At 72.3% G+C, this 42,410-nt stretch carries 25 protein-coding genes and 1 pseudogene; 14 read left to right on the forward strand and 12 right to left on the reverse strand.

The genetic code is table 11. The features are described 5' to 3' along the window. Positions 1-6: 6 nt before the first annotated feature. The gene (locus ABZ807_RS27905) at positions 7-111 is read left to right on the forward strand and encodes an SAM-dependent methyltransferase (RefSeq protein WP_357163944.1); all 105 of its coding nucleotides are present in this window, start codon (positions 7-9) and stop codon (positions 109-111) included. Positions 112-665: 554 nt separating this feature from the next. On the opposite strand, the gene ABZ807_RS27910 is transcribed toward ABZ807_RS27905, so the two are convergent. Then, positions 666-1,244, reverse strand: coding sequence for a thiamine pyrophosphate-dependent enzyme (locus ABZ807_RS27910; protein ID WP_357164170.1), 579 nt, complete (start codon positions 1,242-1,244; stop codon positions 666-668). Then, positions 1,241-1,768 carry a hypothetical protein gene (locus ABZ807_RS27915; RefSeq protein ID WP_357164173.1) on the reverse strand — a complete coding sequence of 176 codons (528 nt, stop codon included), beginning with the start codon at positions 1,766-1,768 and terminating at the stop codon, positions 1,241-1,243. Before ABZ807_RS27915 ends, ABZ807_RS27910 begins: the two co-directional genes overlap by 4 nt. A 508-nt stretch (positions 1,769-2,276) precedes the next feature. Here ABZ807_RS27915 and ABZ807_RS27920 point away from each other — a divergent pair. Genes ABZ807_RS27920 through ABZ807_RS27965 form a run of 10 tightly spaced genes read left to right on the forward strand, consistent with a single transcriptional unit; the run spans position 2,277 to position 28,269 of the window. Next, entirely contained in the window at positions 2,277-3,572 is a 1,296-nt protein-coding gene (locus tag ABZ807_RS27920; RefSeq protein WP_357164176.1) for a potassium transporter TrkA, read from the forward strand. Positions 3,573-3,587: 15 nt separating this feature from the next. After that, on the forward strand, positions 3,588-4,958 hold the full coding sequence (locus ABZ807_RS27925; RefSeq protein ID WP_357164179.1) for a DUF6002 family protein: 1,371 nt from the start codon (positions 3,588-3,590) through the stop codon (positions 4,956-4,958). Further along, on the forward strand, positions 4,955-6,886 hold the full coding sequence (locus ABZ807_RS27930; protein ID WP_357164182.1) for a non-ribosomal peptide synthetase: 1,932 nt from the start codon (positions 4,955-4,957) through the stop codon (positions 6,884-6,886). Before ABZ807_RS27925 ends, ABZ807_RS27930 begins: the two co-directional genes overlap by 4 nt. Next, positions 6,883-8,637, forward strand: a complete 1,755-nt coding sequence (locus ABZ807_RS27935; protein WP_357164185.1) for a beta-ketoacyl synthase N-terminal-like domain-containing protein — start codon at positions 6,883-6,885, stop codon at positions 8,635-8,637. The genes ABZ807_RS27930 and ABZ807_RS27935 overlap by 4 nt, the downstream gene beginning before the upstream one ends. A gap of 47 nt (positions 8,638-8,684) precedes the next feature. Beyond that, positions 8,685-11,798, forward strand: coding sequence for a thioesterase domain-containing protein (locus ABZ807_RS27940; protein ID WP_357164188.1), 3,114 nt, complete (start codon positions 8,685-8,687; stop codon positions 11,796-11,798). After that, positions 11,795-15,496, forward strand: coding sequence for an amino acid adenylation domain-containing protein (locus tag ABZ807_RS27945; protein WP_357164191.1), 3,702 nt, complete (start codon positions 11,795-11,797; stop codon positions 15,494-15,496). Before ABZ807_RS27940 ends, ABZ807_RS27945 begins: the two co-directional genes overlap by 4 nt. Continuing rightward, positions 15,486-20,966, forward strand: coding sequence for an SDR family NAD(P)-dependent oxidoreductase (locus ABZ807_RS27950; protein WP_357164194.1), 5,481 nt, complete (start codon positions 15,486-15,488; stop codon positions 20,964-20,966). The genes ABZ807_RS27945 and ABZ807_RS27950 overlap by 11 nt, the downstream gene beginning before the upstream one ends. Continuing rightward, positions 20,963-26,848, forward strand: a complete 5,886-nt coding sequence (locus ABZ807_RS27955; RefSeq protein WP_357164197.1) for an amino acid adenylation domain-containing protein — start codon at positions 20,963-20,965, stop codon at positions 26,846-26,848. Before ABZ807_RS27950 ends, ABZ807_RS27955 begins: the two co-directional genes overlap by 4 nt. Further along, positions 26,845-27,972 carry a pyridoxal-phosphate dependent enzyme gene (locus ABZ807_RS27960; protein ID WP_357164200.1) on the forward strand — a complete coding sequence of 376 codons (1,128 nt, stop codon included), beginning with the start codon at positions 26,845-26,847 and terminating at the stop codon, positions 27,970-27,972. Before ABZ807_RS27955 ends, ABZ807_RS27960 begins: the two co-directional genes overlap by 4 nt. A 54-nt stretch (positions 27,973-28,026) precedes the next feature. After that, a complete protein-coding gene (locus ABZ807_RS27965) occupies positions 28,027-28,269 on the forward strand; it encodes an MbtH family protein (protein WP_357164236.1) in 243 nt (80 codons plus the stop codon). On the opposite strand, the gene ABZ807_RS27970 is transcribed toward ABZ807_RS27965, so the two are convergent. Beyond that, positions 28,239-29,414, reverse strand: a complete 1,176-nt coding sequence (locus ABZ807_RS27970; protein WP_357164203.1) for an alpha/beta hydrolase — start codon at positions 29,412-29,414, stop codon at positions 28,239-28,241. The genes ABZ807_RS27965 and ABZ807_RS27970 overlap by 31 nt on opposite strands. Before the next feature lie 671 nt (positions 29,415-30,085). Between ABZ807_RS27970 and ABZ807_RS27975 the strand changes: the two genes are divergently transcribed. After that, positions 30,086-33,379 (forward strand): DEAD/DEAH box helicase, encoded by a 3,294-nt coding sequence (locus ABZ807_RS27975; protein WP_357164206.1) that lies wholly within the window; start codon positions 30,086-30,088, stop codon positions 33,377-33,379. Between the two features lie 189 nt (positions 33,380-33,568). On the opposite strand, the gene ABZ807_RS27980 is transcribed toward ABZ807_RS27975, so the two are convergent. Then, a complete protein-coding gene (locus tag ABZ807_RS27980) occupies positions 33,569-34,111 on the reverse strand; it encodes a hypothetical protein (protein ID WP_357164209.1) in 543 nt (180 codons plus the stop codon). 112 nt (positions 34,112-34,223) lie between these two features. Here ABZ807_RS27980 and ABZ807_RS27985 point away from each other — a divergent pair, with 112 nt between their 5' ends. Then, the gene (locus ABZ807_RS27985) at positions 34,224-34,397 is read left to right on the forward strand and encodes a hypothetical protein (RefSeq protein WP_357164212.1); all 174 of its coding nucleotides are present in this window, start codon (positions 34,224-34,226) and stop codon (positions 34,395-34,397) included. A 73-nt stretch (positions 34,398-34,470) separates the two neighbouring features. Here ABZ807_RS27985 and ABZ807_RS27990 read toward each other — a convergent pair whose 3' ends face one another. The 8 genes and pseudogenes from ABZ807_RS27990 to ABZ807_RS28025 form a co-directional block, all read right to left on the reverse strand. Next, positions 34,471-35,724, reverse strand: coding sequence for a DUF6880 family protein (locus ABZ807_RS27990; RefSeq protein WP_357164215.1), 1,254 nt, complete (start codon positions 35,722-35,724; stop codon positions 34,471-34,473). 110 nt (positions 35,725-35,834) lie between these two features. Further along, entirely contained in the window at positions 35,835-35,999 is a 165-nt protein-coding gene (locus ABZ807_RS27995) for a hypothetical protein (RefSeq protein ID WP_357164218.1), read from the reverse strand. Between the two features lie 249 nt (positions 36,000-36,248). Then, entirely contained in the window at positions 36,249-38,216 is a 1,968-nt protein-coding gene (locus ABZ807_RS28000; protein ID WP_357164221.1) for a bifunctional copper resistance protein CopD/cytochrome c oxidase assembly protein, read from the reverse strand. Positions 38,217-38,433: 217 nt separating this feature from the next. Then, a complete protein-coding gene (locus ABZ807_RS28005) occupies positions 38,434-39,042 on the reverse strand; it encodes a copper resistance CopC family protein (protein ID WP_357164224.1) in 609 nt (202 codons plus the stop codon). Positions 39,043-39,069: 27 nt separating this feature from the next. Beyond that, on the reverse strand, positions 39,070-40,299 hold the full coding sequence (locus ABZ807_RS28010; RefSeq protein ID WP_357164227.1) for a Dyp-type peroxidase: 1,230 nt from the start codon (positions 40,297-40,299) through the stop codon (positions 39,070-39,072). Next, entirely contained in the window at positions 40,296-40,859 is a 564-nt protein-coding gene (locus ABZ807_RS28015; protein WP_357164230.1) for a copper chaperone PCu(A)C, read from the reverse strand. Before ABZ807_RS28015 ends, ABZ807_RS28010 begins: the two co-directional genes overlap by 4 nt. A gap of 109 nt (positions 40,860-40,968) precedes the next feature. After that, the gene (locus tag ABZ807_RS28020; protein WP_357164233.1) at positions 40,969-41,727 is read right to left on the reverse strand and encodes a zf-HC2 domain-containing protein; all 759 of its coding nucleotides are present in this window, start codon (positions 41,725-41,727) and stop codon (positions 40,969-40,971) included. A 173-nt stretch (positions 41,728-41,900) separates the two neighbouring features. Next, positions 41,901-42,080 (reverse strand): annotated as a pseudogene (locus tag ABZ807_RS28025) (sigma factor); the annotation flags it as partial. A 200-nt stretch (positions 42,081-42,280) separates the two neighbouring features. Between ABZ807_RS28025 and ABZ807_RS28030 the strand changes: the two are divergent. Continuing rightward, positions 42,281-42,410, forward strand: a 130-nt coding sequence (locus ABZ807_RS28030; protein WP_357164239.1) for a helix-turn-helix domain-containing protein, incomplete at its 3' end; no start/stop codon positions are given.

Genomic DNA, 42,410 nt, shown 5'->3' on the forward strand with positions numbered 1-42,410 from the left:
CTGGACCTGGTCGAACCGGGGGTCGTGCCGATCAGCGAGTGGCGCCCGGACCGCGACCAGCATCCCGTGCCAGCCGAGGTGTCCATGTACGGCGCAGTCGCCCGGGTGTAGCCGTCCTCGCCCAGCGACCCGGCGGCCAGTCCGGGGTGACAGTCGGTGACCCGTCCCTCGAGTTCAGTCCGTCGATCTACCACATGCTCGAGGCACACGCCCTGATGGACGAGCTGGCCGACTGGAAACTGCTCCTTGGCAACGCCGAGAAACGTGGGTGGCCGGCTGCCTTGACGAGCTGCGCGCCGACGACGACCCCTGCCGTTCCAACCTGAAGCTTCCTGGCCGTGCGACCGCTGGCTGCGCTTGGACATCATCACCATCCGTCTGTTCGACCGTTGGACCGGCGAGCAACCCCGCCGGACCGGGGTCATGGCATAGACCCGCAACCCGTCAGGCTGAAATCGGCGGTACACGCCGATCCGCTGCCGAGCATCTGGTGGCCGCCCTTCGCTGCCTGCATCGGTGAGCAGTGGCGGACGGATACCTGGATGCGGCCGACAACCCGGCGATGAAAGTGGACAAGCCGTGCCGGCTGCCCAGCAGCCGGCGGGTAGTCGGAGACACGCGGTTGGCGCAGATCAACGAGGTGGCGGCCGGCACCGGCGATGACCTTATCCCGCAGCGGCCTGGCCGAGCACCGCCCGCTGGAACCCCGCCGCATGCTCGTGCAGCGCCTCCGCGATCCGAGGTCCCGGGTCCTCGACCGATGGCGACACCCGGCAATGCAGGAACAGCGGGCCCGCCTGCCCCGCTGTTCGTCGCGCGACCGTCGCCGTGAGCTCGGCCGGCTCAGTGGTCGACATGACGTACGGATAGCCCGCCGCTGACGCGATGCCCGCGAGGTCGTGGCGCTCGGAGTAGGTGGGTTGTCCGCCCGTTGAGGCGTACTGGCCATCGTCCAAGACGATGTGCGTGAGGGGCAGCTCCGGCATGGAGCCGATGGTGCACAGCACCGAGGTGTTCATGAGAACACTTCCATCCCCATCGATGACGATGACCGGGCGTTCGGTGGCCGACGCGATTCCGGCGCCGATCGCTGCCGCCAGCCCCATTGATCCGGTCATGTAGAGGTGGTGGGGACGATGGCCCAGACTCTGCGCGATGCGGGAGGTGTATCCGGTTGTGCAGATCACCGGGGTGGACCTGGCGGCATCGAGGATCGCCGCGATCGCTTGCCTCTTGGATGTCACCTGGAGGCACCCCAGCCGAACAGGCCCGGCTTGATCAACAGCGCGGCGGTCCGTCCCGCGTTCACGTCAGCAAGTGCGGCGGCCACATCGCCTTCCGGATCCGACTCACCACATCGGTGTGCCGGAATCCCCAGGGCTGTCAGCAGTCCCTCGGTAATGGCCCCCATAACCAGATTCTCCTCGGTGGTATCGAGATCCGTCCCCCGCATCCCGACCACGAGCAACATTGCGAGCCGGTACGGGAGCACCAGAGAGGCGAGGGCGTTGACGCTCTGCCCGAGGCCGGAGTTCTGCATCAGCACCACCGGCGTACGCCCGGCAAGGCGCGCTCCCGCCGCCATCGCCACCGCGGTGTCCTCGCGAACGACATTCTGTGTGGGGACGAGCGCGGCGAGCCGTTCGAGCAGTGGCGCCTGCAGGCCGTCCGGTGTGAAGTAGAAGGGCCCCGAAACGCGCCGCGCCAGGCTCGTCGCCACCGCATCTGCCACCTGGAGACCGCTGCGGGCTGTCACTTCCAAGGTCATCTAGCGATCCAATCCAGGCCCGGCTCGTGGCCTATAGCTGGTTATGGGACCGGCGGAGTCTTCATTCGGCACGATGATCGGACGAGTTGCGCCGGCCGTGGCCGTCTCGGCACCTTACCCCCGATCTTTACCCTGGGGCGGCCAGGGGGCGACGTCGATGTGATGCCGGATGAGCTTGGCGCGGTCCAAGCCTGGGCGTGACGAGGTGACGGGGTCTGACGTGCCCGCTGGCAGGCAGTATTGGCGGTCCCCTCGGCGGCTCGGTCGGCACCGCCGGCCCGACCGGGCCGCGGGGCGAGGTTCCCGGAGCGGGTACGCCGGTTTCGGCGTCGGACGACGCCCGATCGATGCTCGAACGAGCAACTATCGCATTCATCCACCTCTCGTCCGTCTCGTCAGACAATCCATGGTTATTAGCCATCTAGATGTAGCGATATGTCCGTAAAGCTGGCGCCTGGGCGTGCTTTGGCCATCCTCTCCGTGCGATATGAACAGTGGCCTACCAGGCGTGGGAATTTCATGGCATCATCACCATCCGGCGACCTCCACTGGGGACGATGCCCCTCTGCGTGGCCGTCCTGGCGGCCTGTGCCTGGCAGGTGCGCCGGTTGGGCTAGGGGGAGGCCGCATTCGCTATGCCATTCTTTCGCGCGTTATTCATCAGCGACCGATCGCACGCAGCCGCCTCACCGCCATCGCCTCGATGATCGATCCGCACATCGCGGTCGTCGGCAGTGGTTCACTGGCACGCTCCGTGTGCTACTCGCTGGCGGCACTCTCTTCACCGGCACCGGCAACACCAATCCAGGTCACCGTGCTCGCGCGGGGTAGCGCCGCGAGCGACATCACGCGCATATGCCAGATCCGGGCCGCAGTGACCGGTGGTGGCGGCGTCACCTTCGCGGCCGAGTCACTGCACGACGAGGTCGACGCGTTGGCGCGGCTTCAACCCGGCGTGCTGGTCTGCTGCGCGTCGGCTCAATCCCCGTACGAGAAGACCACCGCGCCGTCGGCGTGGACCAGCCTGATCGCGCGTGCGGGCTTCGGAGTCACCTTGCCCCTGCAAGCCGCCCTGATCGTTCGGCTCGCTCGTGCGGTCGCACAGGCCAGCCCGCGGACGCTCGTCGTCAACGGCTGCTTTCCCGATGCGGTAAACCCGCTCCTGGCCGCCCTCAAGGCCCCGGTCACGTGCGGCATCGGCAACGTGTCGACCCTCGCCGCCTGCCTACAGGCCGCCATCGGCCTGCCAGACCAGGATGACCTGGCCCTGCTCGGCCACCACGTCCACCTGTCCCAGCCCGGGCGCCCAGAAGACGAGGTGCTGGCCTGGTACGAGGGGCACCCACTGCCCGACGTGACCGGCCTCCTGAGCCCCGCGCGCGCCACGGACCGGCGCGAGCTCAACGCCATCGCCGGACACGCCGCCGCCCGACTGCTGCTCGCCCTCGTCACCGGTACCGAGGTCCACACCAGTCTCCCCGGACCGCTCGGGCTCCCCGGCGGATACCCGGTCACCGTGACCGATGGATCCGTCGCGTTGCGTCTCCCGCCGGGCGTCACCCGCGCCGAGGCGGTCGCGTGGAACCTGCGGGTCGGCCGCGACGACGGTGTCGAGGTGGCCGACGGACGGGTCGACTATTCCCCGCGCGCGATCGACGCGCTCGCGCCGTACCTGCCTGAACTGGCGGCGGGATGGCCGGTCGCCGCCCTCGACGAGGTGATCGAGCGGCTGACCGAGCTACGACGACGGCTGCGACTCGCACCTCCGGCCCCGGTCGTGGCCGCCGGGACAGGCACAATCTAAGGAGCATGAGCGTAGATGGACTCGACAGCGTCAATGACGACCCGTCGTAACCTCATCGTCGACTACTACGACCTGATCCCCGCCGCCGTCGCCCGGTGCGCGCCGCCACCCGCGGGCGCGTCCGGGACGCCGACCTTCGCGCCAGCGTTCGACCTGCCGGCGCTGACCGACAACGTCCGGGACTTCTTCGCGCCGGCGACCGTTGGCTGGCGCCGGCTCGGCGAGTACGGCGGCCACCCGATCCAGTTCCTCGACCTCACCGGCAACCCGGGCACCCGGACAACGAAGACGTTTGCCTCCCTGGTGATGGTGGCGCGAGCGGTCGAGCACATCCGGCGTACCGGTGAGGCGATCCGGATCTTCACCCCCACGTCGGCAAACAAGGGCATCGCGCTGCGCGACGCGGTCGGCCGGGCCATCGAGGTCGGGCTGGTCAAGCCCGATCAGCTCTCCGTCGTCGTGCTGGCCCCGGCCGCCACGCGCCACAAGTTCCGCCACGACCGGCTTGCCGGCGACCCGGCGTTGCGGGCGGCGAATCCGTTGCTGCGCTACGTCGGCGGCGCCCCGGAAGACGTCAAGGCACTCGGGCGTGCCTTCGTCGAAAAGTACGCCGCGGAGGCGTACGACCGGCACGGGGTGAATCTCTGGTACTCGCTGGACCTGCGCAACTACCTCGTCGCCGACGCTGCCCGTGCCGCCTTCGAAGCGGACGTCTCGCCCGCGTCGGCGGCGCGACCGCGGTGGCATGCCCACTCGGTGTCCAGCGCGTACGGCCTGCTCGGCTACAACCTGGGGCGGGACGTACTCGAGGCGGCCGGCCAGGCGCGGCCCACCGATCGTCCGGGCTTCCTGCTCGTACAGCACCTGGGCACGGCCGACATGGTGCTCAACTTGCGGTACGGCAGTTTCTCGCGGGCGAAGATGCCGGCGTACCGGCCCGATCCGGCGAGCGGTGTGTCGGTGCAGGACGCCGACCCCCGGTTCCCGGCCGTGACCGACGACCCGGCCGAGGTGCTCGACCCGACCTTCTACACTCACGAGCCGGCCACCTCACCGACGATGAACGAGCTCATCCGGCGGTTCGGCGGCGACGGGATCGTCGTGTCGCGGCGCGAGTGCCTGGAGCGCTACCCGATGCTGCGGGAATGGTTCGACGGCGACAGCCCGAGGCTCCCGGCGGATCCGGACGAGCTGCGGGAATGGTCCATCGTCATGGGACTGACCGGCGTGCTCAACGCCATCGACCGCGGGTTGGTCCCCGAAGGGCACGAGATCGTCCTGCACGGCAGCGGCTGCTACGGCGGGAGCGACTTCGTCCCGGCCGAGGTGGACGTCGAGGTGTCCACGGTCGACGACGTCGCCGCGGCGGTGTGGGCCGGACGATGACGGGCGACACGATTCCGGCGGCCTTCGCCGCGCAGGTACGCCAGCATCCGGACCGTCCTGCGGTGCTGGCCGAGGACGCCGCGGTGACGTACCGCCAGCTTGCCGCAGCCGTCGCGGCGACCGCGGCCACCATCGGGCCCGCCCGCGGGGGGCAGGTCGCGTTGCTGTGCCGGCACGGTGTCGCCACCGTCACCGCACTGCTGGCGGCGCTGGTGGCCGGCCGGGCGTACGTGCCGATCGAGCCGAGCTTCCCAGCCCGCCGGCTGGCGCACATCCTTGCCGACAGCGCCGCCGACGTGCTGCTCGTCGACGCCGCCCACGCCGAGCGGGCCGAGCAGTTGGTGAGGCTGGTGGACCGGCCCGGGCTGCGGGTGGTCGAGATCGCCGGCCTCGGCGACGCCCCGGATCTCGACGCGGTGCTCGCCGCGCTCGCCAGCCCCGCCGCACCGGACGATCCGGCCTACGTGCTGTACACCTCGGGCTCGACCGGCGCACCGAAGGGCGTCGTGCAGAGTCACCGTAACGTGCTCTTCGGAATCGCCAACCAGGTGCGCAACTTCGCGATCACACCGGGCGACCGGACCAGCGTGCTGACGTCGTTCGGCTACGACATGGCGGTCACCGACACGTTCGGCGCCATCCTGTCGGGCGCCGCCGCGGTCCCGGTCGACATCCGTACGCACGGGCTCGGCCACCTGGCGCGTGCCCTGGCCCGGCACCGGGTCACCATCTACCACTCCACTCCGACCGTCTACCGCTACCTGTGCGCCAGCCTCGGTCCGACCGGCGCGCTGCCCGACATCCGTGCAGTGCTCCTCGGCGGCGAGGAGGTCACTCGCCGCGACGTGGAACTGGCACGGCGTCACTTCACGCCGGACACCGTGTTCGTCAACGGCTACGGCACCACCGAGATCAGCTTTGCGGCGCAGTACCACCTGCCCGCCGACGCCGCACTCGACCGTACGGTCGTGCCGATCGGCTACCAGTTGGACGGCATCGAGGTGCTGTTGATCGACGAGGCCGGCGTGGCTGGCGACACCGGCGAGGTGGTGGTGCGCTGCCCGCACGTGGCGCTCGGCTACTGGCGGCTGCCCGAGCTGACCGCGCAGCGTTTCGGTGAGCGCGACGGCGTCCGCACGTACCGGACCGGCGACATCGTCCGGCGGCTGCCGGACGGTCGCCTGGAGTTCCTGGGCCGTGCCGACCGCCTGGTGAAGATCCGCGGCTACCGCGTCGAGCTGGGCGAGATCGAGGTGCAGCTCGCGGCGCTGCCCGGGGTCGGCCAAGCCGCCGTCGTGGCCCGGCCCCGCACCGAGGGCGCCGACAGTACGGAGAAGGAGATCATCGGGTACGTCGTACCCACGCGTACCGAGCCGCCCGCCGACCGGGACGCTGCTACCCAGCGCCGCCTCGACCCCGCTGTCCTCCGGACGGCACTGGCCGCGAGCCTGCCGGACTTCATGGTGCCCCGCGCCGTGGTGGTGGTCGACGCGCTTCCGATGGGGACGACCGGCAAGCTCGACGTCGCCGCGTTGCCCGCACCCCCGGTGTCCCGGGCGGAGGGGGTGGCTGCCGACCCGGTCGAGCGCGCGGTCGCCGCGATCTGGGCCGATGTGCTGGGCCTGGCCCACGTCGACCGCGACGCCAGCTTCACCGAGCTGGGCGGGCATTCCCTGCTGTTGGCGCTCGTCCAGGAGCGGCTCGAAACGGGCCTCGGCCACCGGGTGCCGCTCGCGCGGCTGTTCGAGTTCTCGACGGTGGCCGCCCTCGCCGCGTACCTGCGGACGGTCGGCACGCCGGCCAACGCTGCCCACGACGTCGGAGCGGTCGACGCGCCCGCCGCCGCGCTCGGCGGTGACGCGGGTCTGGACCGGGTCGCCGGCCGGATGCGCCGCCGCCGCGAGGCTCGAACGGGGGAGAGGCGATGATCAGCGCCGACGACGAAAGTATCGCGGTGATCGGCCTGGCCTGCCGGGTTCCGGGCGCCGCCGACGCCACCGCCCTGTGGCGCACCGTCCGCACCGGTGCCGACTCGGTGCGCCGGTTCTCCCGGGCCGAGGCGCTCGCCGCCGGCGTGCCGGCCGAGGTCGTCGACGACGCGAGCTTCGTGCCGGCGTTCGGCCACCTCGACGGGCTCACCGATTTCGACGCCGCGCTGTTCGGCTACCGCGACGACGAGGCGGCGCTGCTCGATCCACAGCATCGGCTCTTCCTCGAGGTCGCCTGGTGGGCCGTGGAAGACGCCGGCTACGGTCGGCTCGATGCGACCACCCAGGTTGGTGTGTTCGGCGGCTGCGGCGTCAACCGGTACCTTCGCCACCACCTGCTCGGCAACCCCACCGTAGGACCGGCGGGTGGGTTCTGCGACGACTGGGACGACATTCTGGCCGGTGCTTCCAGCGACTACCTGCCGACTCGTGCGGCGTACGCGCTCGGGTTGAACGGGCCGGCGGTTGCCATCCAGACCGCCTGTTCGTCCTCACTGGTCGCGGTCTGCCAGGCGGCGCAGAGCCTGCTCGATTTTCGGTGCGATGTGGCGGTGGCGGGCGGCGCTTCGGTGGTCTCCACGCACCAGGCCGGCTACCGGTACCGCCCCGGTGGGACGCTCGCGGCCGACGGCGTGTGCCGGCCGTACGACGCGGACGCCACCGGGCAGGTTTTCGGCAACGGGGCGGGGGCGGTCGTCCTCAAGCGGCTCGGTGACGCCGTGGACGACGGCGACCACATCTACGCCGTACTCGCCGGCTGGGCGGTCAACAACGACGGTGCCGATCGCGCCGGCTTCACCGTACCCGGGGTCGTCGGCCAGAGCGCGGTGGTCGCCGAGGCGCTCGCCGCAGCCGACTGGCACCCGGACGATCTCGGCTACATCGAGGGTCACGGCAGCGGCACCGCGGTCGGTGACGCGATCGAGATCGATGCGCTGACCCGGGCGTTCCGGACCGGTACGGCCCGACGCGGCTCCTGCGTGCTCGGGTCACTGAAGTCGAACGTGGGCAACCTCGACGCGGCTGCCGGCGTAGCGGGCTTGATCAAGACCGTTCTCGCGGTGCACCACGGCATGATCCCGGGAACCCTGCACTTCACCCGGACCCATCGCGACGTCGACTTCGCGGGCGGCCCGTTCGTGGTCACCACCGACACGCGGCCATGGATGGGCACCCGCCGCGCCGGAGTCAGCTCGTTCGGGCTCGGCGGCACCAACGCGCACGTCCTCGTCGAGCAGGCCCCGACACCGCTCGCGTCCGGCGACAACGTCGACTGGGCACTGCTACCGCTCAGCGCCGCCACCGATGAGGCGCTGGGGGTTCTCGCCGCCCGGCTGGCGGACCACCTCGCCGGCGAACCGGGCGGTGCACCCGCCGGCGTGGCACATTCCCTCGCCGACGTGGCGTACACGCTCGCCGCTGGCCGGCGGCGGCTGGCTCACCGCGAGGCGGTCGTCGCCCGGGACATCATGCAGGCGGCGGGGGAGCTGCGTGCCGTCGCCGACGGACGGGCCCCGTCCCTGCCGGCCGAGGTGCCGGGGGAGCTCCGTGACCAGGCCGCCAGGTGGCGTGCCGAGGGCGACCTCCCCGTGGGAGCCGGCCGGCGGGTGCCGCTGCCGGGCTACCCGTTCCAGCGCCGGCGGCACTGGATCGACCGGGTGGGCACTCCGCAGCTCGCCGGGGGGCGGTGATGAGGGCCGCGACGTCGCCGGCCGGGACCGTACGGTGGTTCGCCGGGGTGGGGGGCCGCACGGGCGGCGCCGAACTGCTGCTCTGCCTGCCACCTGCCGGTGCCGGCCCGAGCAGCTTCCGCGACTGGCCGGCGTACCTGCCCGCCGCGCTCGAGATGCAGGTGTTGGCCCTTCCCGGCCGCGAGGCGCGGATCGGCGAGCCGCCGGAGTTCACCCTCGACCAGGTGGTCGACGCGGTGTGGCAGCGCGCGGGCCGGCCGTTCGCGATGTACGGGCACAGCCTCGGCGGCCTACTCGCCTTCGAGGTGGTTCGCGAGTTGCGTCGGCGTGGGGGTCCGATGCCTCGCCGGCTCTATCTCGGGGCGACCCGGCCACCGCACCTGCCCAAGACCATGGCCGAGCTGGCCGACGCGCCGGAGCAGGAACTGCTGGCCCGCGTCGCCACCATGGGTGGACTGCCCGACGTCGTACGAATGAACCAGGAGTTGCTCGAGATCTTCATACCCGCGCTCCGGGCCGACCTGCGGTGGTTGAGCCGGTACGCGTACCGCGACGAGGAGCCGCTGCGGGTGCCGCTGGTGTGCCTAGCCGGGCGCGGCGACGTCGACGCGGGGCCGAGTCAGATGCGGGAATGGGCGCGGCACACCACGGAGGAGTTCGCCCTGCAATCCGTCGACAGTGGACATATGTTCCTTCAGGACCGGGCACCCGAGGTCGCCGCGCTCGTCGCCGCCGACCTGCTGAGGGACGCCGGTGCCGGTCCCGTGGACGAGACCGGTCGCCCCGTCCCGCCGAGGGTGTCGGCCCGTCATCCCGTGCCGGCGGACCATCGCGTGCCGCTCGGCAGTGGAGGATGGGCGGTGTGGCGCGAAGCGGTCCTGCGCGCCGCAGGGTTCCCCGCCGAGGACGTGCTGCGCCTGTCCGCACCAGAACTGGCTGCCGTCGCCGACGCCCATCTCGACGGCGCGGCGAGCGAGGAGCAGCTACTCGCTGTCCTCTCGACCACGGTCGGCGCCACCAGCGAGGTGATCTACGACCTGGCCGGTGATCCACGCTTTCGCGAGGCGGTGACGTGGCAGAACCTCAACGCCCTGGTCGCGCTCGACGCCGTGCGCCGGGGTGGGCCGGACGAACGCAGCCACGTCAAGCGCCGCGCCCGCGAGCAGGTCATCGGGCGCTACTGGCAGCGGTACGCCGCGAAGAACGACACCATCGGGTTCTTCGGGCCGATCTGCTGGACAGGCATCTCCGCCACGGACGCCACCACGGTCACCCCGGGCCCGGCACTGACCCGCAAGCGGATGGTGACCTTCGAGTGGCGGGCGCTGTCCGCCTTCGGCGACCGGCTCGCCGCCGATCCGGCGGTACGGCGCTGGCTGCCCGCGGGTCTGCACGTGCACCTATGGCGTGACGGCGGCCGGCGGGTCCTGCGGCCGGCGGCACCGCCGGTGGAGCTCTCCCCGGCCGAAGCCGCCGTCGTCGACCTGCTCGACGGGGTGCGTCCCGTCAACGAGGTGGCGGCGGAGCTCGTGGCGCAGGAGCCGGAGCGCGGGTCGGGGCTGCGCAAGGTGGACGACGTCCACCTGGTGCTCGACCAACTCGTCGAGCGGGGGCTGGTGTGGTGGGGTTGCGACCTGCCGATGGACGCGGGTGCGGAAGCGCGGCTGGCGGAGCTGATCGAGGGCATCGGCGACCAGAACGTCCGGACGGTGGTCACGGCCGACTTCGCCCGACTACGCGCCGCTCGGGATGCGGTCGCGGACGCCGCGGGCGATCCCGACCGGTTGCGTGCCGCACTGGACTTGTTGCACGCCGAGTTCGTCGCGGTGACCGGCGCGCCGGCTCTGCACCGTGAGGGCGAGACGTACGCGGGCCGGGCGGTCTGTTACGAGGACACCGTCCGTGACCTCGACGTCGAACTGGGCGCGTCGGTGCTCAGTGGCTTCGCCGCTCCGCTCGGCGCGCTTCTCCAGGTGGCGCGCTGGCTGACCGTCGAACTGGCCGACGCCTACGGTGCCGCCTTCCGGGGCCTTCACGAGGAGCTCGCGGCAGAGCTCGGTACGGCCGAGGTGCCCTTCGCCGAGCTGTGGTATCTGGCCCAGGGCCTGCTGTTCGGTGAGGGTGACCGGCCGGTTGACGAGGTGTCGGCCGAGCTGGCCGCGCGCTTCGCCGCCCTCGCCGGCCTCGACGACGTTCCGGCGGGCACCAGCGTGGTGCGGCTGCGCGCGGTGGACTTGGCCGAGCGGATCGCCGAGGTGTTCCCGGCGAGCCGTCCGGGCTGGTCGGGGGGGCGGATCCACAGCCCCGACCTGCAGTTCTGCGCGGACAGCGTGGCGGCGCTGACCCGGGGCGACTGCCTTGCCGTCCTCGGCGAACTGCATGCGGCCTGGTCCACTTTGGATAGCGGGGTGTTCGTCTCCGGCCACGAGGTGCCCGACCGGCTGCGCGAATGGCTCGCCACCGATCTCGGCACCGGCCGGGTGCGGCTGCTGTACCCCTCGTCGTCGCCGAGGCTCACTGCCCGGGTCGGGTTCAGGCTGCACCACCACACCGACACCCGGCTCGGGTTCCTTCCCGCGCCGGGGGCCGACGCCCGGCTCGTGCCGATCACCGCCTTGCGGGTCCGCGACGTGGCTGGCGAGCTGGTCGTGTACGGCGCCGGCCGAACCCCGATACCGCTGGTGGAGATGTTCAGCGAGCTGTTGTCGATGCACGCGTCGGAGGCGTTCAAGCTGGTCAGCACCGCAGCGCACACACCCCGAATCATGATCGATCGGCTGGTGGTGGTCCGGGAGACCTGGCGGACGACGGTCGATGAGTGCGGGCTGGCCGATGCCACCGGCAGCCTCGGGCGCTATCTCGCGGTCCGGCGTTGGCGGCGGACGCTCGGGCTGCCCGAGCAGGTCTACGTGAAACTTGCGACCGAGATCAAGCCCTGTTACGTGGACCTGTCCAGCCCGCTGTTCGCCTCGTCGCTGTGTGCGATGGTGCGTGCCGCGCGGCAGCGCGCCGGTGGCGGGATCGCGCTCGGCGTGAGCGAGGCGCTGCCCGGGCCGCATCAGGCCTGGGTTCCCGACGCCCAGGGTCGCCGATACCAGTCCGAGCTGCGGTTGCAGGTGGTCGACCCGGCGCGGCCCCGCACCTGGGGAGAAAACCAGTGACGAACAGCGACATCGCCGGCGAGCGGCTCCCGTATCCGGAGCGGACACTGGCGGAGCTGGTCCTGTCGACCGCTGCCCGGCGCGGTGACGCGGTCGCCGTGCGGCAGTGGGACGAGGTGCTCAGCTACGCCGAGCTCGCCGAACGGGCGGCGGTACTCGCCGGGAAGCTGCGTCGGCTCGGCGTCAGCCCGGAGACGCCGGTGGGCATCTGCGCGGAGCGTCGGCCGTACCTGCTGGTCGCGGTGCTCGGTGTGCTCCTCGCCGGCGGCTGCTACGTACCGTTGGATCGCGGGCATCCGTGGCGGCGGCGTGCCGAGATCGTGGCCGACGCGGGCATCACGGTCGCGGTGGTGGACCAGGCCGGCCGGGACGCACTGTCCGACCTGGAGATCACGCTGGTCGACCTCCCGGTAGCAGCTGCGGACCGCGCCGGGGCGGCCACTGCGACCGCCTCGGCGCCGGTGGACACGGCGCCCTGCCCGGCACTGCCGGACAACGCCGCGTACGTGCTCTACACGTCCGGCTCCACCGGCCGGCCCAAAGGCGTCGTGGTCAGCCACCGCAGCGTGGTCGCCCATGTCACCGCGTTCGGCGCCCACACGGGGGCCGACGAACGGACCCGTGCCTTCGGCTTCGCCTCGCTGGGCTTCGACGCGTCCGTTCAGGACCTGTTCATTCCGTTGATGGCGGGCGGCGAGATCGCGCTGGTTCCCGACGCCGACCGGGTGGACCCAGCGCGGCTGCAACGCTTCGCCGAGGCGCACGAGGTCACCTGGGGATGCGTGCCGGCGGCGCTGCTGCCGCTGCTGGAACCGGCGGAGCTACCGCACTGGCGTACCGTCTTCACGGGCGTGGAGGCGCCCGATCCGGCACAGGTGGAGCGGTGGGGTGGACCGGCCGACCGCCCGGTACGCCGGTTCTCCAACGGTTACGGCCCGACCGAGGCCACCGTCTGCGTCACCAGCTTCACCGCGACCGGCCGCTGGGACCGGCCGTTGCCGATGGGCCGCCCGCTGCCCAACCACCGGATCTACCTGGTCGACCAGCACGGTACGCAGGTGCCCCCCGGCACGCCGGGGGAGGTACTGATCGGCGGCGTCGGGGTGGCCCGCGGCTACCTCGGCCGTCCGGGCCTGACCGCGGAACGGTTCGTGCCCGACCCGTACTCCGCTGAGCCCGGGGCGCGGCTGTACCGAACCGGCGACCGCGCCATCCAGCTGCCCGACGGCGAGTTGCTGTTCCTCGGTCGGACCGACCGGCAGGTCAAGATCCGAGGCCAGCGGGTGGAGCTCGACGAGATCGAGCACGCCCTGCGCGGACATCCGGAGGTACGGGAGGCGGCGGTCGTCGCGGTGGGGCTGGACACCCGCCCGGAACTTGTCGCGGTGCTCGCGCCGGCCGGCGAACCATCCGACGACGACATCATGGCGTACCTGCGACGGCGCCTTCCCGATGTGATGGTGCCGCGCCGCATCGTCCGGGTACCCGCACTGCCACTGAACACCGCCGGCAAGCGTGACGCGGCCCGGCTGCGCGAGGTCGCGACTGCCCGTGCGGGGGACCGGTCGGCGACAGCGGGCGACGCCGGAGCGGCCGGCGACCTCGAAGCCGTCGTCGCCGACGCGTGGCGACGCATACTCGGTGCCCCCGCCGGCCCGGACGACGACTTCTTCGCGGCTGGCGGCGACTCGCTGACCGCGATGCGCCTGGTCGCCACGCTCCGCGCCGAACTGGGCCGGGAAGTCGCGGTGGAGGACGTGTTCGACGCCCGTACGCTGGGCGTTCTCGCCGCCCGGGTGGCCGCCACGACGCCGCTCACCGAGCCCGAGCTGACGGTGGGCCATCCGCCGACGCTCTCGCCGGCGCAACGCCGGCTGTGGTTCCTCGACCAGCTCGCGCCAGACTCCGCCGCGTACAACACCGCGATGGCGGAGCGGTTGCGCGGTCCGCTCGACGTGGATGCGCTCCGCGCCGCGTTGACCGCGGTCGTCCGCCGGCACGACGTGCTGCGCTGGCGCATCACCCGGGTGGCCGGCGCCCCGCACGTGACCTGCGACCCGCCGGGCGACGCCCCGCTGCCGGTCGTCGATCTGTCCACCGTGGACGCGGACCGGCGCGAGGCCGAACTGCGCGGGGGACTTCAGGCGTGTGCGGCGATCCGGTTCGACCTGGCGACCGGTCCAGTGTGGCGGGCGCAGCTGTACCGGCTCGCCGACGACGAGCACGTCCTCGCGATGGCGTTCCACCACGCGGTCTTCGACGGCTGGTCGCAGGCGGTGTTCTACGACCAGCTCGGCGCCGCCTACGCGGCGGCCCGGGCAAGCGACCCGGCGGGCGACTCCGCGGCCGCCGCGGCCGGCCTCGGGCCGCTGCCGGCCGCCTATGCCGACTACGCGGTGTGGCGTACCGCCCGCGATCGCGCCCGCGGCGAGCAGGATCTCGCCTGGTGGAAGGAGCACCTGGTGGGCGCCCCGACCGTGCTGGAGCTGCCCGCGGACCGGATCCGCCCAGCCACCCAGACGTATCGCGGTGCGTTCACCACCACCTCGTTCCCGCCCGAGGTCGACAGCCGGGTACGCGGGCTCGCCGCGTCGCTCGGCACGACGCCGGCCACGGTGCTGCTCGCCGCGTTCGGAGAGGTGCTGCGGCGCCTGACCGGTGGGGCTGACCACGTCGTCGGCGCGGTCGTCGCCGACCGTCGGCTGGCGGCCGTCGCCAACCTCGTCGGCTTCTTCGTCGACATCGTCCCGGTACGCCTGCGGACGGACTCCGCGGCCACCTTCGCCGATCACGTGCGCGCGTGCCGGCAGGAGCTGCTCGACGTGCTGGCCCACCCCAACGCGCCGCTGGAGCGGATCGTCCAGGCGCTGGCGGTTCCGCGCGACACGACCCGCTCGCCCCTGGTGCAGGTGCTGTTCAACGTGTTCAACTTCGCCGAGCCGGCGCTCGACCTGCCGGGGATCACGACGGAGCGGGTGCCCGCCGGCCTGCCGGGATCCCCCTTCGATCTCACCGTCTATCTGGTCGAGCGGGGCGGCGTACTGGCGCTCGACGCCGTCTACAACCCGGATCTGTTCGCGGCGGAGCGGATCGCCGCGCTCCTCGACGGCTACCGGGAACTACTCGATCAGCTCACCGCCGTGCCGGAGTCGCCGATCGGCATGATCGGCCACCAGGGGTCGGACGACGAAACCACCGCGGCTTCCGCAGCGGGCCGCGGCAATGTCGGTGGCCCCCTGTGGCGGGCGGCGCAGCATGCGGTCCCGGCGACGGCTGCGGCGCCGCAGCCGCCGCCGGGACCCGACTCCGCCGCCGTGCCCGCCGGCCCGCCGCCGTCCGGCGCGGCTCCGGCCGCGCCGACGGGGGTCACCGAGGAGCTGGTCGCCCGGGTATGGCGGGAAGTCTTGGACGTGCCGCGGGTCCAGGCCACCGACAACTTCTTCGACATCGGCGGGCACAGCCTCGCGATGGCCGTGGTCCAGCACCGGCTGGCCGAGGCGCTCGGTCGGGAGATCCCGCTGGTGGACCTGTTCCACTACCCCAACGTGCGGGCCCTCGCCGCATACCTGGACGGTGTGGCCGGCGTGGACGGGATCGACCTGGCCGTACAGCGGGCGACCACCCGCCGGGAAATGATCCGTGGCCGGCGCGAGGCCAGGGCGGCGAGTCGAGTGAGGGAGACAACGAATGCCGATTGAGGAGCCGCAGTCCTACGGCGTCGAGCCGATCGCCGTGGTGGGCATGGCATGCCGGGTACCCGGGGCGAAGGACGTCAACGAGTTCTGGCACAACCTGGTGGCCGGGGTCGAGTCGGTCACGTGGTTCGACCGCGCGCACCAGCTCGCCCTTGGCGTGCCGGAGGACGAGGTCGACGATCCCCACTTCGTGCCCGCCGCACCGGTTCTCGACGAATACGACGCGTTCGACGCGTCGCTGTTCGGTCTCAGCGCCCGCGACGCCCAGGTGGCCGACCCGCAGCATCGGCTTTTCCTGGAGCTGGCACACAGCGCGCTCGAGCACGCGGGCTACGACCCGTTCGCCGGTGGCCGGTCCGTCGGTGTCTACGCGGGCACCGGCGGCGAGACGTACGCCTACGAACACCTCCGCCCGAGCGGAGCCGGCGAGTTCCACATGGACCTGTCGATGTGGAACTTCCCCGACTACGTGGCGACGCTGACCTCGTACAAGTTGAACCTGCACGGGCCGAGCCTGACCGTGCACACCGCGTGTTCGACGTCGCTGGTCGCCACCCATCTGGCCTGTGAGGCGCTGCGCGGCGGTGAGTGCGACACGGCCCTCGCCGGAGGCGTGTGCGTGGAGCTGCCGCACGGGCGTGGACACCTGGTCCTCGACGGCGGGGTGATCTCCCGGGATGGGCACTGCCGGCCGTTCGACGCTGCGGCGTCAGGCACCATGTGGGGCTCGGGCGGGGGGATCGTGGTCCTCAAGCGGCTGACCGACGCGCTCGCCGACGGCGACCACGTCTACGGCCTGATCCGCGGCAACGCCATCAACAACGACGGCTCCGCCAAGGTGAGTTTCAGCGCGCCGAGCATCGACGGGCAGGCGGAGGTCGTCGCGCAGGCCATCGAGCTGGCCGACATCGATCCCCGCACGATCACCTATGTGGAGGCGCACGGCACCGGCACCGAGGTCGGCGACCCGATCGAGCTGGCGGCGCTGCGCGAGGTGTACGCGCGGGCCAGCGGCGACCGTCAATGGTGTGGCGTCGGCTCGGTCAAGTCGAACATCGGCCATCTCAGTCAGGGCGCTGGTGTCGTCGGGTTGATCAAGACACTGCTCGCGCTGGAACACGGGGTGATCCCGCCAACGATCAACGTACAGGCCCCGAACCCGGCGCTGGACCTGCCCCACAGCCCGTTCTACCTGACCACCGCGCTGACCAAGTGGGCGTCCGATGTCGGGCCACGCCGGGCCGGGGTGAGCTCGTTCGGGTTCGGCGGTACCAACGCCCACCTCGTGGTCGAGGAGGCACCGGCGGTCGTCCGCGCCTCAGGTCCAGAGCCGACCCGTCCGGCGCAGGTGCTGACCGTCTCGGCGAAGACGGAGACCGGACTGGCCACCGCGGTCGCACGGCTCGCCGACGACCTGCGTACGCGTCCCGATCTCGACCTCGCCGACGTGGCGTACACGTTGTGGGTCGGCCGCACCGAACACCCGCACCGCGCCGCGGTGGTGGCGACCGATCTGGCCGACGCCGCCGCCGCGCTCACCGACCCGAAGCGGCGCCACACCGGCCGGGCCGCTGACGGGCAGCGGTTGGTGTTCCTCTTCTCCGGTCAGGGCGCGCAATATCCCGGCATGGGCGCGGAGCTCTACGCCGTCGAGCCGGTCTTCCGGGCCGCCGTGGACGAGTGCGTACGGGTGCTGCGGGGCCACCTCGACCGCGACCTGCTCGACGTGATCCTCGGCCGGGCGCCGGACGCCGCCGAGCTGCTCGGCCGGACCGAATACACCCAACCCGCCCTGTTCACCGTGGAGTACGCGCTGGCCGCGCTCTGGGCGTCCTGGGGCGTACGTCCCGCAGCGATGCTGGGCCACTCCATCGGCGAGTACGTGGCCGCGACCCTCGCCGGGGTGTTCACGCTGCCGGACGCGCTGAGTCTGGTGGCCGCCAGGGGCCGGCTGATGGCGTCGATGCCGGAGGGCGCGATGCTCGCCGTGTCGCGCGGCGCGGAGGAGATCGCCGCGATGCTGCCGGCCGGGCTCGACATCGCCACGGTCAACGGCCCGGGGATCTGCGTGGTGGCGGGCCCGTCCGCGCTCGTCGAGGAGTTCGGCGCGCGGCTGCGCTCCGACGGCGTGAACGCCAAGGCGCTGCGCACCTCGCACGCGTTCCACTCGGCGATGATGGAACCGATCCTCGACGCGTTCCGCGAGCGGGTCGCCGCCACCCCGCGCCAGGCCCCGACGGTGCCGTTCCTGTCCAACCGTAGCGGCGACTGGATCACGGCGGAGCAGGCGACCGATCCGGACTACTGGGTGCGCCACCTGCGTGAGCCGGTGCGGTTCGGTGACGCGGTGGCGCGCCTGGCCGCCGAGAGCGGATGGACGTTCGTCGAGTGCGGGCCGGGTCGCCAGCTCGCGTCGCTGGTCCGGATGCAGCTGCCGCGCACCACCACCACCCCACCGCCGCTGACGGGCCTCCCCGCGCCGGGTGAGCGGCTGGGCGACTGCGCGACCCTGTACACGGCCGCCGCACGACTGTGGACGCAGGGAGTCCCGCTCGACCGGAGGCGGTTCGCCGCGGCGGAGCGCACCACTGGTACCCAGGAGCAGACCGCACCAGCGCGCCGGCGGCTGGCGCTGCCCGGCTACCCGTACGAGCGGCGCCGCCACTGGGTCGAACGAGGTACGCCGGCCACGGTCCAACCCCGTCCGCGCCGCGCCGTGGTGCCGGTCGACGATTGGTTCACCGTGCCGGCCTGGCGGGTCCGCCCGCTCGACGCCGTACCGGCCGCCGGACCCGCCACTGGTCCGTGGCTCGTGTTCACCGACGGCGAGGGCGTCGCCGACACGTTGCGCGAGCGCGGCGCCGCGGTGGTGGAGGTACGGCCCGGCGCCGATTACGCCCGTGACGGTTCCGGTTTCCGGGTCCGGCCCGGACACCCGGCCGACTACGGTCGACTGTTCGGTGAGCTGGCAGCCGACGGCGGGACGCCCGAGCGGGTCGTGCATGCCTGGACCGCCGGCGCCGTCCCGGCCGGGCGTGACCCGGAAGCCGCCTGGCAGGCCCAGGATCTCGGGTTCTTCAGCCTGCTGCACCTGGTCCAGGCGCTCGCCGCTACGGCGGGACCGACCCGGCTCGACATCGTGACCTCGGGTGCGGTCGACGTGACCGGCGCCGGCCTCAGCCGTCCCGAACACGCCACGGTCTCCGGCATCGCCAAGGTCGTCCCCCAGGAACTGCCCACCCTCACGGTGCGGCACATCGACGCGGACCGGCCCGCGGCGGCGGTCACGGAGCTGCTGCACGGCGCGGACGAGGAGTTGGTGGCGCTGCGCGGACGGCGTCGCTGGGTACCCGACCACCAGCAGGTGAAGGTGCCGGCCGGCCCTTCACCGGCCCTCGTAGAGCAGGGCGTCTACCTCATCACCGGCGGGCTGGGCGGAATCGGCATCACGGTCGCCGAAGACTTCGCCCGGCGGACCAGGGCCCGTCTGGTGCTGATGTCCCGTAGCGGGCTGCCGTCCCGGGACGAGTGGGCCGCGCACGACGGCGTGCCCGGCCGGGTGGGTCGTGCCGTCGCGGCTATCCGACGTATGGAGGAGGCCGGCGCCGAGGTTCTTGTCTGCGCTGCGGACGTGGCGAGCGTCGATGACCTGCGGCGGGTCCGCGCCGAGGCGCTGAGCCGGTTCGGCCGTATCGACGGCCTCATCCATGCGGCGGGACTGCCCGGCGGCGGGATGGCCGAGGTGAAGGAGCGCGCGATGGCGGAGGAGGTGCTGGCCCCGAAGCTGCGTGGCACGCTCGCGCTCCAGCGGGTCTTCGGCGACCTCGACCTCGACTTCGTCGTGCTGTGCTCCTCGGTCACCGCGCTGACCGGGGGCTTCGGGCAGGCGGACTACTGCGCCGCCAACGGCTTCCTCGACGCGTACGCGCAGAGCGACCACGGCTGGCGAGGTCGGGTGGTCGCGGTCAACTGGGGTGCCTGGCGCGAGGTCGGCATGGCGGCGGAGACCGCCGTGCCGGCCGCGTTCGCGCGGGTGCTCGGCGCCGGCGCCGCCGTCGTGGACCACCCCGTCCTGGTCCGGCGGCAGGTCGGCGAGCATGGCGACGTGATCCTGTCCGGTCCGGTCTCGCCACGCACCCACTGGCTGCTGGACGAACACCGGCTCGGCGGCGTACCGATGGTGCCCGGCACCGGTTACCTGGAACTGGTCCGGGCGGCGTTCGCGACCACGGTTTCCGCGCCCGGGCCGGGAAACGCCGTCGAGCTGCGCGATGTCACCCTGCTGCAGCCGCTGTCGGTGGCCGACGGGGATCAGGTCGCGGTGCGGGTCATCGTCTCCGGTGGGCGCGCCGGGCCCGAGGTCGAGGTGGCGAGCGAGGGCGCGGCCGGGACGCTGATCCATGCCCGCGGCCAGGCCGCGTGGGTGGCCGGTGCACCGCCGGTGCGGGATCTCGCCGCGGTGCGCGCCCGGTGCGGGCAGGAACGGGTGTACGACCCCGACACCGAGCGCGGTGGTTCGGCGCTGCGGTACGGATCCCGGTGGCGTTGCCTGCGCCGCGTCGGCCTGGCGGCGGCCACCGGCTCCGGGCCGGTGGAAGCGCTGCTGGAGTTGGCGGTGCCCGAGCCGGTCCGCGCGGAGCTGTCCCGCTGGCCGCTGCACCCGGCCGTCCTCGACGAGGCGGTCTCCTTCGGGTGGCTCGGCGACGCGCGTGGCTACCTGCCGTTCGCCTACGGGCGGGTGCGGGTGTGGGGGCCGCTGCCGGAACGGCTGTTCAGCCATGTCGTGCCTCGCTCGTACGACCACGACGAGCTGGTCGCCGACGTGACGTTGCTCGACGAGACCGGCCGGGTGGTCGCGGAGATCGACGAGTTCACGCTGCGCCGGGTCGATGCCACCGCGCTGACTGATTCCGCCCGCGCGGCACGGCCGGCGGGCGCGGCGGCGCGCCGCGCCGCGGGGGCGCCGGACGACGGGCCGGGTATCCGGCCGGCGGACGGTGTCGAGGCGCTGCACCGGCTGCTCGCCGCCGACCTCGGGCCGCAGGTCGTGGTCTCGGCCCGGTCACTCGACGAGGCGCTGCGCGCGGCTCGGGAGCTGACCGTGGACGCCGTCGAGGTGCAGCCGGACGAGACCGGGCCGCAGGAGCGTCCAGCCGGCACCGACTACGTGGCGCCGCGCGGTGAGCTGGAGGCGGCCCTGGCGCAGGTCTGGGGTCGAGTGCTCGGTGTGGACCAGGTCGGCGCGGAAGACGACTTCTTCGAACTGGGTGGCAACTCGCTGGTCGCGGTGCAGCTCATCGGGCAGGTCAGGACCGCGCTCGGCGTGAAGCTCCCGATGCGCAGCCTCTTCGCGGCGCCCACCGTGGCCGCTATGGCGGAGCTGGTGTCCAAGACGGACGACAAGCCGGGCACGCCCGCTGCGGCCACGGCCGCGCCGACGACGATTCCGCGCCTGGCCAGGCCCGGCCGATGAGCGAGGGGCAGAAGGACCCGATGTCGGACGACGAATGGGTGGTGCCCGCCTCGTACGGGCAGGAGCGGTTGTGGTTCGTCGACCAGGTCGAGCCGAACTCACCCGCCTTCAACATCATCACTTCGGTGCACCTGCCGTATCCGCTGTCCGCCAGCGAGATCGTGGGTGCGTTCCAGGAGGTGGTGTCCCGGCACGAGGCGCTGCGGACGTCGCTGCGGGCGGTGGACGGCGAGCCGCGCCAGGTCGTCCACGGCAGCATCGCGGTCGAGGTGGCCGAGATCGACCTGCGGGGTCAGCCGCCGGAGGAGTTGACCGCCCACTACGACGCGGAAGGCGGACGGCCGATTCCGTTGGATGCCCCACCGCTGTGGCGGGCGACGCTGGTGCGGCTGGCCGAGGCCGAGTGGCGGTTTGTCCTCGTGGCCCACCACGCCATCTTCGACGGGGCCTCGATTCCGAACCTGCGGACCGAACTGACCGAGCTGTGCCGGTCGTTCGTGGACGACAGCTCGGCGCGCCTACCCGAGCTGGCGATCCAGTACCCCGACTTCGCCGCCTGGCAGCGCGATCAGCTCAGCGGCGAGACGTTGGCGGCGCACCTGCGCCACTGGCGGGCGGTGCTGGACGGCGTGCCGTTCGTCCACACGCTGCCGACGGACCGGCCCCGGCCGGCGCGCGGGCCCGCCCCCGGCGCGGACGTCGCCGTCGACCTCCCCGACGGGCTTGCCGCCGCGGTGGCCGAGTTGGCCAGGCGCCTACGCGCCACCCCCTTCATGCTCTTCCTCGCCGCGTACGCGACTCTCGTGCACCGGCTGTCGGGCGACGGGGAGGTCGTGGTCGGCGTTCCGGTCGGCGGGCGGGAGCTGCCCGAGGTGCAGCCCCTGATCGGCATGTTCGTGAACACGCTCGTGCTCCGCCTCGACCTGTCCGGCGACCCCAGCTTCGCGGCGTTGGTCGACCGGGTGCGTGGGCAGCTGGGGGAGGCGTGGGAGTTCCAGGACACTCCGTTCCAGAAGGTCGTCGAGGCGGTCGCGCCGCGCCGTGACCCCAGCGTGCCGCCGCTGTGCCAGCTCGGCTTCAACTATCTGCCGGACGTCGGCACCGGCACGGGCAACGGCGTGGCCCGCGACGATCTGATGCTCGGCGTGACCGACCGGTACGTCCGGCTGGAGTACCACGCGGCGCTGTTCACCGAAACAACCGCCCGTACGCTCGTCGCCCGCTATCTGCGGTTGCTGTCCGGAGCGGTCGGGGCGCCGGACACGCCGCTCTGGTCACTGCCGCTGCTCGACCCGGCCGAGCGGACACAGCTGGACGCGTGGGAGCGGGCCGACGGCATGCCGGTCGTCGACCGGGCCGGGCAGCCGGTGCCGGTGGGAGTGGTGGGGGAGCTGCCCACCGGAGAACTCGGCCTGCGGCGGCCGGATGGCACGGTGGAGGTGTTGGGTCCGTCGGCCCACCGGCAGCTGCTGAACGCGCTGCGCTGGCGGCACCAGATCGAGGCGGCGCTGCGGGCCGCGCCCGGCGTCGCGGACGCCACGACGGTGGTACGCGCGACGCCCACCGGTCCCCGGCTGGTCGGATACGTCGCCCGGCCCGCGGGCGACCTGGCCAAGGTACGGGCGGCGCTCGCCGAGGTGCTGCCGGCCCACCTCACGCCCGAGCTCGTCCACGTGTCGGCCCTGCCGCGCGCCGCGGACGGCGGGATCGACCACGCCGCCCTCGCGGCGGCGCCGGTGTCTGCGGATACGTCCTCCGCTGCGCCGCCCCGCGAAGGCGCACCCCCGGTCGATGGACCGGCACCGGTCGATCAGACGGTGCCGAGCACCGCCACCGAGCAGGCGATCGCCGAGATCTGGGCGGAGGTGCTCGGGATTCCTTCGGCACACCTCGACGACGACTTCTACGCCGTCGGTGGGCACTCCATGCTCGCGGTACGGCTGGTGGCCCGGCTGCGCCGGCTCACCGCCGGCCGGGGCCGCCAGATCGGGGTCATGGACGTGGTCACCTGCCGGACGATCCGCCGGCTGGCGGCGCTCGTCGACGGTGCGCAGGACGGTGACCGGCAGCTGCTGCACGAGCTGACCCCGCCCGGGGAACGGGTCGTCTCCTACGTCTGCGTGCCGTACGGCGGTGGCAGTGCCGCGGTCTACCAGACGTTGGCTGACGCCCTGCCACCCGGCCACGCGCTCTACGCCGTCGCCATCCCCGGTCACGACGTGGGGCTCGACGAGGCGGCGCTGCCGTTCGGCCAGCTGATCGACGCCTGCCTGACGGAGATCCTGGACCGGGTGCCGGGGCCGGTCGTCCTGTACGGACACTGCGGGGTCGGTGGCGCGCTCGCCGTGGCCCTGGCCCGCCGGTTGGAGGCGGCCGGACGGCCGGTCGACGCGCTGTACCTCGGGGCCGTTTTCCCGGCTGCGCGGGCCAAGGGCGTGTTGAGCACGGTGTTGCGCCGGCTCGACGGGCTGGCGAGCAACCGGGTTTACGCCAACTGGCTGACCGGCATGGGCGTCGACCTGTCGGAGCTGGAGCCGGCGCAGGCCGACCGGATCGTGGCGAACATGCGCCGCGACGGCCAGGCCGCGGAGGAGTACTTCACCAGCCTGCTCGCCGAGCCCGGTCCGCGCCTCTGCGCACCGGTGATCTCCGTGGTCGGGGAGCGTGACCGGGTCACCGAGTTCCACCAGGAACGGTTTCGCGAGTGGCAGGTCGTCTCCGATACGACAGCCGTGGTGGTGATCGACGAGGCGGGACACTACTTCCTGACCCACCGTGCCGACGAGCTGGCCAACATCCTGACCAGCACCCACCGGGCGATCGGGGCGGGCGGGTTCACCAGCCTGGGCGGCCCGGAGGTGGGCTGGCGGGCGCACGCGGTGCACCACGATCGAGCCACCGTCGGTTCACCGACGGCCGATCCAGCCGGCCCTGATCCAGCGATGGCCGGAGCCGGCGCCGGTCCGCCGACGGCCGCCCCAGCCGGCGCCGCCGATACGGCCGCCGGCACCCCGGCTGCGCCGCGGAACCTGCGAACGTACCTGGCCATCGCCGCCGGGCAGCTCGCCTCGCTGACCGGCTCGGCGCTGACCCAGTGGGCGATCCCGGTGTGGATCTTCCTGAAGACCGGCTCGTACGTCTCGTTCGCCCTTTTCGCGGCGCTTGGCATCGTGCCCACCCTGGTGGTCTCCCCACTGGCCGGCGCGCTGGTCGACCGGCTTGACCGGCGCCGGGTGATGCTCTCGGCGGGGTTGGCGGCCGGGCTGGCCGAGCTACTCATGGGCCTGCTGTTGTGGGGCGGAAACCTGCAGGTGTGGCATCTCTACGTGCTGGTGGTCTGCCTGACCACGGCGGCGTCGTTCCAGCGTGTCGCCTTCCTCGCCGCGACCCCACAGCTGGTGCCGAAGGCGTATCTCGGCCACGCCAACGGCGTCAACCAGCTCGCCACCGGCTTCGCCAACCTGGTGGCACCGCTGCTCGGCGCCGGCCTGCTGGGGCTGCTCGGGTTGGGCGGCATCCTGCTCGTCGATGTGGTGAGCTACGCGTTCGCCGTGGTCGTACTCCTCATCGTGCGCTTCCCGCACACCATGGGCCGGATCCGTGACGAGCCGCTGTTGGCCGCGCTTCTCGGTGGCCTGCGCTTCACCTGGGGCATTCGTGGACTGCGCAGCATGCTGCTGTTCTTCGCCGCGCTCAACGTCTTCCTCGGCGCGGCGTTGATCATGGTGCCGCCGCTGGTCCTGGGTTTCGGTTCGCTTGCCCAGGTCGGTCAGGTCGCGTTCGCCGAAGGCGTGGGCGCGGCGCTCGGCGGGCTGGTGGTGATCGTCTGGGGCGGGCCGACCCGGCGGCGGGCGGCCGGCGTGCTCATCGCGACGGCCGCGATGTCGGCCTGCTACCTCCTCGTCGGCCTACGTCCGGCGCTTCTCCTGGTCGCCGCCGGGCTCTTCGGTGTCGGACTGGCCCTTTCGGTCACCCAGGGGATCTACGCCACGATCGTCCAGGTGAAGGTCCCGCAGCGGTTCCACGGCCGGGTCTTCGCGCTCAACCAGATGATCGCCTGGGGGACGCTGCCGATCGGGTACGCCGTGGTGGGCCCGTTGGGTGGGCGCCTGCTCGAGCCCCTGATGGTGGCCGGCGGGCCACTCGCGTCGACGGTCGGCGCGGTCATCGGAGTGGGCCCCGGGCGCGGGATCGGTCTGCTGTACCTGGCACTGGCGGTGGCCATGCTGGGGTTGACCGCGGCGGCCACGCTCGTCCCGTCGCTCGCCCGGTTCGACCAGCAGGTGCCCGACGCGCCGCCCGACGATCTCGTCGGCGTGGAGCAGCTACGCCGGCCTGAATCGACAGAGCCGGTCTCCGACCCACCGGCCACCCGGCTCGACGAGCTGATCGCCGCCCAGGTGGCCCGTACGCCATCCGCGACCGCCCTGATCAGCGGCGCCGAGCGGGTGACGTACGGCGAGCTCGACGCCCGAGCCGGGCGGCTCGCCGCGGCCCTGCGGGCTCGGGGGGTCGGCCCGGAGACGTTCGTGGCCATCGCCATCGACCGGTCGGTGGCGATGGTGGTAGCGGCGCTCGCGGTCCTCAAGGCGGGCGGCGCATACGTCGCGCTCGATCCCGCCCAGCCGCCGGGGAGGCTGGCGTCGATCCTCGACAGCGCCCGGCCCGTGCTGCTGTTCGGCGACGGGAAGCTGGTGGGTGTCGCGCCGTCGTGCCCGGTCGTGGACGAGGCGACCCTGCTCGCCGAGGTCACGTCGGCTGGCGGGTCCGCACCGCTCGCGTCGGCCAACGGTGGGCCGGACAGCCCGGCGTACGTCGTCTACACCTCCGGCTCCACCGGCACTCCGAAGGGGGTGCTCGCCCACCATCGGGGCATCGTCAACCACCTGCGGTACATCATGCGCGAGCACAAGGTCACCGCGGCCGACACGGTGTTGCAGATCGCCTCGCTCGCCTTCGACGCCTCGGTACGGGACCTGTTCGGCCCGCTGAGCGTCGGGGCCAGGGTGGTGCTGCTCGGCCCCGACCAGGCGAAGGACCCCGCGGCGATGCTGGCGCTGATCCGCCGGCACCGGGTGACCTGCCTGCTCGCCGTCGTGCCGACCCTGCTGCGGGGCATGGCCGATCTGGCCACCGGTGCCGCCCCGTCGGTGCGTCTGGTTCTCTTCGCCGGAGAACGCTTGCACGCCGCTGACTGCGCCGCGGCGCGCCGCATCTTCGGGCCGCGGGTGCGCCTGGTGAACCAGTACGGGCCGACCGAGTGCACGATGACCACCACGTACCTGGTCTTGCCGGCGGGTGCTCCGGTGCCCGACCCGGTGCCGCTCGGTCGCCCGATCGGCGGCGCGTGGGTCCGGGTGCTGGACGACGCGCTTCAGCCGGTCCCGGTCGGTGAGGTCGGCGAGATATACATCGGTGGCGTCGGGGTGGCGCGGGGATATCTGCATCGGCCGGCGGAGACCGCCGCCCGGTTCCTGCCCGACCCGTTCGGTGCCGAGCCGGGTGCCCGGATGTACCGGACCGGTGACCGAGGCCGGGTGCGTGCCGATGGTGCGCTGGAGTTTCACGGCCGCATCGACGATCAGGTGAAGATCCGCGGCCAGCGCGTGGAGCCCGGCGAAATCGAAGGGCTGCTGCGTGGCCACCCCGCGGTCCGCGACGCCGCGGTTCTGCCCAGCGGTGAGCCGGTCCGACTGATCGCCGTCGTCAGTGGTACCGACGTGGACCTCGACGACGTCCGGGCGTACCTGCGTGCCCGGCTCCCCGACTTCCTGGTGCCCGAGCAGTTCTCGGTCCTCGACGAGCTGCCGCACACACCGAACGGCAAGATCGATCGGCGCGCGCTGGCGAGCGGACAACCGGTCGGATCGGCCGCCCGGTGACGCCGCGAACCGCCCGCCTGCGCGGTGCTCACCGGCACGCGCCGTCGGTGAGCCTCCAGTGCGCCGGCGGACACGTCGCGACCGACCCGACACTGTGGCGGTGTCCGGACTGCGAGGCCCCCTGGGAGTTGGCCACCTCGCCGGAGTTCGACCCGCGGGCGATCGACACCAAGACGTGGTCGCTGTGGCGTTACGCGGCCATGTTGCCGGCCGTACCGCCGATCACCCTCGGCGAGGGCGGCACGCCGCTCGTGCAGGTCGCCGTGCCGGAGGGAGAGTTCCTGGCGAAACTGGAGTTCTTGTCACCGACCGGCTCGTACAAGGACCGCGGGACTGCCGTGGTGGTCAGCCACCTGCGGGCGCTGGGCATCGAGGAGGCCGTCGAGGACTCGTCGGGTAACGCCGGTGCGTCGCTGGCGGCGTACGCGGCAGCGGCCGGTGTACGGGCCCGGGTGTTCGTGCCCGCGCACGCCGGCGTGGGGAAGAAACGCCAGATCGCCGAGATGGGGGCCGAGGTCGTCGAGGTGGTGGGCGGCCGGGGTGCCGCAGCTGCGGCCTGCCGGCGGGAGACCGGCGCCGCCGCGTACGCCAGTCACTGCTGGAACCCGCTCTTCCTCAGCGGACAGTCGACCTGCGCGTGGGAGATCTGGGAGCAGCTCGGCGGCTCGGTGCCCGACGCCGTGGTCTGCCCCGTTGGGCAGGGCAACCTCTTCCTCGGGTTGGCCCGCGGGTTCGCAGTGCTGCGCCGGGCCGGGCTCGTGGCCGCCGTGCCGCGGATGTACGCCGTACAGTCGGCGGCCTGCGCACCCGTGGCGCAGGCCTGGCGAGCGGGCTGGCCGCAGCCCGTCGCAGTCGACGAGGGGGTGACGATCGCCGAGGGCATTCTGACCAGCCGGCCGGTGCGCGGCGACGAGATTCTCCGGGTGCTGCGCCGCACCGGTGGGGCGGCGGTCATCGTCGCCGACGATGAGGTCCGCGTGGCACAGCGGCATCTGCGTGGGGCCGGCTTGTCCGTCGAGCCGACGAGCGCGGTTGCCGTCGCTGCCCTGCCGCTGTTGCGCGACCAGATTGCCGGAGCCCAGGTTGTGGTGCCGCTGACCGGCTCCGGTCTGAAGACGTTGTGAAAGACGCCGCCGACCTGGACGCCGTCCCGGCGCACCGATCCCTGCCGAATGCTGATGGAGGAGGCTTCCTTGCCCGACGCCGAATACCGGGTTGTGGTCAACAACGAGGATCAGTACTCGATCTGGCCGACCGACCGCCCCAACCCGAATGGTTGGAATGACGCGGGGTTTGCCGGCAGCAGAGCCGACTGCCTCGCCCACGTCGACGAGGTGTGGAGGGACCTGCGACCGCGCAGTCTGCGCGGGGCGATGGACGTGGGGGAAGCTCAGGAGAGCAGAAAGTCGCGCACGGCTTGATCACCGACCGGGTTGCGGCCCTGAATCGAGTGCCCCATGCCCGGGATGGTCACCAGCTTGCCGCGCGGCGTGCGGGCGGCCTGCTCGACCGCCCACTCAAGTGGTGTGGAAATGTCCCGGTCACCGTTGATCAGGAGCACGGGCATGGTCAGGTGCGGATGCGGTGGCTGCGGGTTCGGGCGCGACGGCGGCCAGTGTCGGCAGCCTTGAACGACACCGTGTCCGGCCGCGGTCCGCGGCTCGAACGGCCACACCTGATCGGTGCGTAGCTCTCGCACCGTCTGGTCGATGGCCGGGTCCCGCTGCGGCAACGGCGTCGTCGAGTCTCCCCATGGTGTGTGGATCAGGTCCGCGCAGAGTGTCGCCAGGTGCAGGGCCGCGCTGTACTGCTCGGGGGCCATACCATCGCCACCCTGCAGTTCGGCGATGGCGTCGTTGAGCGGAGCCGGATCACCCTGGGCGGCCCGCCGCAGGAGCGTCAGCACCGGGAAGAACCCCGCGCCGGTCAGTTTCGGATCGACGATGCTCGCGACCACGGTCAGGTCGAAGACGCCGACGCCGTTGTCGTAGCGGCGCACGACGTCGGCCAGCGCCGCCGCCGGGTCGAAGCCGCAGCTCTGTTCCTGGCATGCCTGGCGCAGCATCCACCCGGTGCGGCGCAGGCCGGCGGCGTACAGTGCGTCGGGCCCGTCCTGCGGCACCACCGAGTCGAGCACCATCCGGCGTACCCGGTCCGGAAATGTCAGTCCGTAGTGTTGGGCAACGAACGATCCGTAGGACACCCCGTCAAGCGTCCACTGTGGCACGCCAAGCGCCCGACGCAGGTCCTCCAGATCCGCGACGGTATCTGCCGTCGTGTAGTGGCCACGGTGTGAACCGAGCAGACGCGCACACTCGCGTACCGCCTCGGGCGTCGGCACGGTGACATCGGACGAGCCCACCTCGGCCTGGAGCGGCTCGCAGGTGAGCGCGCCCGCCCCGGTGCCGCGCTGGTCGATCATGACGAGTCGGTAGTCGTCGAGGAGGTAGGAGAAGCGCTGACGAAGCCGCGGAAGCAGGCCGACGCCCGCTTGTCCTGGCCCGCCGGTGAGCAGCAGGAGCGTGCCGCGAGGTGCGGCTGTGTTGTCGGCGGTCGCGACCCGCAACCGCAGCGTTCCCGGTGCGCCTCCGTGGCGGTCCAGCGGCACGGTCAGGTACGAGCAGGTGAAGCCGACACTGTCGGAACAGGGCTGCGACTCGGTAAGCCGGGGCCCGGCCCGGAGGGCGGTACTCTCCGATGTGGCCGCTGCGGGGGGTGTCTCGTCCCTCGAGGCGGGCCGCGTCCCGGAGCCCAGCGTGGCACACATGACGCCGGCCACGAGGATGCCTGTCCAGCGCCCTACCCGAGTTGCCCGCACGTGGTGTTCCCTTCCGGGCGACCAGCAGCAGTTGCCCGTCTTCACCCCGAAGCCCGCCGCACCACAGGTCGCGACCAGACACTACTCGAATGGCCGGCGGCCTGATGGTCATCGCTGGAAGGACGAACTCGCCGACGGGCCCGCCACCGTCCAGTCGAGCCGCCTGCCGATCCCGCACTACACGCGGGGTCAGGGTGTCAACGGCCAATCAGATCTTTCACTGGCCGCGGTCAAGGGTGCCGCCGCCCGCTGGTTCGAAGTTCTCGCGCTGGACGTCGGCAGCCTCCGGCCGACCATCCCGGGCCGCGGTCCGCTGGTGCCCGAGCCGACGTGCGGACGGACTGGGTGGCGCTGGGCGTTGCCATCTTGCGGATGGGTACGCTCGCGGCTGCCCTGGCCAGATTTTCGTGGAGGTGACCTTGGCACGCCTGGTTCTGACCGAGGACGAGGAGGCCGTGCGCGTCGCGGTGGGGACACGTTCCTTCGTCCAGGCGCGGGCCCACCTCAATCGGGGCGAGCTGGTCGACGTCGAGTGGGATCCGCGGACCGGGCCCGCTCATGCCCGGCTCCGCGGCGAGCTGTCCGGCACGGTGATCGCCACCGCGCGCACTGACCCGAACGGCAACATCACGGCGGTGGAGGGATCGTGCAGCTGCGGAGACCGTCCGGGCTGTGCCCATCCGGCCGCGTTGATCCTCGCCGTCATGACGGCCCGAGGTGCACCCCGCCCGCGGGCCGTGGCGCCACCGCCGGCGTGGGAGACCGCGCTGTCCCCGCTGGTCGGTACGGCGCCCGAGGCTTCCACCGATCCGGTGTCGGACCGGGCCGGCGTCGGGCTGCAGTTCGATCTCGTCGCGGCTGCCGGGCAGCCTGGGGCGGAATCGTCGTGGCGGATCGCCCTGCGCCCTGTGGTACCAGGTCGCAGCGGGTGGGTGCGGTCCGGGATCTCCTGGTCGAATCTCAGTTACGCCTGGTACGGGCAGCCGAGGCGGGTCGAGCGGCACTGGCAGCTCCTCAACGAGATCCTGGCGCTGTCCACGGCGTCCGAGGACCGGCACCACTACAGCGGCTACCAGCAGATGGTCTTCCTGGACGCGTTCGCGAGCCGGCGGATCTGGGATCTGCTGAGCGAGGCACAGGAGACCGGGTTGCCGATGGTGCAGGCCGGAAAGGCGGCCGGGCGGGTCGTCGTGTGTCGGGAAGCGGCGCGGGTGTCGATACGGGTCGAGCGGACCGGTGACGACCTGCTGCTCGTACCAACCTTGCTGGCCGACGGCGTGCCGGTCGCCCCGGATTCGTCGCTGCTGGTGGGCAAGCCGGGCCACGGCGTCGCCTGGTGGGGGGTGCGGGGGCAGGCCGCCCCGCAGCCCCGGGACAGGGTGTTGCGGCTCGCGCCGCTGGCACGGCCGCTGGAGTCGGGCATCGCCGGCATGCTGGCGGGATCGGCGATCCGGATCCCCGCAGACGACGAGGCACGGTTTCTCCAGCAGTACTATCCGAGCCTGCTACGGCAGGCGGAAGTGATCGCGGCGGGTCCGTCGGTGCGGTTGCCCGATCTCGGGGCGGCGGCGTTGACGTTGACGGTGGACCGCATGGCCGGGCATCGGCTCTCGCTGGGATGGGATTGGGTGCTGCCGGTCGGTGACCGTCATCATCGGGAACCGCTGTGGGCGCCAGCACCCGTCGCGTATGCCGCCGACCGGGAGAAGGTGGTGCGGCGGGTGACGGAAATGGTCGCCGACCCGGCGCTGGGTCTGCTGGAGTCAACGCCTGCGGAGCCTCGGCTGGCGGCCACCGCCGAGGTGGCCGGCGACACGATGATCCGGTTCCTGAGCGACATCCTGCCCCGGCTGGGCGACATCGACGGCGTCGACGTCGTCACGCAGCTCGACGACGCGGGCCCCGCCTACCAGGAGGCGCGGCAGGCCCCGGTCATCACGTTCGCCGGCGCCGACACCGGCGGGCAGCCGGACTGGTACGACCTGTCGGTACAGGTGACGGTCGGCGGTGAGCAGGTGCCGTTCGACGAGCTCTTCGTCGCGCTCGCCGCGGATCAGCAATACCTCATCCTGCCCAGCGGCGTGTACTTCAGCCTCGACCGTGCCGAGTTCCGCCAGCTGCGCGACCTGATCGCCGAGTCCCGCGCGTTGGAGGACCCGCCGCCGGGGGTGCTGCGGGTCGGGCGCTTCCAGGCCGGGCTGTGGCAGGAGTTGGCCGAACTGGGCGAGATCACCGGCCAGGCAGCAGCTTGGCAGCATGCGGTGCGCTCACTGTCCGACGCCGGCGCCCGCGTCGAGCATCCGGTCCCATCGGGGCTGAAGGCCACGCTACGGCCGTACCAGCGGGACGGGTTCCGGTGGTTGGCCGCCCTGCACGAGCATCGACTCGGCGGGGTCCTCGCCGACGACATGGGGCTGGGCAAGACCCTGCAGGCACTGGCCTTGATCTGCCATGTTCGGGAGCTCGGCGGTCTGCAGGCGCCGTTCCTGGTGGTCGCCCCCGCCAGCGTCGTGCACAACTGGGCGAGCGAAGCAGCCCGGTTCGCACCTGACCTCGTGGTCAGCACCATCACCCAGACCCGCGCGCGGCGTGGCGCGACGCTCGCCGACGCGGTCCGCGGCGCGGATCTGGTGGTCACCTCCTACACCCTGTTCCGACTCGAGTTCGACGAGTACGAGGCGCTCGACTGGGCCGGGCTGATCCTCGACGAGGCCCAGTTCGTCAAGAATCCCGCCGCCCAGGGATACCGCTGCGCGAAGCGACTCCCGGCACCGTTCAAGCTCGCCATCACCGGCACGCCGATGGAGAACAACCTCCTCGAACTGTGGTCGCTGCTGTCCATCACCGCGCCTGGTCTGTTCACCCGCGCAGACCGGTTCACCGAGCACTACCGCACCCCGATCGAGAAGGGCCAAGACCCGGACCGGCTCGCCCAGCTACGGCGGCGGATCCGGCCACTGATGCTGCGCCGGCGGAAAGCCGACGTGGCCGCCGACCTGCCGGACAAGCAGGAACAGGTCATCGAGCTGGAGCTCAACCCGAAACACCGCAAGGTGTACCAGACCTACCTGCAGCGGGAGCGGCAGAAGGTACTCGGCCTGCTCGGCGACCTCCAGCAGCACCGGTTTGAGATCTTCCGGTCATTGACCCTGCTGCGGCAGGCCAGCCTCGACGTACACCTGGTCGACCCGAAGCACGGTGCCGTGCCGTCGACGAAACTGGACGTACTGGCCGAGCAGGTCACCGATCTCGTCGCCGAAGGCCACCGGACTCTGGTGTTCAGCCAGTTCACTCGCTTCCTGGACGCCGCCCGGAAGCGTTTGGAAACAGCGGGCGTCCGCTGCTGCTACCTCGACGGTGCCACCCGTGACCGCGCGACGGTGCTTGACGAATTCAAGAACGGCACAGCGCCGGTGTTCCTGATCAGCCTCAAGGCCGGTGGTTTCGGCCTGAACCTGACGGAGGCCGACTACTGCATCCTGCTCGACCCGTGGTGGAATCCCGCCACCGAAGCGCAGGCCGTGGACCGCGTGCACCGCATCGGGCAGACCCGCAACGTGATGGTCTACCGGCTGGTCGCCAAGGACACCATCGAAGAGAAGGTCATGGCGCTCAAGGCCCGCAAGGCCGAACTGTTCAGCAGCGTCCTCGACGGCGGTGACTTCGCCTCCGCGCAGCTGACCGCCGCCGACATCCGAGACCTGCTCGAATAGAGCCCCTCGCGGCGGCCCTCACGCCGGTAGCGCGCCCGACCGGGGTGCCGACCGCAGCGAGCAGACGACCTGACCTGTCCCGGCTGACCGTGGCACGCATGGTCTCGCCCGCGGCCCCGACCCGCATCGCGGCCATCGACCGCGAGCCCCGACGACTGCAGAGCGCCGGCACGAGAGGGTGGCCCGCTGCTACCGGCGGACGGGCCTGCTGATCGTGCCCGCCTGTTCGCCGAGGAGGTCGGCGTACATTCCGATGTCGATCGTGCCGTGTTGGCAACGCTCGACGAGCCGGTCCAGCCGGTCGGTGACCTCGTCCGGGGCGAGGTCGAGGCGGTCGCACAGATCACGGTGGGCGTGCAGGAGCGGCTCGGTGATCTCTTCCGGTTCGGTCCGGGTGATGTAGTAGGCGTCATGGAGATGCCCGGACAGGTCGTCCCAGACGAGGATGGCGTCCTCGACCAGGTCGAGCATGGCAGGAGTCGTGGCCCGGGCGCACAGGATCTCGACCTCGGCGGCCAGCCGGTGACCGGCGGTCTCGACGTCGGCGATCTCCCACCTGCCGGTGGTCGCGTTCGAGGCGTCCCGGATGACGGCCCGGAAGTCGCGCAGACCCGACTGGTCTGCGCCGTGCAGCATGCCGGCCTCGGTCAGCAGCCGGGTGGCGAAGAGGCGGTCGCGGACCGCGTGCCCCGCGACGAGGTTGGCCAGCTGCCGGGGCGCCAGCCGCTGCACCGCCCCGAAGGTAGTCGGCGTGGTCGGGCTTCGCCGGGGCGGCGCTCGGTGGGGTCGCGGCTCCGGAGAGGGCGACACCGGCGTCGAACGCGGTCAACGCTGTCGCGACCGCGTGCGCGCAGAGGTCTTCGCCGACGATTCCGCAGTCGCAGTCACCGGTGAAGATGCCGTCGACGATGCCTACCCACGGCTGGAACGCGGCGTCGCGGTCGCGTACCACCGCCTGGACGCCGCCCCCGGCCGGTTCCAGGTCACCGACACCTCCACTGGACAGCAGCCGGGCTGAGGCCTCACCGACGGCTGCGGGAATGGAATCACGAAACGCCTCAACGTTGATGCGGACCGCCACGGGCTGCACCCTACCGGTCGGGCTGGAGGCGGGCGACGTCGAGTTTGGCCAGGAACGTCGGCCGGCGTCGATGTTCGTCGCGCAGATTCTGCAGGTACGCGGTGAACAGTGCGGTCTCACCGGTGGCCGCGTACGCCTCACGGAAGTTGCGCAGCAGCGTGATGGCCTTGTCGTAGCGGCGCTTGTCGCGCGAGTCCAGCAGTTGGGCGTCGATGAGCGTGCGGTAGGGCGCCCGTACGTCGGCCGGGTGGGTCTGCCGCCGCAGCTCCAGCAGCTCGACGCGTTGCCGGGCGGGCAGCTCGCCCAGGCGCGGCAGCCCACTGTGCCAGGCTTCGTCGTCATCGCCGGCGAGGATCAAGACGTCGATCAGGTGGGGCAGGTACGCCGCCTGCCGCGCCGCGCGCTCACGCAGCACCGCCACGGCCCACCCGCTGTGCGCGGCGTCGCGGTCGGTCTCCGCCACAGTCGCGAGCAGCGACCGGAAGTTGTCGATCGTCGGATGAGCGTCGAACCCCGTCCGGCGCTCATCGACCGCGGCCTCCGACTCGCCCGTGTCGATCAACAGTCGCACCAGCAGGTCGCGCAGCCCCACCGACCAGTGGCCGGACGGATGCACGGCGAGCCCGCGCCGGACCCAGTCGACCGCCTCAGCGGGCCGGCCCGCCTCGGCCAGTACCCGCACGATCCGCCCGTACTGGTCAGCGCTGACCAGGTCCTCCGCCAGCACCGTCACGTACCGGTCCACGTCACCGGAGACCTCGGCCAACTGCTCCCGCAGGTACCGCACCGCCCACCGCTGATGCCGCTGGTCGGGGTCCGTTGCGGCGGCGCGTTCGTCGACCAGCCGGGTCACCTCGGCCAGGCCCTTCGGCCCCAGCGCCGGCGCCCAGTTGCGCAGCTCCACGTCCGGCCAGCCGGGGCCGTCGCACACCAGCTTCACCAGCCACGCCGCGAGCCCGGCAGGCCGCGGCGGCGCGGCACGGCAGGCCCGGGCGTAGAGGTCCATCAGGTACGCGAGGTCGTTGCCAAGCACCCCGGAGGAGCTGTCCATGTACATCAGGGCGGCCGTCATCCGGTCGACCGCCTTCCGCAGCACCGGCACCGCGACTGCCGCCTCGCCGGCGTCGATCAGCCGCGAACAGCGGTCCGCGACCTCACGGGCGGCCTGCGAGTAGGCACGCTGGCCCGTGTACGGGTCGCGACGGCGATCCCGCCGCAACCGGTCCACCAGCCCGGTCAACTCGTCCTCGTCCCCGGCCCTCATCCGGACATCACACCAGAACAAGCGCGCCAACCGACTGGAGGGTCGCCCTGTGGGGCTCGGCCGAGTGGCGTCGACGCGGGTCGCTATCCGCAAACGGATGCGTCACGGCGTCACTGAGTCTCCGTCCCACGCAGGGAGTGGGCGACGATGAGTGGTGGAGTCTCACCGAGCTGAACGGGCCACGTGTTGTCGATCTGGGCGACCGTCCAGGCGGTGCCGGGTACCTCGGCCGGGGTGATCTCGACCGGGCCGGACAGGCCGGCGTCGCGGGTCACGGCCAGCACCCGGTCGTACGTCGCGGGTCCGCCGCCGCGCCGGTGGGCGCCCCGCCATGCTGGTGCTGGCCTGGGGCGGCGGGTGGACCGTTGAGGGTGGTGGAGATTTCGGGGGTGCCGGCCTTGAGGGCGTCGAGGCCGTCGCTGAAGTGGGCGCCAGCGTTGCGGGACCAGGTCAGGCCGGTGACCGACAGGAAGAGTCAGCCGGTTGCGGGTGGTGCTGCGGCGGCGCCACCACAGAATCACCCACTACGGCTGCTGTCCCCGCTGCTGGTCCTGGCCGGCTCGGGTGGCGGCGGCGAGGAAGGCGTTGTACCGGGCCAGGTCGTCGTCTTCGCCGGTGACCTCGGCGCGGTCGGCGGCGCGGTCGAGGCGGGCCTGTTCCCGCTGGTCGGCGCGGATCCACTGCCGGACGAGGAGGATCATGACGACGGCGGCGGGAATCTCGCCGAACGCCCAGGCGATGCCCGCGCCCAGCTTCTGGTCCACCAGTAGGGAGGAGGCCCAGGCGGGGTGGACGGCGATGTACCAGTCCGGGGCGATGATGGTGGTGGTCTGCATGAGCACCAGGCCGAAGAAGCCGTGCGCCATCATCGCCGCCAGGTGGATGATCACGAGGATGGGGTGGGGAACCCGGGGCCGGCCGGGGTCGATGCCGATGAGCACCCAGAACAGCAAATAGCCCGAGACCACGAAGTGAGTGAGCATGGCGAGGTGGCCGAGGTGGGAGCGCATCAGCGTGCCGAGCAGGTCGCTGAAATAGAGGCCGAAGAGGCTGCCGGCGTAGATGCCGAGCGCGACCAGTGGGTGGGTGAGCAGCTTCGTGGGCCGGCTGTGCAGGGCGCGCAGGAGCCACTCCCGGGCGCCGCGGACCTGCGGGTCGGCCGGGCGGCGCAGGGCGCGTAGGGCGAGGGTGACCGGGGCGCCGCCGACGAGCAGGATCGGCACCAGCATCGACAGCACCATGTGCTGCGCCATGTGGGCGCTGAACAGCACGTACGCGTAGCGGGCGAAGCCGAGGTCGGTGGACGCGGCGAGCACGAGCAGGCCGGCGACCCAGCTGGCGGTCCGGGCGACCGGCCAAGGGTGCCCGGCCCGGCGCAGCCGCCGCACCCCGGCCAGGTAGCCGGCGGCCCCGCAGGCGGTGAGGGTGAGGTAGAACAGGTCCGGCAGGGGCTGGCCGAGCAGGTTGCCCGGGGTGGGGGCGGCTGGCATCGGGAAGCCGAGCACCTCGGTCAGCGGGTCCGCGTCGGCGGGGCTGGTCGCCACCGGCGTGGGGCTGCGTGACAGCGCCACGGCCAGCCCCACGGTGGCGGCGAAGACGACCAGTTCCCCGGCGGCCAGCCGGGCGAACGCCCCGCGCCGGCCGGCGTGCAGGGCCGGCAGGGTCCGGGACCGGTGCGCCGCACCGGCGACACCGAGGATGACCAGCGCGATGAGCTTGCCGCCCACCAGCCATCCGTAGCGGGACTGCCAGAGCTGGTCGAGGGTGCCGAGGCGTACGGCGGCGTTGGCGAGCCCGCTGACCGCGACGGCGGCGAAGCAGCCCAGGGCGAGGCGGCTGTACCGGCCAGCGGCGTCGGCGATGTGCCGGCTCCGGCGGACTGTCAGCAGCGCTGCCGCTCCGCCGATCCACAGCGTGGCGGCCAGCACGTGCAGGACGAGGCTGCTGACCGCGATCTGGTGGTTGCCGGCCCCGGCGGCGTGCCCGGTGAACGCCGGCGGTGTCACCGCGACCAGCGCCAGCACCGCCGCAGTGGCGGCGAGACCGCGCGACACGCCGACGCGGGCGAGCACGGCCACGGTCAGGGCCAGCCCGGCCTGCAGCAGCAGGGCCCGCCCCTGGGAGATCGAGGATGCGAAGCTGATGACGGCGGCCGCGCTGAGCCGCTGCGGCGGGAGGCCGAGCAGGTCCGAGACCGTCAGCACGATCAGCGCCAGGGCGGCGGACGCCCACCCGACGGACAGCAAGCCGGCGCGCCGCAGCAGCAGCCAGCCGTGCGGGGACACGCTCGGCCCGTCCCCGGGCAGCAGGAACGCTGCCGTGACCAGCATCCCGACGGTCAGCGTGGCGAGCGCGTAGGAGAGCAGCCGGACCAGGGGCAACGCCCAGGTCGTGACCGGTCCCGGGTCCGGCAGGCCGGGGATCGCGACCGCGAACGCCCCGCCGACCTGCAGGGCGAGCACAAGTGCCACCCCCGCTGACACGGCGGCCATGACCGGAACCACGATCGAGCTTTTCCGGCCGGTGGAGCGGATCCCCGTTTCGGGCGCCTCGGAAGCGTGGCCGTTGTCTCCTCCCGGCGCCGTGCCGGCCGGAGAGCCGTTGGGGATGCGGTGCGGGTGACACTGGCGTGAACGGGTATCTGGCACGTCAATACCCCCGGCAGGTAGCGGGCGGGCGGGAGCGGTACACGGAACCGGGCGGTTCCGGTCAGGAGGTGGTGCGGCGTCGACGCCGCAGCATCACGGCCCCGGCGACGACGGCGACGACAAGGACCCCGCCGGCCACCAGCAATGCCAGTCCGGTACGCCCGGAGCGGCGGGACGAGGCGGCTGGGCTGGCTACGGCGGCCGGGCTGGCCGCCGCCGGGGAGGCGGCGTTCGCGTCGGCGGCACCCGAGGCGGCCACGTCCGGGGCGGTGCTGGCGGTCGGGTCGGCGATCGTGAAGGAGTATGAGCCCTGCACGGGGTGCCCGTCGGCGGAGACGACCCGGTAGGCGACGGTGTAGTTGCCGTTGGCCAGCGGCGGGCTGATCGTCACCGTGCCCGTGGCCCCGGTGACGGCAGGTTCGCTGGTGGGGACTTTCCGCTGGTCGGCGTCGCTGAGCACGATGGTGGTGAAGGCCGGGTCCAGCTTCTGCAGGAACGTCAGGGTGATCTGCGTCGGCGGGGCGGAGAGACGAGCGTCCTGGGCGGGGTTGGCTGCTTGTATCGAGTTGTGCGCGGCGGCGGGCGAGGCGGGTGCCAGCAGCACCGCCAGGGCGGCCAGCACGGCGGCGACGGGGCCGGCGAAGCTCGGGCGGCGGATTCGAGTGGGCATCACTGGTGGTTCTTTCCTGGTTGATGGTCAGCCGAGCACTTGCTGGCCGATCCAGCCGCCCTCCGGGCAGCCGGGTGGGATGGCGAAGACGGCGGAGCCGATCGGGGTGGTCCACTCGTTGAGCAGGTCCCGTTCGGCCAGCCGCTGTTGGACGGGCAGGAACTGGCGGCTGATGTCGGCCTGGTAGGACGCGAAGACCAGCCCGCTGTCGGCGTGGCCTTCGGGGGTGAGAGTGCCGTCGTAGTTGTAGGGGCGGCGCAGGATCCTCATCCGATCGTCGGTGACGTGCGCGCGGGTGAGGTGCGAGAAGTCGGGGATGACGGTGAGCCCTTCGGGGCCGGTGGCGGCGAAGTCGGGCTGGTCGTGTTCGGCGGTGCCGGTGAGTGGGGCGCCGGTGTCGAGGCGTCGGCCGACGGCGAGTTCCCGGTCGGCGCGGCCGAGCAGGTCCCAGGTCTCCAGGTTCATGGTGATCCGGCGGACGACGAGGGTCGTGCTGTCCCTTAACCAGGCCGGCCCGTCGGGCACCCACACGGCGGTCTCCAGGGGCCCGCCGGGCTCGGGGTTGGCGGTGCCGTCCAGTTGGCCGAACAGGTTCCGCTGGGTGCGGCCGGGTTCGGCGCCTGCGGCGCGGCGGAAGCCCTGCTGCACCCAGCGGACGGTGGCGAAAGGGCGGCTGTCCTTGACCAGCACCCGTTGGGCGTGGGCGACGGTGAGCGGGTCGTCGGCGCAGATCTGCAGCAGCAGGTCGCCACCGGACCAGCGGGGCTGGAGCCGGTCGATCCGGAACGGCGGCAGGTCGGCCACCGACGGGGGCCGCCGGGCGGCGAGGCCGGCGGCGGTGTAGAGGCCGGGGCCGAAGCCGAAGGTGACGGTCAGTCGGGCGGGGAGCAGGCCGAGTTCGGGTTCGGTGTCGGCCAGCGCCGGACGGCCCTGGGTGAGGCGGGCGGCGTCGTCGGACAGCAGGCGCAACATCCGACCCAGTGCGGCTCGGTCGGTGTCGGGGTTGAGGGTGAACGCGACGAACGCCGCGTGGGCCTGCGGGTCGGTGGCGACGCCGGATTGCCGAGCGCCGTGAAACGGGTCGACGGCACTACCGATCGCGGCGACCGGCACCGTGTCGGCGGGCCGTGCTGCCGGCTCGTCGGGGCGGGCGGCGGTGACAACGGCGGCGGAGGCGAGCGCGCCTCCGGCTGCGAGGGCGCCGCCGGTGAGCAGGCCACGCCTGCTCACCGAGCGGACAGCAGGGCGCTCGATCATGCCGCCGGCTGGCCGTGGTCGGGGGCGTAACTCTCCTGCGCGCCCGTGAACGGCTTGGCCACCGCCGTGAACACCTGGGTCTTCCCGCCGGCGAAGGTGAGCGTGAAGGTCAGCTCGTCGCCAGCCTTCACCGGCTGCTTCAGGTCCATCAGCATCAGGTGCTCGCCACCGGGCTGCAACTCCTGCGAGCTGTGCGCCTTGACCACGATGCCGCCCTGCTTGGGCTGCATGACCATCTTCCCGTCCTTCATGTTCATCTCGTGCAGCTCCATCGGGGAGAGGTCGGTGGCCGCGGCGGTGATCGTCACGTCGGTGTCGCCGTCGTTCACGAGGGTGCCGAACGCCGCGGTCATGCCCTTGTCGGCGGCCTTCACCCACGGATCCCGGATCCCAAGCACCCCGGCCACGGCGCTCGCCGACACCGACGCCGACGGGCTCGGCTCGGCCGACGGCCGGTCCGACGAGCCGCAGCCGGCGACGCCGACCGCGAGGGATGCCGCGGCGGCGGCGAGCAGGGTGGCCGGGCGACGACGCGCGCTGGCGACGGTGGCGCGAGGCATGGGTGGTCCCTTCGCTGATTGGTCTGTCGAGGGTTGGTCGACCCCGACAAATAGAAAGTTCCAGGACAAAAGTGATTAATATCACCCAGCCCTGAACGGGGCCGCGCGGTCAGGCCACCCAGCGGTCCTGGGTCCGCGCGGAACCGGGGTACGGGGGAACCAGCCGGAGCTGGGCCGGGGCCGGGTCCGCCGCCTCGTCGAGGCTCAGGCGCCAGCCCGAACGGCCGTCCCGCCCACGCGCCTGCGGCCCGGCGGGTCGCAGCCGGGGCCGCGACAGCGCCACCAAGATCGCGTAACCAGCGAGGAGGAACCCGTGGCTGACCAGGCGGGTCGTGTCGACCCGCCCAGTCAGCAGGTCATTGACCGACAGCAGCACCAGCGTGCCCACGAACGCGCTCAACATGGGCACCAGCCCGGTCGGCGGCGTGCGCCGCGCCGCCACGAACAGGAACCCGGCGCCGACCGCCACGTTCCACGCCGCCGACTCGTGCCACAGATGTCCCGAGGCGAGCACACCGGCATGGTTGTGGCCGCCGGCCGGGCCCCGGCCGACCTGCGCCAGCCCGAGCACCAGCTGCAGGGCGCCGAGGAGTCCCAATAGCCCCCGCAGAGTGAGCACGACCCGCTTCCGGAGATTGCGGCTGGAGGCTGCAGGCGCGGGCAGCGCGGCGAGGATGCTGTCGGACAGGTCCGGTCCCGGGGCGGTGACGGTCAGCCGGGACCGTCGCGTCACCGCCGCAGCCTGGTCCAGCCAGTCGCGGCAGCCGGCGCACTCGTCAAGGTGCGCGTCGGCTCCGGCCTGCTCGGCGGCGGTCGCCTCACCGTCCAGTTGCGCCGACAGGACCTCACGCCACTGCTCACACCCCATGTACCGGTAGTCGCGGCCGTAGCCCGATTGGTTCCCGCATGCTGTGCGTCCTGGGTCACGGTGCCGCAGGTCGGGCCCAGCTCAGCCTGCGGCGTTGCCCGGTGTCCGCCGCCGCTGACCGGCTGGGCGTTCATCGCGGCAACGAGGTCCTCGCGGGCCCGGGCCACCCGGGAGCGGGCCGACGCCGCCCGGACATGGTCGATGGCGACCCGCCGGGCGATACCGAGCAGCCACGTCAGCGCCGACGAGCGCGCGGCGAACGACGGCAGCGACCGCATGGCCCGTAGATAGGTTTCCTGCGCCAGGTCATCGGCCTCTGCTGGAGAGATGATCGCGGCGAGGAAGCGACGCATGTCGGGCTGGCCGCGGCCGGAGTGCTCGGCGTGGGGATCGCCGCCCCCCGCCCCCCACAGGGGTGTCAACTGCTGTCAAGGGAGTGTTCTTTAGGCGTCGAAGGCGTGTTCTGGTGTTGTTCGGGCGTGGGGTTACGGGAGTGTCGTACCCATCGCCGACACTGATCCCGACGGGGTGAGTGGGGGTGGGTGTGCGCGGTATGCAGGCGTATCGTTTCGCGCTTGATCTCACCCCGAGGCAGCAGCGGTCGGTGCTGGCGCATGCTGGTGCGGCCCGGGTGGCGCACAACTGGGCGTTGGCTCGGGTGATGGCGGTGGGGGATCAGCGGA

Source organism: Micromonospora sp. NPDC047548, from assembly GCF_040642975.1.
Lineage (GTDB): Bacteria > Actinomycetota > Actinomycetes > Mycobacteriales > Micromonosporaceae > Micromonospora.

Bases quoted from the DNA above. Each gene is read 5' to 3' on its own strand.
- ABZ807_RS27915 (WP_357164173.1), bottom strand. From the start codon at position 1,768: ATGACCTTGGAAGTGACAGCCCGCAGCGGTCTCCAGGTGGCAGATGCG.
- ABZ807_RS27925 (WP_357164179.1), top strand. From the start codon at position 3,588: ATGGACTCGACAGCGTCAATGACGACCCGTCGTAACCTCATCGTCGAC.
- ABZ807_RS27930 (WP_357164182.1), top strand. From the start codon at position 4,955: ATGACGGGCGACACGATTCCGGCGGCCTTCGCCGCGCAGGTACGCCAG.
- ABZ807_RS27935 (WP_357164185.1), top strand. From the start codon at position 6,883: ATGATCAGCGCCGACGACGAAAGTATCGCGGTGATCGGCCTGGCCTGC.
- ABZ807_RS27950 (WP_357164194.1), top strand. From the start codon at position 15,486: ATGCCGATTGAGGAGCCGCAGTCCTACGGCGTCGAGCCGATCGCCGTG.
- ABZ807_RS27955 (WP_357164197.1), top strand. From the start codon at position 20,963: ATGAGCGAGGGGCAGAAGGACCCGATGTCGGACGACGAATGGGTGGTG.
- ABZ807_RS27965 (WP_357164236.1), top strand. From the start codon at position 28,027: ATGGAGGAGGCTTCCTTGCCCGACGCCGAATACCGGGTTGTGGTCAAC.
- ABZ807_RS27990 (WP_357164215.1), bottom strand. From the start codon at position 35,724: ATGAGGGCCGGGGACGAGGACGAGTTGACCGGGCTGGTGGACCGGTTG.
- ABZ807_RS28000 (WP_357164221.1), bottom strand. From the start codon at position 38,216: ATGGCCGCCGTGTCAGCGGGGGTGGCACTTGTGCTCGCCCTGCAGGTC.
- ABZ807_RS28005 (WP_357164224.1), bottom strand. From the start codon at position 39,042: ATGCCCACTCGAATCCGCCGCCCGAGCTTCGCCGGCCCCGTCGCCGCC.
- ABZ807_RS28010 (WP_357164227.1), bottom strand. From the start codon at position 40,299: ATGATCGAGCGCCCTGCTGTCCGCTCGGTGAGCAGGCGTGGCCTGCTC.
- ABZ807_RS28015 (WP_357164230.1), bottom strand. From the start codon at position 40,859: ATGCCTCGCGCCACCGTCGCCAGCGCGCGTCGTCGCCCGGCCACCCTG.
- ABZ807_RS28020 (WP_357164233.1), bottom strand. From the start codon at position 41,727: ATGGGGTGTGAGCAGTGGCGTGAGGTCCTGTCGGCGCAACTGGACGGT.